Annotated in this window: 59 protein-coding genes (2 of these 59 running past the window's edge); 50 read left to right on the top strand and 9 right to left on the bottom strand. The window is 40.8% G+C overall.

Features of this window, described 5'->3' with window-relative positions; all coding sequences use genetic code 11:
* The 16 genes from nrfD to M1D52_RS23465 all read left to right on the top strand — a co-directional run.
* On the top strand, positions 1 to 1,137 hold the 3' portion of the coding sequence (gene nrfD, locus M1D52_RS23540) for an NrfD/PsrC family molybdoenzyme membrane anchor subunit (protein WP_013664839.1). 342 nt of this gene lie to the left of the window's left edge; the window shows 1,137 of its 1,479 coding nt (coding positions 343-1,479); its start codon lies beyond the left edge, outside the window; its stop codon occupies positions 1,135 to 1,137.
* A gap of 4 nt (positions 1,138 to 1,141) precedes the next feature.
* The gene (locus M1D52_RS23535; protein ID WP_013664840.1) at positions 1,142 to 1,678 is read left to right on the top strand and encodes a DUF3341 domain-containing protein; all 537 of its coding nucleotides are present in this window, start codon (positions 1,142 to 1,144) and stop codon (positions 1,676 to 1,678) included.
* Positions 1,650 to 2,255: a c-type cytochrome gene (locus M1D52_RS23530; protein WP_013664841.1), complete on the top strand. Its 606-nt coding sequence runs from the start codon at positions 1,650 to 1,652 to the stop codon at positions 2,253 to 2,255. Before M1D52_RS23535 ends, M1D52_RS23530 begins: the two co-directional genes overlap by 29 nt.
* 23 nt (positions 2,256 to 2,278) lie before the next feature.
* On the top strand, positions 2,279 to 3,502 hold the full coding sequence (locus M1D52_RS23525) for a hypothetical protein (RefSeq protein ID WP_013664842.1): 1,224 nt from the start codon (positions 2,279 to 2,281) through the stop codon (positions 3,500 to 3,502).
* Positions 3,503 to 3,551: 49 nt separating this feature from the next.
* Positions 3,552 to 4,907: a cytochrome c oxidase subunit II gene (locus M1D52_RS23520; protein WP_013664843.1), complete on the top strand. Its 1,356-nt coding sequence runs from the start codon at positions 3,552 to 3,554 to the stop codon at positions 4,905 to 4,907.
* A gap of 20 nt (positions 4,908 to 4,927) precedes the next feature.
* Positions 4,928 to 6,811 carry a cytochrome c oxidase subunit I gene (locus M1D52_RS23515; protein ID WP_013664844.1) on the top strand — a complete coding sequence of 628 codons (1,884 nt, stop codon included), beginning with the start codon at positions 4,928 to 4,930 and terminating at the stop codon, positions 6,809 to 6,811.
* A 71-nt stretch (positions 6,812 to 6,882) separates the two neighbouring features.
* Positions 6,883 to 7,944 carry a COX15/CtaA family protein gene (locus M1D52_RS23510; protein WP_013664845.1) on the top strand — a complete coding sequence of 354 codons (1,062 nt, stop codon included), beginning with the start codon at positions 6,883 to 6,885 and terminating at the stop codon, positions 7,942 to 7,944.
* A gap of 10 nt (positions 7,945 to 7,954) precedes the next feature.
* Positions 7,955 to 8,824 (top strand): heme o synthase, encoded by an 870-nt coding sequence (gene cyoE / locus M1D52_RS23505; RefSeq protein WP_013664846.1) that lies wholly within the window; start codon positions 7,955 to 7,957, stop codon positions 8,822 to 8,824.
* Positions 8,821 to 9,408 (top strand): cytochrome c oxidase subunit 3, encoded by a 588-nt coding sequence (locus tag M1D52_RS23500; protein ID WP_457941594.1) that lies wholly within the window; start codon positions 8,821 to 8,823, stop codon positions 9,406 to 9,408. The genes cyoE and M1D52_RS23500 overlap by 4 nt, the downstream gene beginning before the upstream one ends.
* A 10-nt stretch (positions 9,409 to 9,418) precedes the next feature.
* The gene (locus M1D52_RS23495; protein WP_013664848.1) at positions 9,419 to 10,108 is read left to right on the top strand and encodes a cytochrome c oxidase subunit 3; all 690 of its coding nucleotides are present in this window, start codon (positions 9,419 to 9,421) and stop codon (positions 10,106 to 10,108) included.
* A gap of 45 nt (positions 10,109 to 10,153) precedes the next feature.
* Positions 10,154 to 10,495, top strand: a complete 342-nt coding sequence (locus M1D52_RS23490; RefSeq protein ID WP_013664849.1) for a cytochrome C oxidase subunit IV family protein — start codon at positions 10,154 to 10,156, stop codon at positions 10,493 to 10,495.
* 56 nt (positions 10,496 to 10,551) lie between these two features.
* The gene (locus M1D52_RS23485) at positions 10,552 to 11,262 is read left to right on the top strand and encodes an SCO family protein (RefSeq protein ID WP_013664850.1); all 711 of its coding nucleotides are present in this window, start codon (positions 10,552 to 10,554) and stop codon (positions 11,260 to 11,262) included.
* Positions 11,262 to 11,786 carry a DUF420 domain-containing protein gene (locus M1D52_RS23480; protein ID WP_013664851.1) on the top strand — a complete coding sequence of 175 codons (525 nt, stop codon included), beginning with the start codon at positions 11,262 to 11,264 and terminating at the stop codon, positions 11,784 to 11,786. The genes M1D52_RS23485 and M1D52_RS23480 overlap by 1 nt, the downstream gene beginning before the upstream one ends.
* A gap of 118 nt (positions 11,787 to 11,904) precedes the next feature.
* Positions 11,905 to 12,186, top strand: a complete 282-nt coding sequence (locus tag M1D52_RS23475; protein ID WP_013664852.1) for a hypothetical protein — start codon at positions 11,905 to 11,907, stop codon at positions 12,184 to 12,186.
* Entirely contained in the window at positions 12,149 to 12,589 is a 441-nt protein-coding gene (locus M1D52_RS23470) for a DUF983 domain-containing protein (protein WP_013664853.1), read from the top strand. Before M1D52_RS23475 ends, M1D52_RS23470 begins: the two co-directional genes overlap by 38 nt.
* A 27-nt stretch (positions 12,590 to 12,616) precedes the next feature.
* Positions 12,617 to 13,426: an OmpA/MotB family protein gene (locus tag M1D52_RS23465; protein WP_437366079.1), complete on the top strand. Its 810-nt coding sequence runs from the start codon at positions 12,617 to 12,619 to the stop codon at positions 13,424 to 13,426.
* Positions 13,427 to 13,511: 85 nt separating this feature from the next.
* Here M1D52_RS23465 and rfbC read toward each other — a convergent pair whose 3' ends face one another.
* On the bottom strand, positions 13,512 to 14,060 hold the full coding sequence (rfbC, locus tag M1D52_RS23460) for a dTDP-4-dehydrorhamnose 3,5-epimerase (protein WP_013664855.1): 549 nt from the start codon (positions 14,058 to 14,060) through the stop codon (positions 13,512 to 13,514).
* Between the two features lie 40 nt (positions 14,061 to 14,100).
* Entirely contained in the window at positions 14,101 to 14,403 is a 303-nt protein-coding gene (locus M1D52_RS23455) for a DUF4286 family protein (RefSeq protein WP_165446897.1), read from the bottom strand.
* A 437-nt stretch (positions 14,404 to 14,840) separates the two neighbouring features.
* On the opposite strand from M1D52_RS23455, the gene M1D52_RS23450 reads away from it, so the two are divergent.
* The 5 genes from M1D52_RS23450 to M1D52_RS23430 all read left to right on the top strand — a co-directional run bounded on the left by M1D52_RS23450 (position 14,841) and on the right by M1D52_RS23430 (position 20,153).
* Positions 14,841 to 16,625, top strand: a complete 1,785-nt coding sequence (locus M1D52_RS23450) for a S9 family peptidase (protein ID WP_437366077.1) — start codon at positions 14,841 to 14,843, stop codon at positions 16,623 to 16,625.
* A gap of 20 nt (positions 16,626 to 16,645) precedes the next feature.
* The gene (locus M1D52_RS23445; protein WP_013664858.1) at positions 16,646 to 18,289 is read left to right on the top strand and encodes a sensor histidine kinase; all 1,644 of its coding nucleotides are present in this window, start codon (positions 16,646 to 16,648) and stop codon (positions 18,287 to 18,289) included.
* Between the two features lie 27 nt (positions 18,290 to 18,316).
* On the top strand, positions 18,317 to 19,009 hold the full coding sequence (locus tag M1D52_RS23440) for a response regulator transcription factor (RefSeq protein ID WP_013664859.1): 693 nt from the start codon (positions 18,317 to 18,319) through the stop codon (positions 19,007 to 19,009).
* A gap of 144 nt (positions 19,010 to 19,153) precedes the next feature.
* The gene (gene greA, locus M1D52_RS23435) at positions 19,154 to 19,627 is read left to right on the top strand and encodes a transcription elongation factor GreA (protein ID WP_013664860.1); all 474 of its coding nucleotides are present in this window, start codon (positions 19,154 to 19,156) and stop codon (positions 19,625 to 19,627) included.
* A gap of 112 nt (positions 19,628 to 19,739) precedes the next feature.
* A complete protein-coding gene (locus M1D52_RS23430; RefSeq protein ID WP_013664861.1) occupies positions 19,740 to 20,153 on the top strand; it encodes an HIT family protein in 414 nt (137 codons plus the stop codon).
* A 37-nt stretch (positions 20,154 to 20,190) separates the two neighbouring features.
* On the opposite strand, the gene ruvC is transcribed toward M1D52_RS23430, so the two are convergent.
* Positions 20,191 to 20,757, bottom strand: a complete 567-nt coding sequence (ruvC, locus tag M1D52_RS23425) for a crossover junction endodeoxyribonuclease RuvC (RefSeq protein ID WP_377613231.1) — start codon at positions 20,755 to 20,757, stop codon at positions 20,191 to 20,193.
* A 107-nt stretch (positions 20,758 to 20,864) separates the two neighbouring features.
* Between ruvC and M1D52_RS23420 the strand changes: the two genes are divergently transcribed.
* Positions 20,865 to 21,839: a hypothetical protein gene (locus M1D52_RS23420; RefSeq protein ID WP_437393724.1), complete on the top strand. Its 975-nt coding sequence runs from the start codon at positions 20,865 to 20,867 to the stop codon at positions 21,837 to 21,839.
* Between the two features lie 37 nt (positions 21,840 to 21,876).
* Positions 21,877 to 22,956 (top strand): glycosyltransferase family 2 protein, encoded by a 1,080-nt coding sequence (locus M1D52_RS23415; protein WP_437393723.1) that lies wholly within the window; start codon positions 21,877 to 21,879, stop codon positions 22,954 to 22,956.
* Between the two features lie 19 nt (positions 22,957 to 22,975).
* Here M1D52_RS23415 and M1D52_RS23410 read toward each other — a convergent pair whose 3' ends face one another.
* Both M1D52_RS23410 and metK read right to left on the bottom strand, forming a co-directional pair.
* Positions 22,976 to 23,710, bottom strand: coding sequence for a lysophospholipid acyltransferase family protein (locus tag M1D52_RS23410; protein WP_041388039.1), 735 nt, complete (start codon positions 23,708 to 23,710; stop codon positions 22,976 to 22,978).
* Positions 23,711 to 23,887: 177 nt separating this feature from the next.
* A complete protein-coding gene (gene metK, locus M1D52_RS23405; RefSeq protein ID WP_013664866.1) occupies positions 23,888 to 25,141 on the bottom strand; it encodes a methionine adenosyltransferase in 1,254 nt (417 codons plus the stop codon).
* Positions 25,142 to 25,509: 368 nt separating this feature from the next.
* Between metK and M1D52_RS23400 the strand changes: the two genes are divergently transcribed.
* The 26 genes from M1D52_RS23400 (at position 25,510) to M1D52_RS23275 (ending at position 50,073) form a co-directional block, all read left to right on the top strand.
* Positions 25,510 to 26,385 carry a diacylglycerol/lipid kinase family protein gene (locus M1D52_RS23400; protein ID WP_437366071.1) on the top strand — a complete coding sequence of 292 codons (876 nt, stop codon included), beginning with the start codon at positions 25,510 to 25,512 and terminating at the stop codon, positions 26,383 to 26,385.
* A 24-nt stretch (positions 26,386 to 26,409) separates the two neighbouring features.
* Positions 26,410 to 26,757 (top strand): translation initiation factor, encoded by a 348-nt coding sequence (locus tag M1D52_RS23395; protein ID WP_013664868.1) that lies wholly within the window; start codon positions 26,410 to 26,412, stop codon positions 26,755 to 26,757.
* 541 nt (positions 26,758 to 27,298) lie between these two features.
* Entirely contained in the window at positions 27,299 to 28,132 is an 834-nt protein-coding gene (locus tag M1D52_RS23390) for a MotA/TolQ/ExbB proton channel family protein (protein WP_013664869.1), read from the top strand.
* Positions 28,133 to 28,229: 97 nt separating this feature from the next.
* Entirely contained in the window at positions 28,230 to 28,862 is a 633-nt protein-coding gene (locus M1D52_RS23385; protein WP_013664870.1) for an ExbD/TolR family protein, read from the top strand.
* 19 nt (positions 28,863 to 28,881) lie between these two features.
* Positions 28,882 to 29,388, top strand: coding sequence for an ExbD/TolR family protein (locus M1D52_RS23380; RefSeq protein ID WP_013664871.1), 507 nt, complete (start codon positions 28,882 to 28,884; stop codon positions 29,386 to 29,388).
* A 30-nt stretch (positions 29,389 to 29,418) separates the two neighbouring features.
* Positions 29,419 to 30,246 carry an energy transducer TonB gene (locus tag M1D52_RS23375; protein WP_013664872.1) on the top strand — a complete coding sequence of 276 codons (828 nt, stop codon included), beginning with the start codon at positions 29,419 to 29,421 and terminating at the stop codon, positions 30,244 to 30,246.
* 303 nt (positions 30,247 to 30,549) lie between these two features.
* Positions 30,550 to 31,467 (top strand): PstS family phosphate ABC transporter substrate-binding protein, encoded by a 918-nt coding sequence (locus M1D52_RS23370; protein WP_437366067.1) that lies wholly within the window; start codon positions 30,550 to 30,552, stop codon positions 31,465 to 31,467.
* A 37-nt stretch (positions 31,468 to 31,504) separates the two neighbouring features.
* Entirely contained in the window at positions 31,505 to 33,250 is a 1,746-nt protein-coding gene (locus M1D52_RS23365) for a tetratricopeptide repeat protein (protein WP_437393722.1), read from the top strand.
* A gap of 140 nt (positions 33,251 to 33,390) precedes the next feature.
* A complete protein-coding gene (locus tag M1D52_RS23360) occupies positions 33,391 to 33,768 on the top strand; it encodes an NADH-quinone oxidoreductase subunit A (protein ID WP_013664876.1) in 378 nt (125 codons plus the stop codon).
* 152 nt (positions 33,769 to 33,920) lie between these two features.
* Complete coding sequence (locus tag M1D52_RS23355) at positions 33,921 to 34,472, top strand: NADH-quinone oxidoreductase subunit B (protein ID WP_013664877.1); 552 nt, start codon at positions 33,921 to 33,923, stop codon at positions 34,470 to 34,472.
* The gene (locus tag M1D52_RS23350; protein ID WP_013664878.1) at positions 34,465 to 34,968 is read left to right on the top strand and encodes an NADH-quinone oxidoreductase subunit C; all 504 of its coding nucleotides are present in this window, start codon (positions 34,465 to 34,467) and stop codon (positions 34,966 to 34,968) included. Before M1D52_RS23355 ends, M1D52_RS23350 begins: the two co-directional genes overlap by 8 nt.
* 6 nt (positions 34,969 to 34,974) lie before the next feature.
* On the top strand, positions 34,975 to 36,210 hold the full coding sequence (locus M1D52_RS23345) for an NADH-quinone oxidoreductase subunit D (protein WP_013664879.1): 1,236 nt from the start codon (positions 34,975 to 34,977) through the stop codon (positions 36,208 to 36,210).
* Positions 36,203 to 36,715: an NADH-quinone oxidoreductase subunit NuoE family protein gene (locus M1D52_RS23340; RefSeq protein WP_013664880.1), complete on the top strand. Its 513-nt coding sequence runs from the start codon at positions 36,203 to 36,205 to the stop codon at positions 36,713 to 36,715. The genes M1D52_RS23345 and M1D52_RS23340 overlap by 8 nt, the downstream gene beginning before the upstream one ends.
* A 147-nt stretch (positions 36,716 to 36,862) precedes the next feature.
* Complete coding sequence (gene nuoF, locus M1D52_RS23335) at positions 36,863 to 38,215, top strand: NADH-quinone oxidoreductase subunit NuoF (RefSeq protein ID WP_013664881.1); 1,353 nt, start codon at positions 36,863 to 36,865, stop codon at positions 38,213 to 38,215.
* A 63-nt stretch (positions 38,216 to 38,278) separates the two neighbouring features.
* The gene (locus M1D52_RS23330; RefSeq protein WP_013664882.1) at positions 38,279 to 39,289 is read left to right on the top strand and encodes a 2Fe-2S iron-sulfur cluster-binding protein; all 1,011 of its coding nucleotides are present in this window, start codon (positions 38,279 to 38,281) and stop codon (positions 39,287 to 39,289) included.
* Positions 39,290 to 39,343: 54 nt separating this feature from the next.
* A complete protein-coding gene (gene nuoH, locus M1D52_RS23325) occupies positions 39,344 to 40,381 on the top strand; it encodes an NADH-quinone oxidoreductase subunit NuoH (protein WP_013664883.1) in 1,038 nt (345 codons plus the stop codon).
* A 45-nt stretch (positions 40,382 to 40,426) separates the two neighbouring features.
* Positions 40,427 to 40,936: a NuoI/complex I 23 kDa subunit family protein gene (locus M1D52_RS23320; protein WP_013664884.1), complete on the top strand. Its 510-nt coding sequence runs from the start codon at positions 40,427 to 40,429 to the stop codon at positions 40,934 to 40,936.
* A 45-nt stretch (positions 40,937 to 40,981) separates the two neighbouring features.
* Complete coding sequence (locus M1D52_RS23315) at positions 40,982 to 41,479, top strand: NADH-quinone oxidoreductase subunit J family protein (protein ID WP_013664885.1); 498 nt, start codon at positions 40,982 to 40,984, stop codon at positions 41,477 to 41,479.
* Entirely contained in the window at positions 41,479 to 41,808 is a 330-nt protein-coding gene (gene nuoK / locus M1D52_RS23310; RefSeq protein ID WP_013664886.1) for an NADH-quinone oxidoreductase subunit NuoK, read from the top strand. The genes M1D52_RS23315 and nuoK overlap by 1 nt, the downstream gene beginning before the upstream one ends.
* Positions 41,809 to 41,907: 99 nt before the next feature.
* A complete protein-coding gene (nuoL, locus tag M1D52_RS23305; RefSeq protein WP_437393720.1) occupies positions 41,908 to 43,821 on the top strand; it encodes an NADH-quinone oxidoreductase subunit L in 1,914 nt (637 codons plus the stop codon).
* Between the two features lie 22 nt (positions 43,822 to 43,843).
* Positions 43,844 to 45,298, top strand: a complete 1,455-nt coding sequence (locus M1D52_RS23300) for a complex I subunit 4 family protein (RefSeq protein WP_437393718.1) — start codon at positions 43,844 to 43,846, stop codon at positions 45,296 to 45,298.
* A 54-nt stretch (positions 45,299 to 45,352) separates the two neighbouring features.
* On the top strand, positions 45,353 to 46,732 hold the full coding sequence (locus tag M1D52_RS23295) for an NADH-quinone oxidoreductase subunit N (RefSeq protein ID WP_437393716.1): 1,380 nt from the start codon (positions 45,353 to 45,355) through the stop codon (positions 46,730 to 46,732).
* A gap of 70 nt (positions 46,733 to 46,802) precedes the next feature.
* Positions 46,803 to 47,468, top strand: coding sequence for a DedA family protein (locus M1D52_RS23290; RefSeq protein WP_013664890.1), 666 nt, complete (start codon positions 46,803 to 46,805; stop codon positions 47,466 to 47,468).
* A 16-nt stretch (positions 47,469 to 47,484) separates the two neighbouring features.
* Positions 47,485 to 48,027, top strand: a complete 543-nt coding sequence (locus M1D52_RS23285) for an inorganic diphosphatase (RefSeq protein WP_013664891.1) — start codon at positions 47,485 to 47,487, stop codon at positions 48,025 to 48,027.
* A 3-nt stretch (positions 48,028 to 48,030) separates the two neighbouring features.
* Positions 48,031 to 49,350: a hemolysin family protein gene (locus M1D52_RS23280; protein ID WP_013664892.1), complete on the top strand. Its 1,320-nt coding sequence runs from the start codon at positions 48,031 to 48,033 to the stop codon at positions 49,348 to 49,350.
* A 12-nt stretch (positions 49,351 to 49,362) separates the two neighbouring features.
* A complete protein-coding gene (locus tag M1D52_RS23275; RefSeq protein ID WP_377613238.1) occupies positions 49,363 to 50,073 on the top strand; it encodes a 16S rRNA (uracil(1498)-N(3))-methyltransferase in 711 nt (236 codons plus the stop codon).
* Between the two features lie 26 nt (positions 50,074 to 50,099).
* Here the strand turns inward: M1D52_RS23275 and M1D52_RS23270 are convergent, their stop codons facing one another.
* Both M1D52_RS23270 and M1D52_RS23265 read right to left on the bottom strand, forming a co-directional pair.
* Positions 50,100 to 50,942, bottom strand: a complete 843-nt coding sequence (locus tag M1D52_RS23270) for a prephenate dehydrogenase (protein WP_013664894.1) — start codon at positions 50,940 to 50,942, stop codon at positions 50,100 to 50,102.
* Between the two features lie 16 nt (positions 50,943 to 50,958).
* Positions 50,959 to 52,119 (bottom strand): pyridoxal phosphate-dependent aminotransferase, encoded by a 1,161-nt coding sequence (locus M1D52_RS23265; RefSeq protein ID WP_377613239.1) that lies wholly within the window; start codon positions 52,117 to 52,119, stop codon positions 50,959 to 50,961.
* 193 nt (positions 52,120 to 52,312) lie between these two features.
* On the opposite strand from M1D52_RS23265, the gene M1D52_RS23260 reads away from it, so the two are divergent.
* On the top strand, positions 52,313 to 54,136 hold the full coding sequence (locus M1D52_RS23260) for an ABC transporter ATP-binding protein (protein WP_377613240.1): 1,824 nt from the start codon (positions 52,313 to 52,315) through the stop codon (positions 54,134 to 54,136).
* Positions 54,137 to 54,247: 111 nt separating this feature from the next.
* Here M1D52_RS23260 and infB read toward each other — a convergent pair whose 3' ends face one another.
* Together infB and nusA are read right to left on the bottom strand one after the other, a co-directional pair.
* Complete coding sequence (gene infB / locus M1D52_RS23255) at positions 54,248 to 57,286, bottom strand: translation initiation factor IF-2 (RefSeq protein ID WP_130854470.1); 3,039 nt, start codon at positions 57,284 to 57,286, stop codon at positions 54,248 to 54,250.
* Positions 57,287 to 57,399: 113 nt separating this feature from the next.
* Positions 57,400 to 57,671 carry the 3' end of a transcription termination factor NusA gene (gene nusA / locus M1D52_RS23250; protein ID WP_013664898.1) on the bottom strand. It continues 964 nt past the right edge of the window, so the window shows 272 of its 1,236 coding nt (coding positions 965-1,236); its start codon lies beyond the right edge, outside the window; it ends in the stop codon at positions 57,400 to 57,402.

Below are 57,671 nucleotides of genomic sequence, written 5' to 3'. Positions count from 1 at the left end.
TCAGCAGAGGCGATGACAATCTTCGCCGTAATCTGTGCCGCAACTTATGTCGTTGCTCACATGGGGCGTCCTTGGTTGGCGTACTGGATTTTCCCGCTACCGAACCAATTCGGTTCATTGTGGGTGAACTTCAACTCCCCCCTTGTATGGGATGCTTTTGCGATCTCTACCTATTTTACAGTATCCTTAGTGTTCTGGTATACAGGTTTATTACCGGATATTGCAACGGTTCGTGACCGCGCTACTGGCTTAAGAAGAAGAATATATTCGATCTTGTCGTTCGGCTGGACGGGTAATGTGAAGACTTGGCAACGCTTTGAAATCGTATCATTGATATTAGCCGGTATTTCTACACCGCTGGTACTTTCAGTGCACACCATCGTATCAATGGACTTTGCAACCTCGGTTATCCCGGGATGGCATACAACCATTTTCCCTCCTTACTTTGTGGCGGGTGCGATTTTCTCGGGTTTTGCCATGGTTCAAACCTTACTCTTGATTACCCGGAAAGTTTTGAATTTCGAAAACTACATAACCATGTTCCACATCGAGTCAATGAACAAGATCATCATGGTTACCGGGTCTATTGTAGGGGTTGCTTATCTTACCGAGTTGTTTATCGCTTGGTACTCAGGTTCAGAATATGAAATGTATGCTTTCGCCAATCGTGTTGCAGGGCCATATTGGTGGGCATATTGGTCGATGATGACTTGTAACGTTATCTCTCCCCAGTTATTTTGGTTTAAGAAAATACGCACTAGTATTCCAATTTCATGGGTGTTATCGATCGTAGTGAATATCGGTATGTGGTTTGAACGTTTCGTAATTATCGTCACTTCTTTGCACCGCGACTATATTCCTTCAAGCTGGGCTATGTTCTATCCAACCTGGACAGATGTAGGTGTGTTTGTTGGATCGATTGGTTTATTCTTTACCTTATTCTTGTTATTCCTTCGCGTATTGCCAGGTATAGCAATTGCAGAGGTTAAATTATTATTGCATTCCGCTAGTCACCAGCAAAAACTCAAATTGATCAAAGAAGGGCATTTGAAATCGGAGCAGGTTGAATTCTATAAAGAATCGCTCGACAAGTATGATAGTGTCAGCGAAGAGGAAATTAAAGAATTAGCAAAATAAAAAGATGAGCGACACAAAATATATTTTAGGACATTTTGAACATCCGGACGATTTGATGGATGGAATAGATAAGTTGCAAAAGAGTAACGTTTCTATTTACGATGTATATACACCCATGCCAATACACGGTATTGAGGCAAAATTAGGTGTTCCGCCATCTCGTTTGCCAATCGTAGCTTTCATATGTGGTATTACCGGAACCATCTCTGGTATCAGTTTGCTATATTATACACTGCATAAAGACTGGCCTATGATTATCGGTGGTAAACCGACGTTGCCAATGCCCGATTTTGTTCCCGTAACATTCGAGCTAACTATCCTGTTTTGTGCGTTGGGTATGGTGGCTGCATTTTACTTCAGAAGCCATCTTTTTCCGGGAAGAGCTCCACGAGTAATGGATTTGCGCGCAACGGACGATCGCTTCGTAATTGCAATTGATGCTAGATCGAACACCGATCACGAAAAAATTGACAGCTTATTAAAAGACGCAGGTGCGGTAGAAGTACTGTACAATGAAAGGAAATATGTTAGCTATGAATAAGACTAGACTGTTTGGAACCGCATGTTTTGCAATAGCTTTCGCGGCGATAGTATCTTCTTGTGGAGATAAAACAACGCGGAGTACAGGATGGGAATTCTCAAGAAACATGTACGATCCAATAGGATATAATCCAGACCAACCCAATAAGAATTTTGCCAATGGGCAAACGGCTCAGACTCCACCGGAGGGAACTACTCCCGTAGGTTTTGAACGTTTTGATTATCCAAATACCTTAGAAGGCTACGAAGCAGCAAGTGTAAATGTGCACAATCCTTTGGAACGAAATGAAAAGAACCTAAAGGAAGGGGCTCATTTATTTCAGGCTTTTTGCTCGCCTTGCCATGGGCCTGAAGGGCACGGGGATGGAACCATTGTGAACATGGAGAAGTTTCCACCGCCACCTTCATATGCTACGGGCAACTCTTCGCGTGGAGGATTAATGAAGGACTTGACCGATGGTAAAATCTACCATACGATTACCTACGGATTAAATCTAATGGGCTCGCATGCTTCACAATTATCACCTGAAGAACGATGGAAAGTGGTGATGTATGTTCATGAATTGCAAAAAAAATAGTATTATAAACAGTTATATATCAAATGGGAACTCATAGTCACACTACATATAATTTTGACGAGCGCTTTGAATTCGTTGGAAAGGCGAAAACATGGAGCTTGGCAGCAATAATAATTGGTGTTATTGCGATTGTTGCGGGCTTTTATGTGGACGGTAGCCACCGCATGTTCGCCAATTTATTGTTAATGGGATATTATTTTACCTGTGTGTGTGCAGCAGGAGCTTGTTTCTTAGCTATCCAGTTTGTATCCCAAGCCGGATGGTCAACAGGCCTTTTACGTATTCCGCAAGCATTTGCCAGTGTATTACCGATCGCATCGATTATTTTGATCGTAATCACCGCTGCGGGCTTATTTACACATAATCTATACCATCATTGGCACGCCGATGGAATAACGGATCCGAATAGTCCTCACTACGATGCTTTAGTAGCAGGAAAGTCTGCTTTTCTAAATGTACCCGGTTTTTTTGCCAGACAGATTATATTTTTAGGCTGCTACAGCATTTTAGGTGCAGCCTTGTCTAAACTATCTTATAGAGAGGACTTGGAAGGAAGTTTGAATTCTTATAAGAAGAGCTTCAAATTTTCTGCAATATTTCTTGTGATATTTGGTTTTACAACGCCTATATGGTCTTTCGATACCGTGATGTCTTTGGAGGCACATTGGTTCTCAACGATGTTCGGTTGGTATAACTTCGCTGCGATGTGGGTAAGTGGTTTATGTGCGATCACCTTAATAATTATTTTGTTGAAACGCGCTGGATACTTAGCTTGGGTGAATGAAAACCATTTACACGACATGGGTAAACTGATCTTCGGTTTCTCTATCTTTTGGACATACGTATGGTTTGCACAGTTTATGTTGATTTGGTACGCAAACATTCCGGAAGAAACGGTATATTTCTATAAAAGATGGGAACCCGAGTACAAACCTTGGTTTTGGTTGTCAATAATCATTAACTTTGTAGCTCCTGTTCTGATTTTGATGGATCGTGATGCTAAAAGGAAAGAAAATATCATGCTTTTTGTATGTATCCTGCTGTTAGCTGGACATTGGTTAGATTATTATATCATGATTATGCCCGGAACGGTTGAAAACCACAGAGGTTTTGGTCTAAGTGAGATCGGTTCGATATTAGGTTTCGTTGGTTTATTTACCTATTTAACCTTAGGTAAATTGAGTAAGCAACCGCTGGCCCCAAAGAACCATCCATTTTTGGAAGAAAGTCTTCATCATCAAATTTAGTTTCTTCGATTAGAAAGCGAATTGAATACGAATAACCGTTAATATTGAAATGAGATATAGAAAGTACATCAATTTTAGAACGATCTTCGGCTTGGTAATGGCTGTTATGCTATCATTGCAAAGTCCAGCTTTTGCTCAGTCAGGAGATAGTACTGCTGCCAAGAACGATACCAGTGCTACTGTTTCAAGTTCAGAGTTGCAGGCTAAAGCGGATTCAGCCGGGACAAATGCGGCGGATACCACCGGTAATGCCGTTGCTGCAAAGACGCCCGCCGGGACAAGTGCAACCAGCAACGCTGCACAAGCAGCACAAGAAGAAGAAAAGTCAATAGACCCTCAGGTATATAAAAACTTCTTTTATTATGTGTTGTTGTTTTTCCTCGTGTGTATAGTGGTTGGTATTGTTGGTAAGATTATCCACGTTTACGAATTAACACGCGAAATGCAAGGAAAAGGAAAACGCGTGAACTGGAATAAGTTCAACGGCATTCTTTTCTTAATAAGCCTTTTTGTGGGATTGTACGGTGCTTATTGGTCATACGTACACCATGGTAGCCTAGCTTGGCACGAAGCGGCATCCGAGCACGGAGCAAAAATTGATAGTATGTTTATCACAACTACAGTGATTACAACCATTGTTTTTGTGCTAACGCATATCTTACTCTTTGGATTCTCATTCATATATAAAAGCAGTGGAAAGCGCAAAGCTTATTTCTATCCACATAATAACCTGATAGAAAAAATATGGACCATTGTTCCGGCCATTGTATTGACAATTCTTGTATTGTTCGGGTTTTTTACCTGGAGAAGTATAACGAATGTACCGGATGATGTAGCTAAAAATGCGCTGCAAGTGGAAATTACGGGCGAGCAATTCGCTTGGACGGTTCGTTATGGTGGAAGAGATAATAAAATTGGTAAAAGAAGTATTAAGTTGACAACCCCTTTGAACGGCTTGGGGATCGACTATAATGATAAAAATGCCTGGGATGATATAATGGGATCTGAAATAGTATTGCCGGTAGGTAAACCTGTTAGATTTACCATAAACTCTAAAGACATCCTACATAGTTTCTATATGCCGGATTTCAGAGTTCAAATGAACGCAGTACCGGGTATGGCTACGCATTTCCAAATGACTCCACGTTTCACAACGGAGGAGATGCGCGAAAAGTTGAACAATCCTGAATTTGATTATGTAATGCTTTGTGCTAAGATCTGTGGACAAGGACACTACAATATGCAGAAGACGGTACGTATCGTATCCGAAGCGGAATACAAAGAGTGGTTGGCATCGCAAACTTATTTCTTCAGCGATGACGTGAAGAAAGAATTCAAAGCTTCGCAAACAGCAAATCAAGAGGGGCAGGCGAAGGATAATAAACAATTGGCGTTAAATTATTAATATATAGAGGATAAGAGCTTATGTCAAGTATAGCAATTCCACATGCAGGCGATCATGGCCATGATGCTCACGGGCATCATCATGAAACGTTTCTGACGAAATATATTTTTAGTCAGGATCATAAGATGATTGCTAAGCAGTTTTTAATTACGGGTATCATCATGGCTTTTTTTGCTATGTTTTTATCCATCTTATTTAGAATTCAGTTAGCCTGGCCTGAAAAGGATTTCCCCATATTGGAAGTTTTCCTAGGCAAGTGGGCAGAGGGCGGTAGGATAAGGCCCGATTTTTTCCTTTCTTTGGTCACTATCCACGGAACGATCATGGTCTTCTTCGTGTTAACTGCTGGTTTGAGTGGTACTTTTAGTAACTTACTGATTCCATTGCAGCTGGGAGCGCGGGATATGGCATCGCCGTTTATGAATATGTTATCCTATTGGTTTTTCTTTTCGGCTTGCGTAGTGATGATTTCCTCCTTCTTTGTTGAAAGTGGACCTGCAAGTGCCGGATGGACCATCTATCCTCCTTTATCGGCTTTGCCACAGGCTATTCCGGGATCAGGAACAGGGATGACACTTTGGTTGGCAAGTATGGTGCTGTTTATTGCTTCACAGGTAATGGGGGGTATTAACTACATCAGTACCGTATTGAATATGCGCACGAAAGGAATGAGCCTTTGGAGAATGCCTTTGACTATCTGGGCGGTGTTTTTGACGGCCATTGTTGGTTTGTTATCGTTCCCTGTTTTGGTTTCAGCCGTGGTTTTATTGATCTTCGATAGAAGTATGGGTACCAGTTTCTATTTATCGGATATCATTATAGGTGGACAGATCTTACCAAATGAGGGTGGTAGTCCTATTTTATTCCAACACCTTTTCTGGTTCTTAGGCCACCCTGAGGTATATATCGTATTAATGCCTGCTTTAGGCTTAACGTCGGAAGTAATTGCGACTAACTCACGTAAGCCGATATTTGGTTACCATGCGATGGTATATTCACTGATTGGTATTACCGTACTGTCATTTATTGTATGGGGTCACCATATGTTCGTTACCGGAATGAATCCGTTCTTAGGTGGTGTATTTATGATTACTACCTTAATCATCGCGGTACCATCAGCGGTAAAAACGTTTAACTACCTAGCGACCTTATGGAGAGGAAATATCAAATTTACACCAGCGATGTTATTTGCTATTGGTTTGGTTTCATTCTTTATATCAGGTGGATTGACTGGTATCTTTTTGGGTAACTCCGCCTTAGATATTAACTTACACGATACCTATTTTGTTGTCGCGCATTTCCACTTGGTAATGGGTTCTGCATCTATTTGTGGAATGCTTTGTGGTGTTTACCATTGGTATCCAAAGATGTTTGGACGAATGATGAACGATAAATTGGGTTATCTCCATTTCTGGATGACGTTTATTGGGGCATATTTGGTATTTTTCCCGATGCACTTTATGGGAATAGATGGTGTTCCCCGCCGTTATTATTCGTTCACTAATTTCCCATTCATGCAAGAATGGTTGACGGTCAACGTCTTTGTAACATGGGCGGCTATTATCGCTGGGTTTGGACAAGTAGCATTCTTGTTTAACTTCTTCTATTCAATTTGGTTTGGTAAGAAGGCAACACAGAACCCATGGAAATCTAATACCCTGGAGTGGACAACACCGGTAGAGCATTTACACGGAAACTGGCCGGGCGAGATCCCAACAGTTTATCGTTGGCCTTACGATTATAGTAAACCGGGACATGATGATGATTTTATTCCACAAACGGTTCCTTTCTCAGAAACGATGAGTTCTAACTTGCCACACGATTTTGAAGGGGATGCTGTTGCTGAGCAAATTCAACGCGAGTGGGATAAGGAGCATGGTGTCGAAAGAGAATTACATCATTAATAGTTTTGAATAAAGAACTTGGGGTATCTGCCTAAGCTTATAAGCTAATCGGGTGCCCCATTTTGTGCTAAATGAGTGTCTATTTACCTGGCGAGAGGAGATTTGTAGTAGTAAATAAAATTACTATTCTAGCGCTCTTTTTGCTTATCCTGGCCGGTGGAGTGGTGAGAAGTACCGGTTCGGGAATGGGCTGTCCGGATTGGCCAAAGTGTTTTGACCAGTACGTACCGCCAACAAACGAGTCTCAGTTACCTGAAGGGTACGAGCAAAAGTACATTGACAATCGGGCAAGAAAGAACGAACGCTTTGCAAAGACATTGGATCTATTCGGATTCGCCGAGTTAGCTGAGGAGTTGAGAAATGATAAGAGCATTCTTCAACATGAGGAGTTTAATGCGGCTAAAACATGGACGGAGTATATCAATAGGTTAGTTGGTGCAGTTACAGGGTTTTTCCTTTTATTGTGTGCTGTTTTTTCCACTGCGTTCCTGAAAAGTAAAAAGCGTATTTTCTATTTCAGCGTACTCAATTTATTTGTTGTATTTCTACAGGCTTGGCTTGGTTCCATTGTTGTTTCCACCAATTTATTGGCATGGGTAATTACCGTGCATATGTTGTTGGCATTGGTTATATTGGCAATTAGTATTTACACCTATTTCCAAGCTAAAGTGTTAAGAGACAGTAGCCTGTTGATCAACAGAGGGAATAAATCAGCAAAATTGCTTGCTCTAGTGGTTTTGGTGCTTATTGTTGTGCAGGTAATACTGGGGACAACGGTGCGGGAAGAGATCGATTTCATTGCTTCGTCATCTGACAATCGCGCTGAATGGGTATCGAAGCTAAGTAACTACTTTAACTACCATCGTGATATAGCTATAGGAGTCTTTGTTCTGTGCCTATTATTATTCTTTTTGGTTCGAACGAGATACGCGCATAAAAGTGTACAGAGCGGAATTGTTAATCTGATCGTTCTACTCGTTATTTTGCAGCTCGCCACAGGCTTTATTCTTTCGTATTTGGGAGTTCCGGCTTATGCTCAAACCACACACTTGGTGTTGGCTAGCTTGTTGTTTGGAGCTCAATATTACCTCATGCTCTTACTGGGAAAGACGAGCGAATACATAGGTCAGTAAATTGATTAAAGTGAAGGATTTTATAAGTGATTTAAAGCAGTTAATAAAAGTTCGACTTTCTTTTACAGTCGTATTTTCTGCATCAATTGCTTTTCTTGTCGGGAGTAGGGCACAAGGAGATATCAATTGGTTAAATTGGGCTATTCTAACGATAGGCGGATTACTGGTGACGGGTTCTGCTAACGGTTTTAATGAGATTATTGAACGCGATCTCGACAAATTAATGAAGCGGACAGCGGATAGACCTTTACCATCGGGCAGAATGACGTCGGGACAAGCACTGGTTTTAAGTTTGTTGATGGGTTTAATCGGCACACTTTTATTGGTTCGATTAAATTTCCTTACAGGAGTACTGTCGGTATTTTCAATTTTGATGTATGCGTTCTTTTATACGCCCTTAAAGCAGAAGTCGCCCATTGCCGTTTTTGTTGGTGCATTTCCGGGAGCCTTGCCGCCGCTTATTGGGTATTTTGCAGCTTTTAAGGAACCGTTCATTGACGAGATACCACTAATTTTATTTGGAATTCAATTCGTTTGGCAGTTTCCCCATTTTTGGAGTATCGCTTGGGTACTTGATGAAGATTATAAGCGAGCAGGATTTAGGTTGCTACCCACCACGAGGAAGGATACGATAAGTGCCTTTATGGTCTTTTTATCTGCAGCACTACTCATACCTGTCTCTTTGTTACCTACTTGGTATGGTTTTGCAGGATATACGCTCGCAGTTGTGTCGCTTTTGGCGGGGTTAGTATTTGCTTATTTTGCATTGCAGCTATTTTTGAAAAGGGACTTGGCTTCGGCAAGGAAAGTAATGTTTACATCTTTTTTCATATTACCGTTAATGCAATTAGTGTTGTTGTTTGATTTTATTAAGATATGATAATGGTTCAACAAACGGATAATAATAATTATCTAACGTCTTTAAAGGCGAAGAAATTCTCTTTATACGTTTTTTTAGTGGTATCATTCATGCTCTTCGCCGCTTGGTCCAGTGGTTTTATTGTTTATTCGGCGGGAGGGGAAGATAAGGGCTTAAAAACGTTATTACCTAATACTTTTATTTACAGTACGATCAGTATTGTGCTAAGCAGTTTTTGTATGCATTTAGCTTATGGATCGACTAAAATCGGCAATGTCGTAAAACAACGTTTATGGTTAGGGCTGACCATTCTGCTAGGCTGCTTGTTTTTCTTCCTGCAATATAGTGCCTGGATGGAGCTGGCTAGAAATGGCGTAATGTTCATTAATAATAATGCATCCCAGTCTTTCATCTACGTCTTTGTATGGGCGCACCAAGCGCATATCTTGGCTGGTATCATTGTACTGTTAAATGCTTTTTTTAAAGCTAATAATGGGAACCCTTTAATTAAAAATCGTTTTAGAATGGAACTTGCCACTATTTTCTGGCATTTTCTGGATATTCTATGGATATATATATATGTTTTCTTACTTTTGAATCAATAAAACTAATTAAATGAGTACTACTGTATCGCAATTAGATCAAGTGAAATCTGGACCATGGAATGGTGGTAGATCTCCTTTTGCCATGGAGTATGGCAAAATTATGATGTGGTTTTTCCTGGTATCAGATGCCTTTACTTTCTCCGCCTTTTTGATTTATTATGGTGCACAGCGTTTTGCCCAGGTAACCTGGCCTAATCCGGATGATGTTTTTCAATCCATTCCCGGAATTGCCGATCATGGTTATCCGTTGGTCTTTGTGGGGATCATGACTTTTATACTGATCATGAGCTCGGTTACCATGGTGTTAGCAGTAGAAGCAGGACATCGCAATGCTAAAAAAGAAGTAGTAGGATGGATGATTGCTACCATTATCGGCGGTTTGATGTTTTTAGGCTGTCAGGCTTTAGAATGGTCGCATTTGCATCACGAAGGATATTGGTGGGGCAGTATACCTACGCATTATGAAGGTATTGATAAATTAGGAGCCCAACAATTCGCTAATCTATTTTTTACCATTACAGGCTTCCATGGGTTTCACGTAACCACCGGTGTAATCATCAATATCATCATTCTCTTTATGACGATGGCAAATGTATTTGAAAAAAGAGGAACCTATTTGATGATCGAGAAAGTAGGGTTGTACTGGCACTTCGTTGACTTGGTTTGGGTGTTTGTATTCACTTTCTTTTACTTGGTTTAATTTTTCATTCCTTACGATATACAAATGAGCGAACATAATTCACATATGGAACATACACATGAAGAGCATCATGCTGATATGTCTAAAAAGTTGATCTGGAAGGTTTTCTTTTATTTATTAGCGATTACCTGCCTAGAGTTTTTCATTGCATTGGCATTAGTTTATCATGGGCCTCTTGAAAAAGGACCTTTAGTTAATTTCATCTATATAGTGCTTACACTGGTGAAGGCTTATTATATTGTGGCCTATTTTATGCACTTAAAGTTTGAGAAAATGGGATTTATAGTGTCGACACTCATTGTGTTTGTCTTTATTATATATTTCATTATTCTGCTATTAACGGAAGGATCCTATCTGAGTATACATTTGAATCATGTATTCGGATAGTATTTTCTTTGTAGCGTCTTTCTCGATAGATTGATTAGAGTGGTATATTACGCAGAATGAAAGATCAAACAAAGTCCTTTTCAATAAAGAAGATTGCAATCCTGGTAACCATATTGGCTTTACCGGGATTTTGTTATTATCTACTTCAGGAAAAGGGCGAGAATCGTTATAAATCGTTACCCTTTTATGGCGAAAAGAAATTAACGGGAACTTTTCATACCAAGCGCGGTAAACAGATTCCCGATACACTTTATCATGCCGTGCAACCTTTCAGCATGTTAAACAGCGATAGCTCTACGGTAACCTTTAAACCGGATAGCAGTGTGGCAGTTATTAATTTCTTCTTTACAAAGAACGAGAAGCTAGCGAAGCCTATTAACCAAGTGATGCAACAGATTGCCAAACGTTTCGAAAAAAACGCCATGGTTGAGCTTTATTCGGTTAGCATTGATCCTTATAGTGACACACCCTCCGTTTTGAAACAATATAAGGAAGGGTGGGGTAAGTTTAGAAATTGGTATATGCTATCACCGGCGAACTACGAAGAAGTTATAACGTTGGCCAAAGATGGCTTGCTGTTAGATGTTGTTTATGACCCAAAAGCGCATACCCCTGTTACGCATAGTTCATCAATCGTTCTATTGGATTCAAAACGAAGAATAAGAGGGTACTACGACGCCTTGGTTAAAACGGATGTTGATAAACTGATTGACGAAATTAAGTTGTTATTAACGGAAGAATTTAGAAATATAAGCATAAGACAATAATGAGTGATAAGGCTATCTTTAGATTGGTTTGGGGCGTATCGGTTTTTGTTTTTGTCGTGGTTGCACTATTGCAAAGTGGACTGATCGCCTGGAAAGTTATACCGGATTGGGTTTTCTATTTGCCTAAGGCGAATGCCATGATTAATGGAACTTGCACCGTCTTGCTCATCATCTCTTTCTTTTATATTCGGAAAGGAAATATTACAATGCACAAAAGGCTGAATATCATTACCTTTATACTTTCTTCGCTTTTCCTGGTGCTTTATATAATCTATCACTCCACCGGTAATGAGGCAAAGTTTGGGGGGCAAGGAATTATTCGTCCCATTTATTTCTTTATATTGATAACGCATATTGTGCTCTCGGCCATTGTACTGCCCCTGGTTCTGTTCAGTTTTTACAGAGGGATGAAGATGCAAGTTGAAAAGCATCGTAAATTAGTACGTTGGAGTTTTCCTATTTGGTTATACGTCACCATTACAGGCGTAATCGTGTACTTAATGATGGCTCCCTACTACAATTAGTCGATAAACTAGCTTCCTGTAAGTAATTTTTATTGCGTAATTTCGTTTTCTATAATAAGGATCAATAAAAAGTTGCGCTATACTAAACAGATTAGCTTTATCATTTAAAAATAAGCAAATGAAAAAGATTCTCAGAATAGCTGGATTGCTGTTTTTTTTGACAATTGCTGCTGTCAGCTATGTCAAACCGGTGTATGCACAATGCGCGATGTGTACTTTAAATGCTGAGCAATCGGTGAAAGATGGCAACAGTCAAGGCAAAGGCTTAAACAAAGGGATATTGTTTTTATTAGCTATGCCTTATTTGGCGGTAGGCGCCGTAGGATATATGTGGTATAAAAAATATCGAAGGAAGCAGGTTGATGTTAATTTCAAACACGACCCGATCAATCTCAACTAGTTTTCATGGAGGCATGGCGGGTAGGAGCAAGATACGTGCGTTAATAGAAGCCCGATGCCCTCAATGCAGAACGGGAAAAATGTTCATTGGTGGTACATATGGCTTTCGTAAACAACGAACTAATGATATTTGTCCATACTGCGGCTTGGAATTTGAAATTGAACCCGGCTACTTTTATGCTGCTATGTATGTGAGTTATGCCATGGCAGTTTTGGAAGTAATCACCATCGGCTTGACAACCTACTTAATTACAGGAAGTGAGTCTCCTTGGCTCTATTCGATTGTGTTGTTTATAGCAGTATTGCTTTTGGCCCCTTTTAATTATCGATATTCGCGACTGATTTTGCTGTATTTTCTGACGCCCAAGATTAAATACAATCCAAAATATCAGTTGGATGATTGAGATCAGTTTTTCTTTTATTTAAACGCTATGATACTTTTTAATAAGGGTTTTTGCTTGTTTCTATTTATTGCTTTACTTATAAGTAGTTGCAAAGTGATGTCCCCCAAAGCCTACCAAGCTATGCTAAATGTACAGGATTCATTAAATCAAGGTTGGCGGACAGCTCAAATCAAAAATGATAACTTAGAAGATGAACTGGCGAAGCTAAGGGCCGACACAGCATCATTGGGAAGAAGGCTTGCTTCATTGGAAGAGAATTTGAGCTCAAGCTCAAGTGAGGCGAAAAAACTGGCCGCAAATTTAGCTGAACGCGAGGAACGCCTGAAAGAGGTAGAAGATGTACTGCGGAAACGAGAGGAAGCAGGTAATCAATTAAAAGATAAGTTGCAACGTGCGCTGTTGGGATTTAAGGAAAGCGGGTTGACCGTTGATATGCGGGAGGGTAAAGTATATGTCCTACTTGCTGATAAATTACTCTTTTCTTCGGGAAGTATCATAATTGATCAGCGTGGGAAACAAGCTTTGGCCGAGTTAGCCAAAGTTTTGAATACGCAGCCCGAAATCAATATGGCCGTTGAAGGTCATACAGATAATCAGAAGGTGAGAAGCTTGGGACAAATTAAGGATAATTGGGATCTCAGCGTTTTGAGGTCAACTTCGGTTGTCAGGTATCTAACAGAGGAAGAGGGAATCGATCCAAAGAGGCTAATAGCAACGGGAAAGGGCGAGTTTACCCCTGTAGATACCGCAGACACACCCGAGGCTAGGAGTGCTAACAGAAGAATAGAAATTGTTCTTTCTCCAAAGCTGGATGAGCTTTATGAATTGATAAAATAGTAGGTAGTTGAATAGCGGGATAGTTGAGTGGTTGAATGGTCGAGTGCTATTTAACAACTTAACCACTCAACTATTCAACTACGAACTAAAAAGGATTATTGATATCGGCAAGCAGCGGTAACTGAAGATCCTTGTCTGATAAAATCAGCTCCTCTTGTGGTAAAGGCCATTGGATGTTAAAGGTAGGATCATTGTAACGAACGCCGATTTCATTTGCCTTATCATATTTACCGGTTACTTTGTAACAGAAAATAGTGTTCTCTTCCAGAGCAACAAAACCATGTAAAAAGCCTACAGGTATCCATAGCATTTTGGCATTTGCCTCACTAAGTTCAATGTGGAAGGTTTGGCCAAAGGTGGGTGAGTTTTTTCTAATATCCACAGCGACATCGATCACACTTCCCTTAATTACTCGGACAAGTTTTCCCTGGGCATGAGGACCTGCTTGTGCATGTAAACCACGAAGCGCGCCTTTACAGGAAACCGACTGATTATCTTGGACGAATTTTTCGTCAATGCCATTTTCCCTAAATAATGCTTCGTTATAAGTTTCAAAAAATTGTCCTCGGTTATCTTCCCATATTTTTGGTTCAATAATAACGACTCCTTCGATCGGTGTTTTTACAAAATTCATATTTTATTAGTGTGTAGCTTATATCGTTTTTGTTATGTTCTTAATCGATGTACTCCATAAGGGTATCGAATAAGAAGAGATGTCCATAAAAATCTCCCTGCATCTTCTGTTGTAAAATAGTAAACAGTGATTCTTTGAACTTTAGTATGTCCTCTCTATTATTTGCTAGCAATTGAAGGCTGAACGAGTGCCCCTCATTGGGAGAGTCTAATATTTTTAAAAGTCTTATTTCCTCAAATAAAGAATGAGCTTTCACCAAGGGGATATATTCTGTTTTAAGCCATTCGGTGTACGCTAAAACTTTTTGATCAGAAATAATATGTGTAATATTAAATAAAATCATTCGGCTAAGATAGCAATCCTCTGGCATTAATAGTACTTGCCACGCTAAATCAGCGCAATCGCATGTCTTCTTAATCGATTCTGTATCGGTTTGAATTAAGCAAAAGAGCAATATTAATAGAAGATGACCGAGAAAAAGGTGTTTTATTATAAATGCTTATTGAATATTAAAGGCAGGTATACCGGAGCCAAAAGAAGTGTACTTTAAATGTTACGAGTGAGGTTTGAAAAAAAAAGCTTCTTTTGCTAACTTAACCATAAATATAAGGGCATACAAACCTGGCTGTATGTCTGAAAGAAATCAACAAATTGGGTACAAAAAAGAGGTGGGTATACATGCGGATTTTTACTCCTATCATCGTCGTATTTTTTCTTTTAAGCCTTTCCGCTTGCTCGAATTTCGCAAAAAGGGAAGAAATACCGGTGGAAAGTTTTTTTATGAAATCGCCGAAAGGAAACTTTCAGATTTCTCCCAGCGGAAAGTATATTGCCTTTTTGCAGTCATACAAGGGGATTCAAAATATCTATCTAACGACTTGGAATAACACAGAAACCAAAAGGATCACAACAGAAACGGATAAGAATATAGCAAACTATTTTTGGGCAGATGACGACGAACTGGTGTTTTGGAAAGAGCGGTCGAAGGATGATAATCTGAATATATATGCTGTCAATAGAACCTCTTTGTCCGTCCGTAACCTCATTACCCCCGAGCCAATGCGATTTCGGTGGGTAAGCCAGCAGGTGAATAATGATGAGTTGTTGATTTCGCTAAATAAACGTGATTCTTCTGCTTTTGACGTATATCGGTTAAATCTTCATAATTGTCATTTAAAGATGGTGGCAAAGAATCCGGGTAATATCAGTAATTGGTTCGCAGATCTGGATGGAAAAGTGCGTTTGGCGGTAGCGAGCGACGGCGTAAATGAGACATTACTTTATCGGGATAATGAGACGAGCGAATTTAAGCATGTCTTCGAGAATAATTTCAAAACAACGGTGAAGCCTCTGCGATTTATTGAGGGGAAAGCAAATCACATATATGCCTTGTCGAATATCAACAGAGATAAGCAAGCCTTGGTCATCATCGACTTGGAGAAAGGAGAAGAAATTAAGACCATTTATGTACATCCGGAAGTCGACATCGACAATATCCGTTTTTCGACCGTTGCGAAAGGGCTTGCTTATGCGGAATACGATACTTGGAAACCCGAAAGACATTATTTTAATAAGAAGATTAAAGAGGTTCATGAAGATCTAACGCGAAGACTAAACGGATACTGGATGCGGGTGATCGATAAGAACGACACTGAAACGAGGTTCATTATTCGTACTTACGCTGATGACGATCCGGGGGCAATTTACCTATATAGCATCCAAGACGATCATTTAACGAAATTAGCCGATGTTAACCCCGCTTTGAACGGAACAGCATTATGTAAGATGGACTCTATTCGTTACGACGCGCGAGATGGTATGACGATTAGTGGATATTTAACATTGCCAAATCAGCTAAAAAAGCAAAATTTACCGCTTATTGTTATACCTCATAATGGTCCTTCTGCAAGAAATGTATGGGAATATAATAGCGAAGTTCAGTTTCTTGCTAATCGTGGATATGCTGTTTTTCAACCAAACTATAGGGGCTCAACGGGCTACGGAAAAGAGTTTTGGTCAGCCGGTTTCGGTGAGTGGGGCGGAAAGATACAGGAAGATATTGCTGATGGCGTAAGATATCTGATCGATAAGAAGGTCGCGGATCCTAAACGAATTGGCATTTTTGGATATAGTTTCGGCGGATTTTGCGCGCTATACGGTGCCTGTTTTCATAACGATTTGTATAAATGTGCCGCATCGTATTCGGGAATAACCAATTTGTTTACTTATTTAAAAGAAATTCCTCCTTATTATAAACCTTATTTGCAGATGTATTATGAAATCATTGGTAATCCCGAAAAACAGGCAGACTATTTTCGCGCAGTATCACCTGTCTTTCATACGGATAAGATAAAGGGGCCTATTTTTATTGCACAAGGCGGTAAGGACGAACGCGGCAATGTAAACGAGACCAATCAAATGGTACGAGACCTGAAGGGCAAAAACATTAATATAACTTATTTTTTGAAAGAGAAAGAGGGACATTACTTTAAAGATGAACAGGCTCGCTTGGCGTTTTATCAGCAACTTGAAGTGTTTTTTGCCAACAATTTGGGCGCTAATTAATCGGTTTATCGGTATCATATATGCCAAATCATAACCATTATCGAAAAAATTACTGGCTTATTATCACATTTGCTGTCCTGGCATCACTATTATTTATTATAGCCTTGGGCTTTGCAAAGAAATATGCGCGGAAGCTTGTTGAAAATGAATTTGTCGGAAAAAAAATCGATGTTTTAGATAAGAATATAGAGTCTTATAACGACCTTTTTTTTAATAAAATACCGGAAGTATCCTTTTATCAGGGATATCTCGATTCCAATTCTGCCTTCATTTATGCAGACTCCGTGTTAAAAAAGTATGCTTTTGTAAAGCGCATTTTATTCTTTGATGCTTATGTAAGCCACACACCTACGGGATTAGGGATAACGCCCCGTGCCGTGTATCAATTTAGAAGAGATTGTCCGAAGAGCCAGGTAATTTATCGAGCTAACTCCGGTGAAAAATTCGATATTCGTATTGCCGATGATTTTAATAGTATGGCCGCAAGGCTTGCCAGCTTCATTGATATCGCTGATACTTCACGGAGTGTTAATAACGATGAGATAAATAAGTTCTTTTATGCTGTTATTCCTGAGAAAATAACGTACATGAATATTCCTCGGAAAGAGGACATCAAAGCATACAAGCAATTCGTAGAAAGCGAGATTGATAATAACTCGATTTATGAACAGGATATCTTGAGCTATTATATAGATCCGCAGGACCTAAAATTAGTGAATAATCATCCGGAACTTTATGAAAAGATCGAAATAAAACCACTGTTCTATGCAACGCTTGATACCGATCCCGACTTGCTGACTACGGAGAGTCCCTTACCCGGTGCGCTTGCTTCGTATAAAATATACTTTAGCGCTAATAGAAATTTCTTGATAAAGGAGGTTAATAGACGATTTATGCCACTAGCGCTAATGATTTCCTTAGGCTACTTGGTACTGTTTGTAATTGGGTACCTGATCTATCGAAATATTAGTTTTAACAATAAGATGTTTAAGCTGCAATATGATTTTGTCAATAACCTTACCCATGAATTTAAAACGCCTGTAAGTGTTATTAAAATTGCGGGCAATAATATTCAAAGTGCCAAAGAGTTAAAAGAGGACGCCAGAAAGCTATACGGTAAGATACTGGATGAGGAGGCAGATAAGCTTAATAATCTATTGAATACCTTATTATCTTTTACACAAATTGAGAATAAGTCCATTAAATTGAAATATGAAAAGGTTAATTTAAAAGACTTTTGCGAAAAAATTGTAAATCGGTATCAACTAAAATACCCCGGTTTTGATTTGCAATATGAGCTTAAAGATGTGTCAACCTTGCATACAGACCAGGTCTTACTCGGTAGTGTGTTCCAAAATTTAATAGATAACGCTTATAAGTATTCCGAGGAAGGCAGTAAATCGTTAAAAATCACTATTTTTAAGCAAAAAAAGCAAATAATGTTTAAGTTTGTCGATAAGGGAATAGGAATTCCAAGGAGCGAACTTATAAATATATTTAAAAAATTTTATAGAGTAAAAAGTCAGTATAACCAACAAGGCAGTGTAGGTTTAGGTTTGGCATTTTGTAAAGAATTGTTGAATTTTATGGACGGCGATATCCAAGTAAAGAGCACCTTGGGAAAAGGGTCAACTTTTCTAGTAACACTGCCATATGTACATTAATTAGACGAACAGCACAGAAGTAAAACTATGCAAAAAAACACTAAAATTGCTGTAATAGAAGATGATGAAAACCTTCGATTTTTGGTTGTTCATCGATTAGAATCGGAACATTACCAAGTGATACAGGCCTCGAATGGGAAGGATGCGGAGACGTTAATATTAACTGAAAAGCCGGATATTGTATTGTTAGACTGGATGTTACCCGGAAAGCAAGGGTCAGAGGTCTGTGCAAATTTGCGCAAAGCAGGTTTTAATAATCTGGTTATTATGATGACCGCCAAGTCGCAGGACGTGGATAAGATAGACGCATATAGCTTCGGTGTTTCGGATTATATAACTAAACCCTTCAATATGGATGTTTTAGTAGCAATGATCGAAAATAAAGTGAAGTTTTTTGTTAACAACGCAAATGACACTTTATACTTTGGTAACACGGAACACCATCCAAACACGCATTCGTTAATCAGAGATGGGAAAAAAATAGAGCTGACTATTCTTGAAAATCGGATTCTACTTTATTTCTTGCAGAATGTGAATAGGGTTATCAGTAGAGACGAACTTATGCAAGTGGTTTGGGGATACAGTTCCAATGTGAATACCCGCACCCTCGATATGCATATCGTGCGCTTGCGGAAGAAGATTGAAATTAATCCCGATAAGCCGTATCATTTACAAACAGTACGGGGAATGGGGTATAAATTTGTTGCAGATAGAACCTAGTTGTTAATATCTGTTAAACACATTAGTGGATTTGTTTTTTTAAGAAAAAGGAGTTAACTTCGTTGTTAACTCAGCAAGACCACGCTTGGTAATAAGGCGTGGTCTTGCTTGTTTTTTATAATGGAACCTTAAAGTATTATTTTTATGGCAGACGTAACATATTATAGCAAAGAAGGATTGGAAAAGTTGAAGGAGGAACTTCAGTATCTGAAGACGGAAGGAAGGGCCGCCATAGCAAGAGCTATTGCTGAAGCAAGGGACAAGGGTGACTTGTCCGAGAATGCGGAATACGACGCAGCCAAAGAGGCGCAAGGCCTTCACGAAGCAAAGATCGCAAAGTTGGAGGAGGTTTTAGCAAATGCGAGATTGATCGATGAGTCTAAATTAGACGTAACCAAAGTGTTGGCTCTATCCATTGTAAAATTAAAAAACACAAAGAATGGAGCGATCATGACCTATCAATTGGTTTCCGAAACAGAGGCAGATCTTAAATCCGGTAAAATATCGGTAAAATCACCGATAGCGCAAGGCCTGTTAGGTAAATCCGTAGGTGATAAAGCTGAAATAGAAGTACCTGCAGGGAAAATCGAACTGGAAATATTGGAGATCTCACGATAGCTTGTATAGCGGTTATGTGCGGTTGCTGCCATAACCGCTTACATGACGCTAACGGTGGGTTAAGTTGTTAGATTTATGCTTTTTTAATTTTTAATTTTTACTTCCTTGTATTATGTCTTCTTTATTTTCAAAAATTGTATCAGGTGAAATTCCAGCGCATAAAGTGGCTGAGTCAAATGATTTCTTGGCTTTCTTAGACATCAATCCCTTAGCGGAAGGACATGTACTCGTGATTCCCAAAAAAGAAACGGATTATATCTTTGATATGGAAGATGATGAGTACATTGGCATCTGGATGTTTGCCAAAATTGTTGCATCAGCTATCAAAATAGCTTTTCCATGCGAAAAGGTGGGCGTTGCTGTGATTGGACTGGAAGTGCCGCATGCGCATATCCATTTAGTACCTATCAATCATGTAGGTGATATCAACTTCTCGAAAGAAAAACTGAAGCTTAGCAGTGAGCAACTTAGCGAACATGCTGAACGTATCAGACAAGAGCTGGCGAGATTAACGAGTAATTCGTAGTGTTTTCGTGCCGCAATGAGGTATAGATCGGTCTTTCTTATTTTAATCGATGGGAATTTTCTTTTATAAAAGATTCCCAGCCAGTATAGCTCTTCTTACCACTACTTGTGCCGCGTCCTTGAAATGCATGGCATACCGCCACTGCGAGCCCGTCTGTTGCATCAAGAAATTGTGGGCTCTCCTTGAAGTTTAATAAATTCTTTAACATGGAGGCAACTTGTTCTTTCGATGCACTGCCGTTACCTGTTACGGATTGCTTTATTTTCCTGGGCGCGTATTCCGCTATTTCAATTTTTTTGGCTAAAGCGGCTGCCATGGCTACTCCCTGAGCTCGCCCTAACTTCAGAATGACTTGGATGTTTTTGCCATAAAATGGATCTTCTAAAGCCATGCAATCAGGATGGTACTGATCGATTAGTGAGGTGGTCTTCTCAAATATACGTTGCAACTTAAGCGCCTGATTTTCCAAATGATCCAGTTTAATGATTCCTAAGCTTATTAAGCTCAGTTGTTTCCCCTTTTCCTGAATTAAACCGTAGCCCATCACTTTGGTTCCGGGATCGATCCCCAAGATAACCCGCTCTTTTAAATCGCTTTGCAACATGTCACAATATTACGATTTTATTAGCATAAACAGGGTTAAGAATGTTCTTTCGGCCTTGCTATGTTATAATTTATTTAAGTTTTCTTAACATTGCAAAAAAAACACCATTGAGCACGAGGGGAAAAAAAATAATAAGTGTAAGTATTAAAATTACCGTACTCTTACTGACGATATGGTTCATACATAGGAAATTAAGTGACAATAAAAACCTATATGAGTTTAAACGCTTAATCGGACGGTTGGATACAGAGTTACTAAGCTTAACCATTTTTTCGCTTTTCACTTTAATGCTTATAAACTGGTGTTTAGAATGCATTAAATGGCAATACCTTTGTCGTCCCATTCAAAAAATTTCCTTCGTAAAAGCGTTTGAATCGGTTTTTTGCGGGTTAAGCTGGGCTATTTTTACGCCTAATAGGATAGGCGAATATGGTGGACGGGTATTGTTTTTAAACCCTCGTAAACGCATGTTCGGTGTACTGGCTATGGCCGTCGGAGCTTTCGCTCAGTTAGTCATTACCAACATGATGGGAGCCATTGCGTTGGTATGGTTTATTGGCAACTACAAGTACCCTTCGTTTTGGTTATATCTCGCACTCTGCTTGTTGGCCCTAGGCTTTATTCTCCTCATGTTGCTTTTATACTTTAGAATCAAATGGCTTAATCGTTTCATCCGGAGGATCAAATGGCTCACTAAAGTGCAACGCTTCTTTTTCCTATTAGAACGATATGATACAAAACAGTTATGGTATGTTTTTTCCATGTCGTTATTCCGATATGCCGTGTTTACGTCTCAATATATGTTGGTAATGCACATACTTATCCCTTCGATACCCTCAGGGCCAATGGTTTTGATGGTTTTTTTATTGTTTTTTATTCAATCTGCAATGCCTTCATTAGATTTGTTGGATGTGGGTGTAAGAAGCTTAACGGCGGGATATCTTTTTGCTTTTATAACAACGCAAGAGTTGGCGGTTATGGCCTCTGCGGCATCCATTTGGTTTATTAATCTGATTATTCCGGCCATCATAGGTTCGGTATTTGTTTTTAAAATTAATTTCTTTGGCAATTCAAATCATTAGTGGGATCACTACGATACTGTGTTTATATTACGGATATATGGTGTTTACGCTCCTAAGAGGGTGGAAGCAGCTGCCGGATCATGTAGCTAAGAACACGCACACTTTTAAAACATCGGTCAGCGTGCTCATCGCAGCTCGCAATGAAGAAGGTAATATTGCAAAAACAATAGAGTGCATCTTGAAGCAACATTATCCGAGTGAGTTAATGGAATTGATTATTATAAATGATCATTCGACGGATAGAACAGCTGAAATTATTGCATCGTACAGTGATCGGGGGGTTAAATTGATTGAGTTGAATGAGCATGAAAAACTAAATTCGTATAAAAAGAAAGCCATCAGTGAGGGAATTGCTAGTGCAAAGGGTGAGTTAATGGTCGCAACGGATGCCGATTGCGTTATGGGCCCAAATTGGTTACGCACCATTGTGAGCCTGTATGAAGAGAAGAACTATAAGTTAATTTCTTCTCCCGTTGTTTATCACCAAGAGAAGAGTTACTTCGAGAAATTACAGACCTTAGAATTTTTATACCTTATAGGTTTGGGTGCTGCTTCTATTGGCCTGCGTAGGCCATCAACATGCAATGGTGCCAATCTCGCCTATCGGCGAGACGTATTTTATGAATTAGGTGGATTTAACGGAATTGACGATTTAGCAAGTGGAGATGATGAGCTTTTTCTGCATAAAGTGGCGCAGAAGTATCCCCTCGGTATCGGGTTTTGTAAGTCGGAGGAGGCTATTGTCTATACAGAAGCTAAAGAAAACCTGAAAGAATTTATCCGGCAACGGAAGCGCTGGGCCTCTAAAAGCACTAAATACAAGAATAAAAACATCGTGCTATTAGGAATAGCAATTTGGATATTCAATCTGGCGGTTTTACTGAATGCCTTACTGGGCGTTTTTTTTCCTCCCATGCTTTTAGGGTTCGGCATCATTCTGTTGGCTAAAATTGGGATAGAGCTTTTATTTTTAATGCCGATTACAAAATTTGCTTCCCGAAGTGCCCTGCTGATCAATTTGCCTTTACTCAGCGTTATGCATCTTTTTTACATCGTTTACATTGGGATCGCCGGTAATACCGGTAAGTATTATTGGAAGGGAAGAAAGGTGAGATAATGGTGATGAGTATTTTATACTAGGGAACCACTTTCTCCCGAATCGCTTCTTCTGCCGCTTTTACTACGTCTTCTGCTGTGCGTCCTTCCGAAGAGATAGGAGCAAGCACTTCCCAGCTCATCGCTGTGAAAGCACGAAGCGGAAAAGAACCATATTGAACCATTTTCCAAGAGTTGTTAATGACTACGGGTACAATGATTGCATGAGGTACTTTTTTTAGAATGGTGGCGATGCCGCCAACCGCAAAGGGTTTCATAACGCCTGTTTTGGATCGTGTCCCTTCCGGAAAAATAACCGTTGACCAGTTTTTATCTTTCATGTTCTTCGCCAACTTCAATATTTCCGCGATCGACTGCTTTGGGTCACTTCGATCAATATTGGCTGCACCACCATATTTAAGATTGAACGATATACTTGGAATACCGCTTGCCAGCTCAATTTTAGACACGAATTTGGCATGATGCTTTCTTAGGAAGTAAATCAACGGCGGGATATCATACATGCTTTGATGATTTGCAATGAAAATGATGGGTTGAGCAACAGGTAGTTGTTGATTATTGATAAAATGTACGCTATTTCCTAAAAGATAATAGCTGCTTGTAAGAAACCAATTAAGGATATCGACAGACCTTTTGTGCGCTTCATACCCGCCTAGTTTGAGACAGATCCACTGAATAGGGTGGAAGATCACAAGAATAAGGCCGAAGTAAAGGTAATGGAATGGTGTCAGGATATATCCAAAAAATTTGTTCATATGTAAATAATCTGTTTTTGTGTAACCTATAAGACATGATATTTCATGTATTAAAGGTTCTACCCTTGCATTTTCAACCAGGTCTTTTGCAATGCCAGCAAAAATAAATATTTTTATAAAGCTATTGAATAAAAAAAGCCCGGCGTATGCCAGGCTCAAACAACATTTTCAAATCCTTTAGAAGCCAAAAGCCTTCCTTACCGGTTCAATATAGTCCAGTTTTTCCCAAGTAAAAAGTTCTACCTCCACGGTCTTTACTTCACCCATCGAGTTTTCGAAGGTTTTATTAACAATAACGGATTCGCGTCCCATATGGCCGTAAGCAGCGGTCTCAGAATAAATAGGATTTCGCAATTTTAGTCTGGTTTCAATTCCATAAGGCGTTAAATCAAAAAGCTCAGCTATTTTTTCTGCAATCTGTCCATCGGTTAAAGCCACATTGCTTTTGCCATAGGTATTTACATAAATACCCATTGGGTGCTTTACGCCGATAGCATATGAAAGCTGAACGAGTATCTCGTCTGCAATGCCCGCAGCTACCAGATTCTTCGCAATATGTCGGGCAGCATAAGCTGCTGAACGATCCACTTTTGAGGGGTCTTTACCTGAAAATGCGCCACCACCGTGTCCACCTTTACCCCCATAAGTGTCTACGATAATTTTCCTGCCGGTTAATCCGGTGTCTCCATGCGGGCCGCCGATTACAAATTTACCCGTGGGATTAATGTGGTACGTAATGTGTTCATCAAATAATTGCTGAAGCTCAGGTTTGAGCTGCGCTTTCACTCTAGGAATTAAAATATGGATGATATCATGTTTAATCTTGTCGAGCATGGCGCCCTCTTCATCAAAATCGTCATGTTGGGTAGAGATGACAATGGTATCAATACGCAATGGGGTATGGTCATCGTTATAAGCAATGGTCACTTGTGCTTTCGCGTCCGGACGTAAATAGGTGATGTCTTTATTTTCCCTTCGAAGGGCGGCTAACTCCAGAAGAAGTTTGTGCGAAAGATCCAAGGCCAATGGCATCAGGTTCTCCGTTTCTTTGTTGGCGTAGCCGAACATAATGCCTTGATCGCCTGCTCCCTGATCTTGCCTTTCTTTACGGTCGACGCCCTGGTTGATATCAGCCGATTGCTCGTGGATGGCAGACAAAATTCCGCATGAATTGGCCTCGAACATATAGGCTGATTTGGTATAACCAATTTTTTCAATAACCGATCGGGTGATCTTTTGAACATCTAAATAGGTGTTCGATTTAACTTCTCCCGCTAGGACGACTTGTCCGGTAGTTACTAATGTTTCAATAGCTACGCGCGCATCGGGATCCCAGGCAAGGAAATTATCAATAAGTGCATCTGAAATTTGATCAGCTATTTTATCAGGATGTCCTTCGGAAACGGATTCTGAAGTGAATAAGTATGGCATAAATTATTGTTTCAAAGATTTTTACCTAATATTATCTATTTTGTAAAATGCTTGATAAGTATGAAGTGTCAATTTGAAAGGCAATCATTAGCACTTTTTTACTGTGGTTGCAATCCCGCCATTTGATTGGCACGCAAATCATTCCACATTTTACCGTGCAAAAGTACAATTCATTTTGCTAATATAAAAGGAACGAGCAGAGAAGTATTTTTCGGGGTAATAATTGATGAGTATTTACACCTCAATTATACGTTGTGATGCATTCGTAACCCTGGCTTAAAAAAGGAGTGCCATAATACTTTCGTTGCTGTAGGTATTAAATTCAAGTGGGTTTAGTACATTTGTAAATGAATAGGCGCGACTGTTAAATGACAAAAAAACGAATCCAATTTCTAATCAATCCAATATCCGGAGGGAAGAGCAAGAAGGGCTTTGAAAGGCTAGCGAGAAAATACCTCAACGACGATCTGTTCGAAGCGAGTTTTAAGATTACGGAAAGGGCTCAACATGCGTCAGAGTTAACGAAAATAGCGATACAGGAGCAGGTAGATTTAGTGGTAGCAGTGGGAGGAGATGGTACGATCAACGAGATCGCGAAGGAACTATTGAATACCCCTACGCCTTTAGCAATTGTGCCCGAAGGCTCCGGAAATGGTTTGGCGCGTTATTTGGGAATTTCTTCTGATGTATCGCAAGCCATCGCAAAAATCAATAAAGGCCATATCATTACGATCGATAGCGGTCTGGTTAACGGGAAAGCTTTTTTTAACGTTGCGGGGATGGGCTTTGATGCCCTTATCAGCGATCGCTTTGCGGAAAATATGACCCGCGGCCCCGTGGGCTATTTAAAAATCGTGCTTAAGGAAATCAGTCGATATAGGCCCCAGGAATATACAATTTGTATAGATGGCAATGAAATACAGCGGGAAGCATTTATGATCAGTATAGCTAATTCTCCGCAATATGGAAATAATGCTTACATTGCCCCGGGTGCGTCTGTTGACGACGGCCTACTTGACGTTTGTATCATTAAGCAGTTTCCGTTAATTCAGTTTCCCGTAATGATCTACCATTTGTTTAGCCGAACTGCCCATCAATCGGATTACGTGGAAATTATTAAAGGAAAACAGATCACCATTGAACGCCCACAAAGGGGGCCGGTGCATTTAGATGGGGAACCGTTTACGCTCGACAAAAAATTGTCAATAGAAGTTTTGCCCTCTTCATTAAATGTTGTATGTTAGTAAAAGGCTTTAAATACCTTTATAATGGCTAAGCAGAAAAAACAACAGTTTGACGGTATTGTCTATTCCACTGATCAGAATTATAGCTATCGGGAAGAAGAATCTTTTGAAACAGACACCTTGCCTGCGGCGAAGCAACAATTGCGTGTTCAACTGGATAAAAAACAACGGGCGGGAAAAGCGGTAACGCTTATTACGGGTTTTGTGGGAAAGGAAGAAGATTTATCCGCTTTAGGGAAACAATTAAAACAGCGGTGTGGAGTTGGGGGCGCCACCAAAGAAGGACAAATTATGATTCAAGGCGATTTTAGGAAAAAGATCGTTGAGATCCTAACCACCGAAGGGTATAAAGTTAAATTGATAGGAGGCTAGACCAAATAAGCTTTTGGAAATAAATTTGCCTAAAAGCACAATATTACCTTACTGCCAACGTTTACAATTGCATCTGAAAACACTTAAACGCTATTTAAATTTTACATTTGAGTTAAGGCGAGAAAAAAGAGGGGGCATAGTGTTCTTTTTACACTTAGTTTAGGCAGTTGGAAGAGAATAAATTAACAGGATTTGGGATGGTGTGATAATGACACATTCAAATGCACAATATTAACGAATAGATGCCGGAATCGACGTTTTTTTTATGTCATTTATTTGCAATTACAAAAAAAAATAGTTTTTATTGTAAAATATTGTCTTCGAAAATGAGGGCAGTGACACAATAGAGCTCTTTTTTGGCGTTGATGCCGCTGTTGCACGTTAGAAGGAGAGATATTTAAAAGTTAATATTGCATAAATTTGTTTTTAAATCTAAAATTATAAATTTGCTTTTGCCTTTTTGACGACTGGAAAAAACGGCAAAGTGTTTTGTACAATTAAAAATTAATCCATAAAAACTAAAAACTAAAAAATCAAGAAAATGGCAAACGCACCAAAACCAACCCCGGCTAAAAAAGAGAGCAGCTCAAAAGGTTCTAACGTATTTGCAAGTCTGGCAATTATTATCTGCCTTGTCATAGGCGCATTGGTATGGAAATTCGTGATGGGTGATCCTTCACACTTCCAAGGAGGAGACCCGGAGAATGGCGAACCGATGCCAGGAGACTATTTTGCAATGGTTTACAAAGCGGGTTACATCGTACCGGTACTATTAGGTTTATTATTAATGGTAATTGTTTTCTCGTTTGAACGTTTCTTCGTAATCAGCAGAGCTGCTGGAAAAGGAAATGTAGACACTTTTGTTTCTAAAGTGCAAGGATTCCTTTCTGCAGGAAACATTGATGCAGCCATCGCCGAATGTGATAAACAACAAGGATCTGTAGCTAATGTAATCAAATCCGGTCTTTACAAATACAAAGAAGCTTCTGTAGATACAACTTTGGATACTGAACATTCTGTATTGGCAATTCAAAAAGAGATTGAAGAAGCGACTGCATTGGAAATGCCAATGTTAGAGAAAAACCTAACCGTTATCGCCACCTTAGTATCTATCGGTACATTAACCGGTCTATTAGGAACAGTAACGGGTATGATCAAGGCGTTTGCGGCTTTGGCTACCGGCGGTGCTCCTGACCAAGCGCAGTTGGCAAACGGTATCTCTGAGGCGCTTATCAATACAGCAACCGGTATCTTTACTTCTACCATCGCTGTAATCATGTACAATGTATTTACTTCTAAAATAGATAAATTGACCTATTCTATTGACGAGGCTGGCTTCTCGATCGTTCAAACTTACGCGTCTAAGCATAAATAAAAAAAGGTGAAAAAATTCCATAGTTTTTATGGAAAGGCTGTGGAATTTGCATCACTATATTAGAAACTAGTTTTTATTTACTTATAAACGTAAAGAGATGCCAAAGATTAAAGTAAAAAGAGCGAGCACAACCATTGATATGACGGCGATGTGTGACGTGTCATTCCTGCTGCTTACGTTCTTTATTCTTACCGCAACTGCTCGCCAGCCAGAGCCTTTGCCGGTAGATACCCCTGCATCCACGGTACAGATCAAGGTTCCGGATGCAAATTTGGGTACAATTACCGTAGGAGGAGATGGTAAGGTGTTTTTCGGTGTTGCCGGTCCGAACATAAGAATGCGTATGCTGGAAAGAATGTCGGAAAAATATAGCGTCGGTTTCTCGCAAAAGGAAAAAGAAAGATTTTCTTTGATGGAAGGTTTCGGCGTTCCTTTCAAAAATCTAAAGCAGATTATTGCAATGGATAACGCAGAGCGAAACAGAGCTGGCCTTCAGCCAGGTATCCCCACGGATTCTGTAGGGAATAGCCCTTCTGAGTTACATGAATGGATTATAGCTGCCCGTTACGCTACAAAAGAAACTAATAATGCGGAAATGCGCGTGGCTATCAAAGGAGACGCTAAAGAACAATACCCTGCTATTAAGAAGGTGATAGATATTCTCCAGGGACAGAAGATCAATAAGTTTAGTTTAGTTACTAACCTTAGAACGGAGGATTACGGTAAATAATCATTAAAAATATTAAGAAATGGCAGAATTAAATACCGGTGGTAAACAGACCCCCCGGGTGGATTTAACACCCATGGTTGACTTGGCGTTCCTTCTGATTACCTTCTTCATGTTAACGACCAGTTTGGCTAAACCGCACGCAATGGACGTGGCTATGCCGGATAAGGATAAGGAAAACAAAGATGATAATCTGGAAGTGGCTGATAATAGATCAATGACCATCTTATTGGGTGCAAAGGACAAAATCGAATACTATATGGGACAATTGGAAAAACCACTGGATGGCCCGACAGTAGTAGATTATGGTAAGAACGGAATCAGACCCGTCCTGCTCAAGAAGATGAAAGATGTGCAAGCCGCAACGGGTAAACCACTCATTGTTATTATCAGACCAAGCGACAATTCGAACTACCGTAACTTAGTAGATATACTGGATGAGATGAAAATCGTTAATGCACAACAATACATGATTGGCGATATTAGTACTCCGGAGGTTGAATTGCTTAAACGTGAGGGAATTTATTAACAAAGGGTTATCCCAAAAAATGAAATAAGAATGTCTAAATTAGATATATTTAAACCGCAATGGCTTGATGTAGTCTTCGCAGGACGCAATAAAGCGTATGGCGCTTATGACTTGCGCACCATTTCGCCTAAATATACTTCACGAGCATTACTCATAGGTATAATATTGTTCGTAGGCTTGGTAACATCGCCTATGATCATCAAGGCGATTCGGGGTGAACAGGATGAAGCACCAGAAGAAGTAATTGAAACAGAAGTGGTTCTATCAGAACCACCTCCGGTGAACGAGGAAGCACCGCCTCCACCGCCACCGGTTGAACCTCCGCCTCCACGTGTGGATCAAGTACGGATGCCTCCTCCTAAGGTGGTACCGGCAGAGCAGGTGCGTGACGAGGAACCGCCAACCGTTGAACAGCTGAAAAAGGCTGATCCGGGACCTAAAACAATCGCTGGGGACCCTACGGCTGATATACGTATCGATATGCCGGTAGGTGAAGGACCAAAAGATGCTCAGGTAACGGAAGAAGGTTCCGGTATTATGGACTTCAATGCGGTGGAAGTACAGCCATCATTTCCAGGAGGTTTACCTGCTTTCTATAAATGGGTTGGTGCAAACTATAGATACCCACAGATGGCAAAGGAACAAGGCGTAAGTGGTTCTATCCATGTGTCTTTCGTGGTTGAACGAGATGGATCTTTGACCGATATCAAAGTACTGCGTGACTTGAAATATGGTACTGGCGAAGAAGCGGTGAGATTGTTGAAATCTTCACCTAAATGGAAACCTGGTATTCAGAACGGACGCCCGGTACGGGTATCTTACTCCTTACCTATTAAATTGAACCTTCAAGGAATGTAATTCATGCTTGAACGTACCAATAAAAGTAGTGATAGACAGAAATCGCCCGCAAAGCGATTTCTGTCCATTTTAGGACTTTGCATGTTCGGATTCTATTTCGTGCTTGGTTTGGTTATCATTTTCTGGAAGGATTTCCCACTGAGCTTGGATAGAACCTATCGTGTTTTGTTCGGTTTATTGCTTATCGTTTACTCTTTCTTGAGATTTGCAAGATTATGGCAAAGTCAACGAATTGGGAGGGGTAGCTAACGTAAAGTCGTATTGGAACAGGTCTTCTAGCATTAACCTAATCAATGCCTAACCATGAAAAATAGCCGCGTTATTCTGTGTTTTGTATCAACGTCCATTGCAGCACTTTTCTTTGTTGCCTGTAACAATGCGCCGACAAAGGACACGCAGGGAATTCTTACGGGAAGAGCGAATGTATTGGTTGACGAAACCGTAGCACCTATTATCGAAGATCAGATCGCCATTTTTGAGAGTAGCTACACCAATGCCGAGCTTACCATGATTGCTAAATCTGAAAATGAGCTGATACGTGCATTGTTGCGAGATTCGGCTCAACTAGCTATTACTACACGCGAATTGACAGAAAAAGAATCGGAATTTTTTAAATCGAAGACAATATATCCCCGAACTGTACGTTTTGCTACGGATGCCATTGCTATTATAACGAATAAACGCAACCCGGATTCGACCATCTTGGCAGATGACATTATTCGGATCATGAAGGGGCAGGAGGTAACAAAGATAAAGGCGTTGGTGTTCGATAATGCCAATTCGAGTACGGTTGCTTATTTCAGGAAATTGGCGGGCGTCGATAAATTACCTGATAAGGGCGTTTATGCACTGAAAGGTAGCCGTGAAATAGTGCAGTATGTGAAGGAAAATCCACAAAGCGTAGGTGTTTTGGGGATTAATTGGATTATGCAACCAGAGAGGGAGCTGGTCCCTTATATGGAGCATATAAAAGTGCTCGGTGTTAAGAATCAGCAAGGAAAACCCGGTGATGACGGATATTATAAACCAACCCAATCAAATTTGGCTTTAAATTTGTATCCTTTCACCAGGCCTTTGTACTGCATCAATGTGCAAGGAAAGGAATCGATCGGCCTCGGCTTTTCATCCTTCCTGCATGGCGAGCGAGGTCAAAGACTTATTTTGAAATCCGGCCTATTGCCTGATAGTATCCCTCCACGGGAAATAATAATAAGAAATTAGTATATTAGACTTTAAATAAATTAAAAGAACAATGAAAATGATAAGAAGAGCAGCAAGTGTAGGTCTTGCGATTGCTTTCATAGCTTCGGGGGCTTCTTATGCACAAAGTCTGAAAGATGCACAAGTAGCAATCGACGCGGAGCAATACGCGAAGGCTAAATCGATTCTAAAGAATTTAGTGCAGAACAAGCCGAAAGATGCCGAAAACTATTTTTATTTGGGCGATGTCTATTTGGTAACCGATTATCCGGATTCGGCAAAAACTTTTTTCCAACAAGGACTTGAAGCTGATCCAAAAGATAACCTGAATAAAGTAGGCTTAGGAGCAGTAGCACTTGTACAAGGTAATACGGCGGAAGCTGAAAAGCTATTTACCGAAGCTACGGAGAAAGCAAAAAAGAAGGACTACCTAGAGAATCTGTATGTAGGTCGTGCCTATATGAATCCTAACTTAGAAAAACCGGATTATAAAAAGGCCTTGCCTTACTTGGAAAAAGCAAAAGAAGCGAATCAGAAGGATGCCTTAATCCCATCTTCTTTGGGAGATGCTTACTTCGGCATGGGCGATGCAAGTAATGCGTATACCAACTACCGTGATGCATACGATTTGGATAATACCTTTACACGTGCCCGTGTACAAATGACCGTTATCTCTAAACAAGCACGTGCGTTTCCTGAAGCTGTTCAGGATTTAAATACCATTATTCAAGAACATCCGGATTATGCGCCTGCTTACAGAGAATTGGCAGAGACCTATAATGCTTACGCACAATTTGCGACAAAATCAGAAGACTATAACAGTCGTATCCAAGAGGCCTTGAAGGCTTATAAGCAATATATGGATTTAACGGATTACTCCTTGGATTCACGTATGCGCTATGCCGACTTCATGATCAAGGCAAGGGATTACAAGAACTTAGAAGAACAAGCTAATGAAATGGCTAAGTTGGATAAAGTAAACCCGCGTATCTTACGTTACTTAGGTTACGCTTCTTACGAAAATGGTAATTATCCTTCCAGCCAAAAAGCATTGACTGATTTCCTTTCCAAAGTAGAGCAAAACCGTATCATTCCTCAGGATTACTATTTCTTAGGCTTATCTGAAATTAGAATTGCAAGCGATACAACCAAAGCGACCGATACTACACTATTGGCCCAAGGTATTGCTAATTTAACCAAGGGCGTTCAAATGGACACCACTTGGAAATTGGCAGAGGATGTGAGTGCAGAAGCGAAAAAGACTTTTGATGCAAAACGTTTTGATTTAGCCGGTGCTTTATTTAAAGCGGCCGCTCAGGCACCAAAGTCTAAGACATATAACTATGACTTGTTTTACTGGGGATTCTCCCAGTATTTTAATTATGCTATGCATATTAACGATGATCCGAAACCAAGTACAAGTATTTTGGACGATGCTGTAAGTGCATTTACCAAAGTGAATGAGGTGGCTGCGGATATGCCTGAGGCTTATTTATATAAAGCAAAATCCTTATCCTTGAAAGAGGACCCGCAGAATCCTCAAGGCCTTGCTGTACCTGCCTATCAAGAATACTTAAAGGTAATACAAGCGAAGGATGCAGAAACGCAGAAGAAAGCTGGACGGTACGTAGCGGAGGCACACAACGTAATTGCGGCAGATTTAGTTAATAAAGAACAATATCAGGAAGCCCGCGACCATTTGCAAAAAGCATTGGAAGCAGAACCTGGAAATGCTTATGCGACGCAAACATTAGAGCAATTAAAGCCTGCTGCTAATAACGGTACATCAGCTCAACAAAAATAATCTTATTAAATTATTGTTTAAAAGCGCCCGCTCATCCGAGCGGGCGCTTTTTTTATGGCAAAATCTTGGGTGATAAGTTGATAATGTAAGAAGTAAAATTTATGTTTGCATTATTAACAGACACTAACTAAACATAAACTATGGAAGCCGCTACAAACAGTACTCCCATTGATTACTTGCCGATTTTGCTTCAAATGTTTGTTGCCGTAGGCTTTGGCGTTACTACCATTATTGGTACGCATCTCATCGGACCAAAACTTCGCACCGAAAACAAACTAAGTTCCTTTGAATCGGGCATAAAAGTAATCGGAAATGCCCGTCAACCCGTTTCGATTAAATACTTCATGGTGGCTATACTCTTCGTAATTTTTGATGTCGAAGTTATTTTCATGTACCCATGGGCCGTCAATTTTAGATCGCTGGGGATGGAAGGACTCATCGAGATGTTTATATTTATGGGGCTCCTATTGCTGGGTTTCATCTATGTGATAAAGAAGAGAGCCTTGGAATGGGACTAAAAGTTGCGCATATATTAGAACGATTCTAAATACCTGCAATTTTCACCCTTAACCTATTAAATTATTAAATTTGAGCATACCTGCTTTTAAAAGCAGTGGCATTTTGTGATGGATAATGCCATGACCAGTTGGCATTTTAATACCTAGGAATTATGAGTGATATAAAATTAGCCCCCCCTCCTCCGGGAGTCACCGGGTCAGGTTTTTTCGCCACTACGCTCGATAAAGCTGTTGGGCTTGCCCGCGCAAACTCTTTATGGCCTTTACCGTTTGCCACCTCTTGCTGTGGAATAGAATTTATGGCTACCATGGGTGCTACCTATGACCTTGCCCGTTTTGGTGCAGAACGGCCGAGCTTTTCTCCGCGCCAATCCGATATGTTGTTAGTAATGGGAACCATAGCAAAGAAAATGGGGCCGGTACTGAAACAGGTCTATATTCAAATGGCTGAACCTCGCTGGGTAATTGCCGTTGGCGCCTGTGCTTCCAGTGGTGGAATATTTGATACCTATTCCGTTTTGCAAGGTATTGATGAAGTGATCCCTGTGGATGTGTATGTCCCTGGATGTCCGCCAAGGCCGGAAGCCATTTTGGACGGCGTTATGCGCCTACAGGATATTGTCAGGAACGAATCGGTTCGCCGAAGAGAGACGGAAGAATATAAAGCGCTTTTGGAAAGTTACGGAATACATAAAAATGACTAAACTAAATAACGAAACGCTTATAGGATACTTAAAGCAGGCATTTGAAAGTGACGTGAACGGGGTGGAAGAACCTTTCGGTTTACTAAGCATAACAACCTCAAAGGAGAAAATTTTAGAGGTACTTGCCTTCTTGAAAACCAATAAAGATTTACAGTTTATTTACCTGACAGATATTACCGCGGTTCACTACCCGGAGCAAGCGCTTAGTATCGCTGTTGTATATCATGTACATAGCTTAGTGCACAATGTCAGGATTCGAATTAAGGTATTTTTGGATGGTACTAAGCCGGAAATACCCTCTGCTACATCTTTATGGAACGGCGCGAACTGGATGGAGCGTGAAACATACGATTTCTTCGGCGTGATATTTCAAGGACATCCCGATTTACGGAGAATCTTGAATGTAGATGAAATGGAGGTCTTTCCCATGCGGAAGGAATATCCGTTGGAAGACCCAAATAGAGTAGATAAAAAAGACTTTTTCTTTGGTAGATAATTCATTATGAGCGAGCTGCGACCGAAAATAACCACTAACCACCTCGTGTTTGAGGATAATGATCCACAGGACGACTTGGTTACCTTGAACCTTGGACCTACACACCCGGCAACACACGGCGTCTTTCAAAACGTGTTGCAAGTGGATGGAGAGCGTATTGTAAGTGGTGTCTCTACCATCGGTTATATTCATCGGGCTTTCGAAAAAATAGCCGAACATCGCCCCTACTATCAAATTACTCCGCTTACCGATCGTCTTAATTATTGCTCTTCTCCCATCAACAATATGGGATGGCATATGACGGTAGAGAAGTTGTTGGGCATAGAGATTCCAAAGCGAGTACAGTATATGCGGGTTATCATCATGGAACTTGCCCGTATAGCAGACCACATCATTTGCAATGGGATATTAGGAGTGGATACCGGCGCGTTCTCCGGCTTTCTGTACGTGATGCAGGAGCGCGAATTTATCTACGAAATATTTGAGGAGATTTGTGGTGCCCGATTGACAACTAATATTGGACGAATTGGAGGTTTCGAGCGCGATTTTAATGAAATAGCCTTTTCCAAAATCAGGCAATTTGTAAAAAGATATCCACCGGTTTTAACGGAATTCGAGGAATTGTTTAACCGAAATAGAATATTTATTGACCGTACGTCAGGTGTAGCGGCTGTGGATCCTGAAACAGCCTTAAGTTATAGCTGGAGTGGCCCCCTCTTGAGGGCAACAGGCATTGATTATGACGTGCGTGCCAACGAGCCATACTCATCCTACGACGAGTTCGATTTTGACATCCCCGTAGGTGAAAATGGGGATGTATACGACCGCTATATGGTACGGAATGAGGAAATGCGACAAAGTATACGGATCATTGAACAGGCATTGGATAAGATTGAAAAGGAACCCAAAGGTATCTTTCATGCCGATGTACCTGAATTCTATCTACCTCCGAAAGAGCAGGTCTATAATAATATGGAAGCGCTCATCTATCACTTCAAAATTGTGATGGGAGAAATTGATACACCAAAAACTGAGGTATATCATGCGGTTGAAGGAGCAAATGGCGAACTGGGTTTTTACCTGATCAGCGATGGAGGGCGATCCCCTTATCGACTGCACTTTAGGCGGCCGTCTTTCATTAATTATCAGATGTACGCGCCTATGAGCAGTGGTATGTTGCTTTCGGACGCTATTATTAATATGAGTAGTTTAAACGTTATAGCAGGAGAATTAGATGCTTAGTGTAAAAAACAACAGCCCTGTGGAAATAAAGGACGACCTCCTTGCAAAGTTTGACGAGATCGTAAAAAGATACCCGGAAGGTAGGCAAAAGTCGGCTTTGCTACCTATACTACATTTAGTGCAAGCCGAGTTCGGGTGGTTAAGTGTAGACGCAATGGATAAAGTTGCAGCCTATTTGCGGATAGAGCCTATAGAGGTATACGAAGTGGCGACCTTTTATACCATGTTTTTCTTACAACCTCAAGGTAAATATGTGTTGGAGGTTTGTCGTACAGGACCTTGCTGTTTGGTGGGTGCCGAACGGATTATGAAACATATCGAAAACCGATTAGGAGTAAAGGAAAATGAAGTAACACCTGACGGCTTATTTAGTTGGAGAGGTATCGAGTGTGTTGCAGCATGCGGTATGGGACCCGTTCTACAAATTGGACCAACTTATACTTATTACGAAAACCTAACGGAAGAAAGTGTTGATCAGTTAATTGAAGAATTAAAGCACAAGTAAGTAAAATGAGGTAAAGGTGTTTGAGGATAGAACAAAAGCGTTGAATGACTGAGCTGTTTTGTATGAAACTAAGCGCTAATCACCGATTACACCAACAACGAATAACTAACAACGAATGACCATACGAATAGCTAAAGACTAAATGCAATGGCGCGGAAATTACTATTAGAGCATATTCAGGTACCTGGAATAAATACATTTGAGGTTTATCGCCAAAAGGGTGGGTATCGGGCGGTTGAAAAGGCTTTGAAAACCCTCAGTCCGGAAGAAGTGGTGGAAGAAGTGAAAAAGTCGGGACTGAGAGGGCGCGGTGGAGCGGGCTTTCCCACAGGAATGAAATGGAGTTTCTTAGCCAAGCCGGAAGGAGTGCCCCGTTATTTGGTATGCAATGCCGACGAATCCGAGCCCGGCACGTTTAAAGATAGGTACTTAATGACTCATATTCCCCATGCGCTAATTGAAGGAATGATCGTTGCTAGCTATGCATTGGGAGCAAACACTTCTTACATCTATGTGAGAGGGGAGATGATGCCTCAAATCCGTATTCTCGAAAGAGCTATTGAAGAGGCTAAAGCCGCAGGATTCTTAGGTACCAACATTTTAGGTACCGGATATAATTTAGAACTGTATGTGCAACCGGGTGGCGGAGCTTACATATGTGGTGAGGAAACAGCGCTCTTGGAATCACTTGAGGGAAAACGAGGAAACCCCCGTATAAAACCTCCATTCCCTGCAGTGGCCGGTTTGTATAACTGTCCTACGGTTGTCAATAATGTCGAGTCAATCGCAGCCACAGTCCCGATATTAAATATGGGTGGAGAGGAATACGCCAAAATAGGTATCGAGCGAAGCACCGGAACTAAATTGATATCAGCCTCCGGCAATATTAATAAACCGGGGGTGTATGAAATCGAACTCGGTCTACCGGTAGAAGAATTTATCTATTCTGATGAATACTGTGGAGGCATCACCAACGGAAAGCGTTTAAAAGCAGTTGTAGCAGGAGGTTCTTCTGTCCCGATTCTTCCCGCTAATTTAATATTAAAAACAGCAAAGGGAGAGAATCGGCTCATGACTTATGAATCGTTGGCTGATGGTGGTTTCGCAACCGGAACAATGCTCGGATCGGGAGGTTTTATCGTCTTCGATGAAGATCAATGCATTGTGCGTAATACCTGGAATTTTGCCCGCTTTTATCATCATGAGAGCTGCGGTCAGTGCTCACCTTGTAGAGAGGGAACAGGTTGGATGGAGAAAGTATTGCACCGGCTCGAATATGGCCATGGCAAAATGAGTGATATCGACCTATTGGTAGATGTCTCGAAAAAAATAGAAGGGAATACAATTTGCCCGCTTGGTGATGCAGCTGCTTGGCCCGTTGCAAGTGCTATTCGTCATTTTAGAGACGAATTTGAGTGGCACGTCATTCATGGAGAAGAGGCACAACATAGAAATTTCGGCTTGGCACATTATGCAGATCCCCTGACGGTGGAAGGGTGAAGGTAAAAGGTGAGGGCTAATGGCTGGTTAACAACTAATAACTAACAGCTAATAACTAAATATATGGCTGATAACGAAAAAATAAAAGTAAGCATTGATGGTATTACCGTTGAAGTAGCACCTGGAACAACCATATTAAATGCCGCACGGCAGATTGGGGGAGAAATTGTACCACCCGCTATGTGTTATTATTCCAAATTACAAGGAAGCGGCGGGAAATGTAGAACCTGTCTGGTAAAAGTAAGTAAAGGCTCAGAGAAGGATCCGAGACCAATGCCTAAATTGGTAGCTTCTTGTCGCACTACGGTGATGGACGGTATGGAGGTTCAAAACATTACCTCCAATGAAGTTTTGGAAGCACGGAAAGGGGTCGTTGAAATGTTGTTGATTAATCATCCATTGGATTGCCCTATCTGCGATCAGGCAGGCGAATGCCACTTGCAGGATCTAGGTTTTGAACACGGTGCTGCAGCTACCCGTTATGAATTTGAGCGAAGAACTTTTGAACGAATAGATATTGGAGATAAGATCCAATTACATATGACGCGATGTATTTTATGTTATCGTTGCGTTTTTGTTGCAGATCAAATAACGGACAAAAGAGTACATGGCATTTTGGGAAGGGGAGATGCCGCTGAAATATCAACGTATATCGAAAAGGCGATCGATAACAATTTTTCAGGAAATGTGATTGATGTCTGCCCGGTAGGGGCTTTGACCGATAAAACTTTCCGGTTTAAAAACAGGGTCTGGTTTACCAAACCGGTAGATGCACACCGGGATTGCCCGGACTGTTCCGGTAAAGTTACCCTGTGGTATAAAGGGGAAGAAGTGCTACGCGTTACAGCCCGAAAGGATGAATACGGCGAAGTTGAGGATTTTATTTGCAATACATGTCGTTTCGATAAAAAACATACTACCGATTGGGTTATAGAAGGTCCTCGAAAGGTAGCCCATACATCCGTTATCTCGGCGAATCATTATGAGACCCTGAAACCCTTACCGGTAGTTAAGGAGAATCCGAAGCTTCAAGAAGCTAACAAACATCAGTTCGAACGGTCAGTCCGGCTTTAATAAAGCTATATAAACAATAATAACACGGTTAATAAACAGATAAATTAAACGTTGATGGAAGCTGCATTTATAATAGAGAAATTGATACTGATCGTAGTCGTGTTTGTATTAACACTCGTTATTGCCATGTATTCAACCTTGGCCGAAAGAAAAGTGGCCGGCTTTATGCAAGACCGCAAGGGGCCGGATCGTGCAGGTCCCTTTGGTATTTTGCAACCTTTAGCGGATGGAGGGAAGTTCTTTTTTAAGGAAGAGATAATTCCGGCCGGCGCACACAAAGGACTCTTTATAGCGGGACCAACTATCGCTATTATAACGGCTTGTATCAGTAGCGCTGTGATACCCTGGGGCCAGTCCCTGCAAATCGGAGAGCGAGTAATAGATTTACAGGTAGCCGATGTAAACGTTGGGATTCTTTACATCTTCGGTGTGATTGCCTTGGGAGTTTATGGTATTATGCTTGGTGGATGGGCTTCCAATAATAAATTCTCTCTAATGGGAGCGATTAGAGCGGCTTCACAAAGCATCAGTTATGAAGTGGCGATGGGGCTTTCCATTATTGCGCTCTTAATGGTCACGCAAACATTATCCTTAAAGGAAATTGTGGCACAGCAAAGCGGTTTTGTAAACTGGAATATATGGGTTCAACCCCTGGGTTTTATTATTTTTGTTACCTGTGCTTTCGCCGAATGTAACCGTGTACCATTTGACCTGCCGGAATGTGAAACAGAATTAGTTGGCGGGTATCACACCGAATATTCATCGATGAAATTGGGACTTTATATGTTCTCGGAATATATCAATATGTTTGTTTCATCGGCCGTGATGTCCGCCCTTTACTTTGGCGGATATAACTTTCCTTTTATGCACGATTTAGGGCTCTCGCAGAACTGGATCACCGTCATTGGCGTACTGGTATTCTTTCTGAAAATATTTGCCTTCATCTTCTTTTTTATGTGGATTCGGTGGACTTTACCTCGTTTCCGTTATGATCAGTTGATGAATCTGGGATGGAAAATTCTGATTCCTTTAGCAATCGCAAACATTGTATTAACAGGTGTAATAACCTTAATAAAGGATACCTATTGGTAAGGAATGCCAGGTATTTAACGAAGCCCTTGCTTAATAATAAAAAAAATGGAACCCTTAAGTAATAGAAAAAAAGTTTTAGAGCAGAAACCGATGAATTTCTGGGAGCGGATGTATCTTCCGGCTATTCTAAAAGGGATGCGTGTTACCATAAGGCATTTCTTTAGAAAAAAAGCCACCGTCTCTTATCCCGAAGTAGAACGCCCTTACTCGAAAAATTATCGTGGAATGCATTCGCTGAAGCGGGATGAAGAAGGAAGAGAAAGGTGTACGGCCTGCGGTCTATGTGCACTTTCTTGTCCGGCTGAAGCAATTACCATGATATCCGCTGAACGAAAAAAAGGAGAGGAACACTTGTATCGTGAGGAGAAATATGCTGCGGTATACGAAATTAATATGCTCCGATGCATTTTTTGTGGCTTGTGCGAGGAGGCTTGTCCAAAAGAGGCGATTTATCTGGATGGTCCGCACGTACCGGCGGATTACTTGCGGAAGGATTTTATTTATGGAAAAGACAAGCTTGTCGAAGAACGATTTGATATCCATTCCCTGAGGTAGATGCTTAACTAAAACGAATACGATAAAACATATAAACTTTAGATTGTGAGCTTATTTTATTTTGTAGCCTTTCTTTCAATATTCTTCTCATTGATGGTGATCATTACCAAAAATCCGGTACATAGCGTACTGTATTTGGTAATCACTTTTTTCACTTTCACTGTGCATTATATTTTGTTGAACGCCCAGTTTTTGGCCGTGGTAAACTTTATAGTCTATATGGGAGCTATCATGGTTCTCTTTCTATTTGTATTGATGCTTTTAAACCTAAACAAGGATACGGAGCCTATGAAATCGGTTTTGGTGAAGGTAATGGGAGCTGTTGCAGGTATGTGCTTGCTCGTGACCGTTGCGGGTTCTATACGAGCGATTGAAGTTTCCGACCCTTTAATCCTTAAGAGCCCTGATATTGGTCTTGTCGGCAATCTCGGTAAAGTGTTATTTAATGAATTTTTATTACCCTTTGAAATTTCGTCATTGCTATTGCTTACAGCGATGGTAGGCGCAGTGTTACTGGCAAAGAAAGAACAAAAAAGTATATAATGGAGACAATCGTTAAAGATTTACAAGGAATACCGCTGAATCATTACATATTATTGAGTAGTATCGTGTTTTCGATTGGCGTAATCGGTGTACTTACTCGCAGAAATGTGATTATCATTATGATGTCCATAGAACTGATGCTCAATGCGGTAAACCTTTTACTGGCAGCTTTTTCGGCATACCACGGCGATGCCTCGGGGCAGGTCTTTGTGTTTTTTGTCATGGCCCTTGCAGCGGCGGAAGTTGCGGTTGGACTGGCCATCATTGTGATGGTATATCGAAATACCCGATCGATTGATATCAATTCGCTCAATAAGTTGAAGTGGTAAGATTTGAAGCTTACAGCCGGGCTGTAATCAATCTAAAATTTAAATCTATTTTGAACAAAATAAGCTACTCGCAAGACGTATAGCTAACATAAACATCGTATGACTGGATTAATTTGGATCGTTCTTTTACCTTTAATAGGGTTCGTATTAAACGGATTAGGCAGAAATAGTCTGTCGAAGCCAATTATCTCGCTTATTGGCTGCGGAACTATTTTGGCCTCCTTTTTATTAAGTTGTAATGTTTTTGGTGCGGTTTATACCGCTCGGCAGGGAGGCGAAGACGCCACCTTTTCCCAAACGATCTTCCACTGGATAAGCGCAGGCAACTTACATATATCATTGTCCTTTTTGGTGGACCCCCTAAGTGCTATTATGTTACTCATCATTACGGGTATCGGCTTCTTGATTCATTTGTATTCAACAGGATATATGAAGCATGATGCAGGTTTTGGTAAATTTTTTGCCTATTTGAATCTTTTCATCTTTTTTATGCTGCTGTTGGTTTTGGGATCCAATTACGTCGTTATGTTTATTGGATGGGAGGGCGTAGGTTTATGTTCGTATTTATTAATCGGATTTTGGTACCAGCGCGTTGACTATGCAAGTGCGGCTAAGAAAGCCTTCGTTATGAATCGAATCGGAGATCTGGGTTTTTTGCTTGCCATATTCCTCTTGTTTTATACCTTCGGTTCGCTTGAATTTAACGATATCTTACCAAAAGCAGCCGGATTCCCGGTAGGCGATTCCTCCTTGTTTTTAATTTCACTCCTACTCTTCATAGCGGCAACGGGTAAGTCTGCTCAAATACCTTTATTTACCTGGTTGCCGGATGCGATGGCTGGCCCAACACCGGTTTCTGCGCTAATACATGCCGCAACCATGGTAACAGCAGGAATTTACCTGATTGCAAGATCGAACATTCTCTTTACTTTATCACCGGCAACCATGGAAATCATAGCAATTGTTGGTTTGCTAACAGCTTTATTGGCGGCATTTATCGCCGTTACCCAAAACGACATAAAAAAGGTACTAGCTTATTCAACCGTTTCACAATTAGGCTATATGTTTTTGGGACTCGGTGTAGGAGCTTTTACCGGAGCGTTTTTTCACGTTATTACCCATGCTTTCTTTAAAGCTTTGTTGTTCTTGGGAGCGGGATCGGTAATCCATGCCATGAGCAATGAGCAGGATATGCGATCAATGGGCGGTTTAAAGAAAAAACTGCCGATAACTTTTGTAACCATGTTGATTGGTACAATTGCTATAGCGGGTATCCCGCCGCTAGCAGGCTTTTTCTCCAAAGACGAGATATTGGCACATGCTTTCGCTCATAATAAAATTTTATGGGTTGGAGGATTTGTAGGAGCCTTGTTCACCGCCTTCTATATGTTTAGAATGCTATTTCTTACCTTCTATGGTAAATTCCGAGGTACCTATGATCAGGAAAGACATCTCCACGAGTCTCCGGTAGTCATGACCTTACCACTCATTATTTTAGCCATACTCTCTTTCGGTGGAGGCTTTTTAAACATACCGGAAGCCTTGGGTGGACATACGGGACTTTCTAATTTTTTGCAGCCCGTTTTTGCAGCCTCTACGTCAAAAAATACAAGCGGTCATCTGTCACATACAACAGAATATATCTTAATGGGGCTGTCTGCCCTTGCGGCGCTCGTAATGGCTGGCTATGCTTACACCAAGTACATAAAGAAAGCCGCTCTGCCTGCAGCCGATCACGAGGATCGCAGTGTATTGGAACGACTTTCATATCACAAGTTTTATATTGACGAGTTTTATGATCGTGTTGTTACCAAACCATTGAATGGATTGTCTAGTCTTTTTTATGCAGTTGATAGAAAGCTCATCGACGGTTTCGTAAATTACATCGGAAATGGCGCATCGCAAGCAGGAACCTTATTGAGGTTACTACAGCAAGGTAATGTGGGCTATTATATTTTTTATATGGTGATCGGCATTATCGCCGTATTGGCTTACGGTTTATTTATAATTTAATCTGATAAGGTAAAGAAAATTCATGGATAACTTAGTTTTACTTCTTCTTGTACCCATAATAGGAGCAGTTCTGTTAGCTTTCATAAAAAACACTAACTTAGCTAAGCCAATAGCACTCATCTGTTCACTTATAGCGCTCGGGATAACCGGTACTTTACTTGGCGCTTTCGTGCCGGACTCCAGTATGCAATTTGAACAGAATATTCCCTGGATCCCGGCACTGGGTATCCACTTTCATGTAGGGATCGATGGCATCAGCATGCCTTTGGTATTACTTACCAACGGGCTCATACCCTTAATTATTCTTAGTACATTTAAACAACAACAACAAAGGGGGGCGTTCTACGCGCTTGTTTTGTTTATGCAAACAGGCCTTTTGCTGGTTTTTACCGCTTTAGATGCCTTTCTTTTTTACGTTGGTTGGGAAATTGCGTTGATTCCGATTTACTTCATATGTGGTTTATGGGGAGGGGAGAATAGAGCGCGTGTTACGCTGAAATTTTTCATTTATACCTTTGCTGGGAGTCTGTTAATGCTCATTGCTATTATCTATCTCTATACCCAGGTCCCCACAGCAAATTATGAATTAAGCTCCTTTTATGAGCTAAAGCTGGATGAAAAGACACAACGCTATATTTTCTGGGCATTTTTCATCGCTTTTGCCATCAAAATGCCTTTGTTTCCTTTTCATACATGGCAACCGGACACTTATGTAGAAGCACCCATGGCAGGAACGATGTTATTGTCAGGCATTATGTTAAAAATGGGCGTTTACGGATTAATTAGATGGTTGTTACCGATAGCGCCGCTCGGTTTCAGTCAGTACGGAACCCTCGTGCTCAGTTTGGCAGTGATCGGCATTGTGTATGCATCTATCATTGCCTTTAAGCAAAGAGACGTAAAACGTTTAATTGCCTATTCTTCCATCGCACACGTCGGACTGATTGCGGCAGGCGTTTTTGTTTGGAACGTTCAGAGCTTGCAAGGCGCCATGATACAGATGATCAATCACGGGATTAGCGTTGTTGGATTATTCTTTGTAATAGAGATTATTGCTCGCCAATTGAAAACGCGGGAGATACAGGACATGGGGGGGCTTGCAAAAAACGCTCCAACACTCGCGCTTGTTTTCCTTGTTATTGTTTTGGGGGCTATCGGTCTACCTTTAACCAATGGATTTATTGGTGAGTTTTTATTGCTTATAGGGCTTTATCAAGCGGGTCTTTGGTGGGCGATATTTGCCGGACTTACTATTATTTTGGGAGCGGTTTATATGTTGCGTATGTACCAGGGTGTAATGCTCGGCGAGACAAATGAAAGAATGACCTACTTTAAAGACATTAGCGGAACGGATCTGCTTTTATTAGGGGTTCTCGTTGTTTTGATAATCGCTATCGGATTGTATCCAAGGCCATTGCTTCACCTCTCCGAAGCCGCCGTGACAAATTTGATAGAACAGGTGAAAACGGTGCACTAAAGAATAGGGAGTAGATTAAAGAACTATATCTGAAAAGAAATTAATAGAATACAAATGAGCGCAATTATTACATTGTCATTATTAGCAATACTCGTTTTATATCTGGGAATATTTAAAGCGCCTAAGGCCTTGTTACCGGTTTCCTTATTCGGGATGTTGGCGGCTTTATTTTTTGAATGGAAACTGTGGTCTGTAGATGCTACACCGCTTTACAGTGGAATGGTCCTATTCGACAAATTTGCATTGGCATTTTCTATGCTCCTTATTGGTATTACGATGTTGATATTTGTGCTGTCCAAAGGTTATTTTGATAGTATTAGCTCGAATATAGCAGAGTATTATGCACTTCTGATTTTTTCTCTTACAGGCGCTTTACTGGTTGTTGCTTTTCACAATCTTTCCATGTTGTTTATTGGAATAGAAATTATGTCTGTAGCGCTCTATATTTTAGCCGGTATAAGAAAAAAGGATCTGGCATCAAACGAAGCTTCACTCAAATACTTTTTGATGGGTGCGTTTTCGACCGGCTTCCTGTTATTTGGTATTGCCTTGGTTTACGGGGCAAGCGCTTCCTTCGACTTAGCTAAAATAAGGGATTATGTAACAAGCAATGGGTCTGCTATTTCCCCTTTGTTTTATGCCGGTATATTATTTTTAATCGTTGGTTTGGCCTTTAAGGTGGGGGCTGCGCCTTTTCATTTCTGGGCACCAGATGTCTATGATGGATCACCGATTCTAATTACCACTTTTATGAGCACCGTGGTGAAAGCGGCCGCATTCGGTGGCTTTTTACGCCTGTTCTCCGTCTGCTTTGAGCCGTTGCAAAGTTTTTGGGCTCCCATTCTACTCATCATTATCGTTCTAACCCTTTTCATAGGGAATATCAGTGCCCTCGTGCAACAAAGCTTTAAACGTATGCTTGCTTATTCGAGTATTTCGCATGCCGGTTATATGTTGTTCGCTATATTAAACATGAATAATCAGGCCAACGGTGCCATGTTGGTATATGCGACGGCTTATTCAATTGCCTCCGTTACCGCTTTCGCCGTATTGATATTGGTTAAACGGAGCGAGGGTGGTGAATATTTCGAATCTTTTAACGGTTTGGGAAAAACAAATCCTTTTCTTGCATTAATACTTACAATAGCCATGCTATCTTTAGCAGGCATCCCATTAACGGCTGGGTTCATTGGCAAATTTCTGATGTTTTCCGAGGCGCTGTCTAATTTACATGTTGCGCTTGTCATCTTGGCAGCCATCAATGCAGCGATTGGTATTTTCTATTATTTCCATGTTATTATTAATATGTATTTCAAGGAGGGGAATGCCGTTCTTATAACAACAGACAACAACTATAAAGTAGTATTATTTATAGCTGCGCTATTAACCTTGCTTATTGGCATTTACCCGGAGTGCTTAAGCAGTTTAATATAATGTCTATTAGGTACGGAGCTAGTAAATTTTTCGTATGTTTGAATTTATAATGGTAGCTTTGTAGCTATATATGCAAGAATTCTGCTTATCTATTTTTCAATACTTTGATGCTGAGACCCTAATCCGGTCGGGAGGCTTCTACCTAATAGTATTCGTAGTTTTTGCTGAAACAGGGCTTTTTTTTGGCTTTTTTCTACCAGGGGATTACCTGCTTTTTCTGGCAGGCCTATTTGTTGCTTCAGGTTTATTAGATGTTTCGATTTTTACCTTGTGTTCAGGAATGATATTTGCTGGCATATTAGGGAATTTTGTAGGCTATTGGTTTGGATGGCGTACCGGACCTATGCTTTTTAAGCGTAAGGATTCGTGGCTTTTTAAACGGAAATATATTGTAATGGCTGAGGAATTCTATAACAAATATGGAGGAGCTGCTTTAATTTTGGGCAGATTTATGCCAATAATACGTACCTTTGCTCCCATATTTGCGGGTATCGTGCGTTTGGATTTTAAAAAATTCGTTCTATATAATATAATAGGAAGTTTTTTGTGGGTGTTAACATTAACCTTAGCAGGGTTTTATTTAGGTAGACAGTTTCCGCAGATTATAGATTATATTGAATATATTGTAATTGGCTTTGTTGCCTTGACAGCATCGCCTATTATTGTCGCAATCATAAAACAGAGTTTTAAAAAGCATCCTGTCAACCAGGATAAAAAAGAAGAAAAAGAGTATTAGTTAAGTTTAGAATTATATGAATAACGCACATCCGTGGCACAATGTATCTCCGGGCGATGATGTCCCTTCTTCCGTAAACGCAATCATAGAAATACCTAAAGGTTCCAAAGCCAAATATGAAATTGATAAAGAAAGCGGTCTGCTAAAGTTGGATCGTGTTTTATTTTCATCGGTAATGTACCCGGCAAACTATGGTTTTATACCCCAAACGTATTGTGATGATAAAGACCCGCTTGATATTCTGGTTATCTGCTCCGTGGATGTAGTTCCTATGTCTATTATCGAAGCTAAAGTCATTGGAGTCATGCACATGGTTGACGGAGGTGAACAGGACGACAAGATTATTGCTGTAGCAAAAAATGATATGTCGGTTAACTATATTAATGACCTTTCCGAGCTTCCTCCACATACGATGAAGGAAATCGTTCGATTCTTTCAGGATTATAAGGCGCTGGAAGGAAAGAATGTTACCATTGAAAAATGGATGGGTAAGTCGTTCGCGTATACTTGCATCCAGGAGAGCTTAGAGCTCTATCAGAAGACGTTCATTAACAAATAGTACATGGGCTTCCAAATTTTTGTCACATTATTTCTGGTAGTGCTCAATGGGTTTTTTGTTGCTGCTGAATTTGCTATTGTAAAGGTTAGACTTTCGCAAATTGAAGTAAAAGCAAAATCCGGTAATAGCGTGGCAAAAGTTGCTAAGCATATAACTCAGCATTTAGATGGTTATTTAGCGGCAACCCAACTTGGAATTACATTGGCATCGCTTGGCCTCGGTTGGGTGGGCGAATCCGTTATGACGGAAATCGTGAACAAGGTGTTTGGTTTGTTTAACGTTGAGTTGACAGGGCAAATTGCTACTAATCTTGGACACGTTTTAGCATTCTCTATTATAACAGTTCTGCACATTGTCTTCGGTGAATTGGCTCCGAAGTCGATAGCAATTCAACGTCCTGTGGGGACAACTATGGCCTTGTCCTTGCCTTTAAGGTTTTTCTATATCATATTTCGCCCGTTCATCTGGATCTTAAATGGATTCGCCAATTTCATTTTACGCCTTTTAGGCTTTGGTGCTCATATGCATGAAGCGCATCACTCTACTGAAGAGCTACAATACCTCTTGGATCAAGGGAAGGAAAGCGGTGCTTTGAATATGATTGAACATGAGTTGATTAAGAACGTCTTCGATTTTAATGAACGGGTTGTAAAGAACATCATGGTACCGAGAACCAAGATCGTCGGTATTGAATTAAGTAGCCCAAAGGAGGAGCTTCTGCAAACCATTATCAGTGAAGGTTACTCAAGAATTCCTGTGTACGATGAAACAATCGATAAGATTGTCGGCATTGTGCATGCCAAAGATATTTTACCTTTAATGGTAAATAATAAAGAATTCGTGCTCAAAACCATTATCAGAAAACCTTATTTTATAGCGGAGAATAAGAAGATAAATGATTTGATGAGCGAATTTCAGTTGAAACGCATTCAAATAGCGATTGTGCTTGATGAATTTGGCGGTACGGCGGGTATGGTTACATTGGAAGATATTGTGGAAGAATTGGTTGGTGAAATTCAGGATGAATATGATGAAGAAAAACCGATTGTTGAAAAGGCTTCGGATACCGAGTATATCGTTGAAGCTGCTGCCAGCGTACATGACGTGAATGAATATTTACCGTATGAGTTGCCTGAAAGCTCAGATTACGATACGCTTTCCGGCCTAGTAATAACCGTTTTCGATAAAATCCCGGATGTTGGAGAGCGAAAAGAATTCCACGGTTATATCTTCACTATTTTAAAGAAGACACAGCAGAACATCGAATATGTAAAGCTGGAGTCGCTACCTCGCGACAGCGAGAACATGGAAGAAGAGGATTGATATTAATTAATAGTGCACCTTTTTTATACACCGGATATTGAGGCTAATGCCATTGAATATGTGCTTAATGAGGATGAAAGTAAACATTGCGCACGTGTATTAAGGCTTGGCATAGGTGATCCCATTGTATTAATTGATGGACGCGGCAGCTTGTTTCGAGTCGAAATTGCCGATGCGCACCCCAAACGCACCAAAGTCCGCATTTTAACTATTGAGCGGAATTATGGGAAACGAAACCACTATTTACATATTGCAGTGGCGCCCACTAAAAACCTGGACCGCTTGGAATGGTTTTTAGAAAAGGCAACGGAAATCGGTATCGATGAGATTACACCGATCATTTGTGAGCATTCTGAACGTAAAGAGCTTAAAATCGAACGCTTGACGAAGGTGGTGACCGCTGCTGTGAAACAGTCGTTAAGCGCCTATCACCCTAAAATTAACGAACCAATCGATTTTCGTCATTTTGCTGAAGAACTGCCGGCAACGCAGCATTTTATAGCACATTGTCTGGAAGCAACTAAAGTGACACTAACCGCTGAAATAAAGCCTCATGGCAGTTATTGTGTTCTTATTGGGCCTGAGGGTGATTTCAGCCCTTCGGAAGTTGAATTCGCTATAAGCAAAGGCTGCCAGGCAATAAGCTTGGGGAACACACGTCTTAGAACGGAAACCGCTGCTTTATATGCCTGTATGGAAATTAATCTCCTGAATAGAAATTGATGCAGCATAGCGGTTGCTTTGCATCATTACTTTAATATCCGCTTGATCTTGTTCGATTTTTTAATCAGCTTATAGAACGATTGGTAATCTTCGGTTTCCAATAGATGTTGCATGTTCTGCAATTGATGAATATGCTCCTCCAAAACATCCATAACGTTTTTTCGATTTTGCCTGAATATGGGTACCCACATATCCGCTGAACTTTTGGCTAAACGTACGGTGGATTCAAACCCCGAACTAGCTAGTTCGAAAATCCTTCCTTGCGACTTCTCTTTCTCTAAGACGGTAAGCGCTAAAGCAAAAGAAGTGATATGCGAAATGTGCGAAACATAAGCGGTGTGTACGTCATGTTCTTTGGCGTTCATGAAAACTGTCTTCATTTCCAACTGGTCTACCACCGCTTCTGCGGTATCAAAAGCGTCTTCATCACTATTGGTAGCATCGCAATAAATCATGGTCTTTCCACTGAATAAGTTGGGAACAGCAGCCTCCGGACCGGAGTATTCTGTCCCTGCCATGGGATGGCAAGCGACAAGTCGCCCACGCTTTTCATGGTTTTCAACCAGCGATAAAAGCTTCTCTTTGGTAGATCCCATATCCATTACCACTTGTTTGGGAGATAGTTGGTCGAGTAGACTTGGCAGTATCTTACAAATCGCATCAACGGGCACCGCTAAAATGAATATATCTGCTTCGGTTATGGCCTCTTCTAATGATTTTCCCTCGTCGATCAGACCCAAACTTAGCGCCTTTTTTATATTTTGCTCATCTTTGTCAATACCAATAACCTTCGAAGCAAATTTTTTCTCTTTGAGCGTAATGGCAATTGATCCACCAATTAACCCTACACCAATAATGGCAATTTTCATTTTATCTGTAAATCGTTTATATTTTTGCTTTGATTCTGTCAATAGCTTCTTGTAGTACTGTTTCCGTGGTGCATAAGCTAACTCTTACATAATGTTGACCCGCACTTCCAAAGATTCCACCGGGAGTTATAAATACCGCCGCTTGTTTCAATACATCATCGCTTAACGCGTAGCCATCTTGATAAGATGCCGGTACGCTTGCCCAAACAAACAAACCTACCTGCGTGTCATCAAAATCGCAGTTCAACGTTCGGAGTAATTCATAGACCTTTTCTCTCCGACCCTGATAAATTTTATTAAGTGACGTATACCAATCCTCATCCAATTCTAAAGCCGCGGCCGCGGCCATTTGCAATGGCAAGAACATACCGGAATCCATGTTGCTTTTAAAACGCATAATCTCATTAATGCGATCTTGATGGCCTACAAGCATTCCGATTCGCCATCCGGCCATATTACTTGATTTACTTAATGAATTTAATTCCAGAGCAACATCCTTAGCCCCGTCTATTGACAGGAGACTACTTGGTTCCTCCGTCAAAATAAAACTGTAGGGATTATCATGACAAAGGAGAATTCGATGTGCTTTGGCGAAAGCGATCAAATCCTTAAAAAAGGTCTTGTCGGCCTTGGCCCCTGTTGGCATATGTGGATAATTAACCCACATCAGCTTCACTTTACTTAAATCTTGTTTGGCCAGTGCCTCTAAATCCGGAAGCCAGGCATTGGCTTCTTGCAAATCATAGTATACACCCTTCGCACCCGTTAATCGAACCGCAGAGCTATAGGTCGGATAACCTGGATTGGGTATCAGGGCTTCATCTCCCTCTTGAAGGTAAGTCATGCAAATATGCATGATTCCCTCTTTCGACCCAATAAGAGGCAATACTTCAGTGTCCGGATTTAATTCTACTTGATAGTACTTATTATACCAAGAGGCAATAGCTGAGCGTAAGGAAGGGGCTCCCTTATAACTTTGATAAGCATGCGTATTGGGTAGCGCGGCATATTTGTTTAATGTTTCGATAACCGTTGGATGGGGCGGTAAATCGGGACTGCCGATTCCCAGATTAATAACGCTCGCTCCTGCTTTATTAAGCTCGTCGATTTCCCGTAATTTTTTGGAGAAATAATATTCTTCTGTATGCTGTAATCTTTTAGCTACCTCTATGAACATCGCATCTGTTTTAAGCGGCCTAATTTACTAAAATAGTTGCGTTATTGACGTCAGAACTTGCTGAACTTTTTTGTTTCCGGAAGTAACGTAAATATCTGCATGTTTTATATGTATGTTGATCAACTTTTTACGTTCTATTACCGGAGTATTTAAGCTTTTTCTTACCTTTGGACTTTTGGTTTAAAAACATTGAATGAAAACCTATCTAAGATTACTGTCTTTTGCAAAACCCATTGAGAAATACGCTATACCCTATATTATCTGTACGCTTATTACTGTCTTCTTCGGAACACTGAATTTAGCCCTTCTTATCCCCTTACTTAATACGCTATTTATTGAAGGGGAAAGGGTGGAGGTTGTGAGCAAACCGGATAACTGGTATAACTTAATTGATCATTTTAATTATTACGCGCAAGAATTGAGTCACCAATTCGGGCCTTACGGAACTTTGCAACGTGTATTAATCGTCATTGTTGCTTCGGTGTTTGTCAGTAATCTGTTTCGCTACTTCGCGCAACGGATTATGGAGAACCTTCGAATCCATACGTTGCTGAATCTCCGAAAAACGGTTTTTGATAACGTAATGGATCTGCACGTCGGATACTTTAATAATCAACGAAAAGGAGATATCATTTCTAAAATTGCTTCTGACGTACAAGTTGTGCAATTTTCAGTGACAGCTACGCTGCAAGTTGTTTTTAAGGAGCCATTGCAATTGCTGTTTTACATCATTTGGCTATTTGCGATTAGTTATAAGCTAACTTTCTTTGCCATTTTGGTTATTCCCGTGTCTGCGTTCATCATCTCTTTAATTGTTAGGCGATTGAAGGAGCAAGCAACGGAGGCGCAGCAGGTATATGGTAGAATGATCAGTTATCTGGATGAGGCTTTATCGGGTGTGAAAATTATTAAGGCTTTTAACGCTACATCCTATGTAAAGGGAAGGTTCCATGATGAAAATGTGTATTATTCCAAATTGGGTAGGAGAATGGCCAGACGGCAACAGCTAGGATCGCCGGTATCGGAGCTGCTGGGGATTTTAATGGTAGCGGCGCTAGTACTTTATGGGGGTAATCTGGTGCTTACGGGGAGTGAGGAATTGGATGCAGCTTCTTTCATCGCCTATATTGCTATGTTCTCCCAAGTGATGCGACCAGCGAAAGCGATTACCGACTCTTTTAGTAATATTCACTCGGGGATTGCAGCAGGCGAACGTGTGTTGGAGTTAATCGATGAGCGACCTGCCATACAAGATGCATCCAATGCAATCGCTATTACTGATTTTAAAGAGGGTATCGCGTTCAAAAATGTAAGCTTTTCGTACCAGGATAAAAAGGTGCTAAACAATATAACTTTTGATATTCCAAAAGGAAAAACAGTTGCCCTGGTTGGCCCTTCCGGTGGCGGAAAATCCACGCTTATGGATTTAGTTCCCCGGTTCCAGGATGTTCAGTCGGGCGAGATTACTTTCGATGGTATAAACATTAAGGATGTTCAAAGCAATTCGTTGCGATCCTTAATGGGGACAGTGAACCAAGAATCGATTTTATTCAATGATACCGTATTTAACAACATCGCATTTGGCGTGCTGGATGCAACGCTGGACCAAGTGATGGCGGCAGCGAAAATTGCGAATGCACATGATTTTATAGAGGCTACTGAAAATGGATATTATACCAATATCGGTGATCGAGGGGTTAAATTATCAGGTGGGCAGAGACAACGAATTTGTATAGCAAGGGCTGTTTTACGCAATCCACCTATCTTGCTTTTGGATGAGGCAACTTCCGCCTTGGATACGGAGTCGGAAAAATTGGTCCAAGATGCTTTAAATAAATTAATGCATAGCCGAACCACCTTGGTGATTGCGCATCGACTCAGCACGATTCAGTCCGCGGACGTTATTATTGTTCTGGAATCCGGTACGATTGTAGAACAGGGTAACCATAACGAGCTGATTGCTCGAAATGGTTTGTACAAACGTTTGGTTGATATGCAGCAGTTTGAAGAAGTATAGATAGCCTTGATCTTTTTTCTTATGCAGATAGGATGTCTTCCGAAGAAGTCGGCTAAATAAAAAAGGGGTTTTCCAATCGAAAAACCCCTTTTTATTTATAGAAGAGCTTCTTTATAATTTTCTCTTTACTTCTACTTGTTCATAAGCCTCCACAATATCGCCTACTTTGATATCGTTAAAGTTTTGAATACTCAATCCACACTCATAGCCTTGAGATACTTCTTTAACATCATCTTTGTAGCGTTTTAAGGAAGCTAACTTGCCTGAATAAACAACCACGCCGTCGCGGATTAACCGGATATCGTGATTACGGTTTATTTTTCCATCCAGCACCATACATCCCGCGATCGTACCTACCTTACTGATTTTAAAGGTCTCCCTAATCTCTACGTTGGCAACAATCTTCTCTTCAAATTTAGGAGCTAACATGCCTTCCATCGCGGCTTTTAGTTCTTCAATCGCATCGTAAATGATCGAATATAAGCGGATATCAATCTGTTCTTGTTCAGCTAACTTACGAGCATTTTGAGAAGGTCTTACCTGGAAACCAATTATAATCGCATCAGAAGCAGACGCTAATAGAACATCAGATTCCGAGATCTGTCCAACAGACTTATGTATAATGTTTACTTGGATCTCTTCTGTGGATAACTTCAGTAAAGAGTCTGATAAAGCTTCGATAGAACCATCCACATCACCTTTCACAATTACATTGAGCTCTTTGAAGTTTCCAATAGCCAAACGGCGACCGATTTCATCCAAGGTAATGTGTTTCTGTGTGCGGAGCCCTTGCTCACGTTGTAACTGTAGACGCTTATTTGCAATCTGCCTGGCTTCAGCTTCACTTTCGAGCACATAAAATTTGTCCCCCGCCGTTGGCGCTCCGTTCATTCCCAATATTTGGATAGGAGTAGAAGGCCCCGCTTCAGTCACTTTCTGGCCACGCTCGTTGGTAAGTGCTTTTACTTTACCACTATGAGACCCTGCTAAGATCGGATCCCCAACACGTAAAGTACCTCCTTGAATCAACACGGTGGTTACAATACCTCTACCTTTATCGAGTGCGGCTTCTACAACCGAACCCACGGCACGTTTCTTCGGATCCGCTTTTAGATCAAGCATCTCTGCTTCCAGAAGCACTTTTTCCAATAATAAATCAACATTTAAACCAGTCTTACCGGAAATCTCTTGGGCCTGATACTTTCCTCCCCAATCTTCCACTAAAATATTCATGGTAGAAAGCTGCTCCCTGATTTTATCCGCGTTTGCCCCAGGTTTGTCGATTTTTGTAAAGGCGAATACAATTGGTACACCTGCAGCCTGTGCGTGATTGATGGCCTCTTTGGTTTGTGGCATCACGCTATCATCTGCTGCAATTACGATAATGGCTATATCAGTTATTTTGGCACCACGAGCACGCATCGCTGTAAACGCTTCGTGTCCAGGTGTATCCAAGAAAGTTATTTTTCTTCCATCATCCAATTTAACGGCGTATGCTCCAATATGTTGGGTAATACCTCCGGCTTCGCCTCCGATCACATTCGTTTTCCGGATATAATCCAGTAGTGAGGTCTTACCATGGTCGACGTGTCCCATTACCGTAACAATAGGTGCGCGTTGCACCAAGTTATCGGGATTATCGTCCTCTTCTAAGGAATGGGTCTCCTCATCTTCCGGTTTAACAAATTCAACTTCGTAACCAAATTCATCAGCCACAATTGTCAAAGTTTCTGCATCAAGCCGTTGATTAATCGAAGCAAAAATTCCCAAACTCATACACGTTGAGATAACCTGCGTTACCGAAACATCCATCATGTTGGCCAAGTCATTCGCAGTAACAAATTCCGTCACACGAAGAACCTTTGATTGCATCTCCCTTTCTAAAGCTGCTTCCTCAGCAGATAAAGCTACATCATCCCGTTTTTGACGTCGTAATTTTGCTCGTTGGGCAAATTTACCGGATTTACCCGCTCCACTGAGACGGGCAAGCGTTGCTTTTATTTGATCTTGTATTTCTTTTTCCGAAGGTTCTTCCTTCGGCGTCTCAACGTGACGTCCGCGTCCCTTAAAATCATGCTTTCCTTTACCACCGCGCTGATCGGGTCGTTGTCCCCCTTGGTTTGGACCTTGATTTTGTCCCTGACCCGGGTGAGGACGATTTTGCGTTTGACCACCTCCGGCAGGTTGGCCGCCCCGTTGTTGTTGCGTATTATCCCCTTGATTGCGATTCTGATTCCCTCCAAGCGTATTACGCTTACGTTTCCGTTTGTGGTCAGATAAACTACCGGCACCGGAAGAAGAAGCAATCGGCTGATCCTTGCGTTTTTGAGGAGAAGTGGGCAACTCGATTTTACCAATCACTTTAGGTCCGCTTAAATGCTCGGCCCGAGCTCTGATAACCTCATTTTGTGGAGCCGGTTCCTTTTCCGGTTCTTTCGGCCCCGGTGCATTTGCCTTTACTTCTTCGGCTTTTGGTTGCTCCTTTTGTTCTATTGGGGCTTGTTCCTGTTTTTTGGGTTCCTCCTGTACAGCTGCAGGTTTTTCTTCCGTAACAGATGCACTTTTCGGAGTTTCAACCGGTTGCTCCGGTTTTTGTTCCGCAGCCGGAGCCGGTGTTTCGCCGGTTTGTTCTGCCTTGGGTTCTTCTCTGTTATAAGGCTTTTTATCGGGCCTACTCCGCTGATTAAGGCTAGAAAGATCGATTTTTCCAACTACCTTAACACCCATGGTAGGCTCAGAACTTGGTTCTTTGGCCTTATCTTGTTGCTCATCTGTAGTAGAAGGTTCCTTTTGCTGAGGTTTGTAAGCATTCGCTTTGGTATCCTCAACAGAAGGAGAGAAAGCGCTATTATTTTTAATTAATATCTCATCATTTTCAACCTCAGGCTGCGTTGCTTTTGATGCAGTTGTTTCAATAGGAGCCTCCTCGCGACGAATCTTTCCAATCACAATCTGATTGGCTTCCTCTTTCACGATCTTATCCCCTTGAAACTCTCGCAGAAGAACTTCATACATGTCTCGGTCTAACTTAGTGTTAGGTTTAGCTTCAATTTCATAGCCTTTCTTTGCCAGAAAATCAACCGCTGTACCAATTCCGATATTCAGTTCTTTTGCAGCTTTCAGTAAGTTTATGCTTTTACCTTCTGTCATTTAATCTATTTACCTCTTAATTTATTACGTGATATTACAAAAGTATACTTTTTAGTTGTTTATTACTAAAATAATAAACAAAGCATTCTTTTGTTTGTGCGCGCTCCGCCGAATTATTCAAATTCCGAACGTAAGACCTGCACTACTTCTTGTATTGTGTTTTCTTCTAAATCAGTACGACGCACCAGCTCGTCCATTGATAAGGCTAATACCGATTTTGCCGTATCTAATCCAACACGTTTGAACTCATCGAGAATCCAACCGTCAATTTCATCTGCAAATTCTTCCAAATCCACATCTTCATCATTCTCGTCACTCTCTCTATACACGTCAATCTCATACCCGGTTAGTTTACCCGCCAACTTAATATTATGCCCGCCACGGC

Source organism: Olivibacter sp. SA151, from assembly GCF_054130995.1.
The sequence above is the reverse complement of the archived record's forward strand: the minus strand, read 5'-3'. Positions and strand labels throughout refer to the sequence as shown.

Excerpts from the sequence above, each read along its gene's own strand:
- M1D52_RS23535 (WP_013664840.1), top strand. The coding sequence starts at position 1,142 with ATGAGCGACACAAAATATATTTTAGGACATTTTGAACATCCGGACGAT.
- M1D52_RS23530 (WP_013664841.1), top strand. The coding sequence starts at position 1,650 with ATGAAAGGAAATATGTTAGCTATGAATAAGACTAGACTGTTTGGAACC.
- M1D52_RS23525 (WP_013664842.1), top strand. The coding sequence starts at position 2,279 with ATGGGAACTCATAGTCACACTACATATAATTTTGACGAGCGCTTTGAA.
- M1D52_RS23520 (WP_013664843.1), top strand. The coding sequence starts at position 3,552 with ATGAGATATAGAAAGTACATCAATTTTAGAACGATCTTCGGCTTGGTA.
- M1D52_RS23515 (WP_013664844.1), top strand. The coding sequence starts at position 4,928 with ATGTCAAGTATAGCAATTCCACATGCAGGCGATCATGGCCATGATGCT.
- M1D52_RS23510 (WP_013664845.1), top strand. The coding sequence starts at position 6,883 with ATGAGTGTCTATTTACCTGGCGAGAGGAGATTTGTAGTAGTAAATAAA.
- M1D52_RS23500 (WP_457941594.1), top strand. The coding sequence starts at position 8,821 with ATGATAATGGTTCAACAAACGGATAATAATAATTATCTAACGTCTTTA.
- M1D52_RS23495 (WP_013664848.1), top strand. The coding sequence starts at position 9,419 with ATGAGTACTACTGTATCGCAATTAGATCAAGTGAAATCTGGACCATGG.
- M1D52_RS23490 (WP_013664849.1), top strand. The coding sequence starts at position 10,154 with ATGGAACATACACATGAAGAGCATCATGCTGATATGTCTAAAAAGTTG.
- M1D52_RS23485 (WP_013664850.1), top strand. The coding sequence starts at position 10,552 with ATGAAAGATCAAACAAAGTCCTTTTCAATAAAGAAGATTGCAATCCTG.
- M1D52_RS23480 (WP_013664851.1), top strand. The coding sequence starts at position 11,262 with ATGAGTGATAAGGCTATCTTTAGATTGGTTTGGGGCGTATCGGTTTTT.
- M1D52_RS23475 (WP_013664852.1), top strand. The coding sequence starts at position 11,905 with ATGAAAAAGATTCTCAGAATAGCTGGATTGCTGTTTTTTTTGACAATT.
- M1D52_RS23470 (WP_013664853.1), top strand. The coding sequence starts at position 12,149 with ATGTTAATTTCAAACACGACCCGATCAATCTCAACTAGTTTTCATGGA.
- M1D52_RS23465 (WP_437366079.1), top strand. The coding sequence starts at position 12,617 with ATGATACTTTTTAATAAGGGTTTTTGCTTGTTTCTATTTATTGCTTTA.
- rfbC (WP_013664855.1), bottom strand. The coding sequence starts at position 14,060 with ATGAATTTTGTAAAAACACCGATCGAAGGAGTCGTTATTATTGAACCA.
- M1D52_RS23455 (WP_165446897.1), bottom strand. The coding sequence starts at position 14,403 with ATGATTTTATTTAATATTACACATATTATTTCTGATCAAAAAGTTTTA.
- M1D52_RS23450 (WP_437366077.1), top strand. The coding sequence starts at position 14,841 with ATGAAATCGCCGAAAGGAAACTTTCAGATTTCTCCCAGCGGAAAGTAT.
- M1D52_RS23445 (WP_013664858.1), top strand. The coding sequence starts at position 16,646 with ATGCCAAATCATAACCATTATCGAAAAAATTACTGGCTTATTATCACA.
- M1D52_RS23440 (WP_013664859.1), top strand. The coding sequence starts at position 18,317 with ATGCAAAAAAACACTAAAATTGCTGTAATAGAAGATGATGAAAACCTT.
- greA (WP_013664860.1), top strand. The coding sequence starts at position 19,154 with ATGGCAGACGTAACATATTATAGCAAAGAAGGATTGGAAAAGTTGAAG.
- M1D52_RS23430 (WP_013664861.1), top strand. The coding sequence starts at position 19,740 with ATGTCTTCTTTATTTTCAAAAATTGTATCAGGTGAAATTCCAGCGCAT.
- ruvC (WP_377613231.1), bottom strand. The coding sequence starts at position 20,757 with ATGTTGCAAAGCGATTTAAAAGAGCGGGTTATCTTGGGGATCGATCCC.
- M1D52_RS23415 (WP_437393723.1), top strand. The coding sequence starts at position 21,877 with ATGGTGTTTACGCTCCTAAGAGGGTGGAAGCAGCTGCCGGATCATGTA.
- M1D52_RS23410 (WP_041388039.1), bottom strand. The coding sequence starts at position 23,710 with ATGAACAAATTTTTTGGATATATCCTGACACCATTCCATTACCTTTAC.
- metK (WP_013664866.1), bottom strand. The coding sequence starts at position 25,141 with ATGCCATACTTATTCACTTCAGAATCCGTTTCCGAAGGACATCCTGAT.
- M1D52_RS23400 (WP_437366071.1), top strand. The coding sequence starts at position 25,510 with ATGACAAAAAAACGAATCCAATTTCTAATCAATCCAATATCCGGAGGG.
- M1D52_RS23395 (WP_013664868.1), top strand. The coding sequence starts at position 26,410 with ATGGCTAAGCAGAAAAAACAACAGTTTGACGGTATTGTCTATTCCACT.
- M1D52_RS23390 (WP_013664869.1), top strand. The coding sequence starts at position 27,299 with ATGGCAAACGCACCAAAACCAACCCCGGCTAAAAAAGAGAGCAGCTCA.
- M1D52_RS23385 (WP_013664870.1), top strand. The coding sequence starts at position 28,230 with ATGCCAAAGATTAAAGTAAAAAGAGCGAGCACAACCATTGATATGACG.
- M1D52_RS23380 (WP_013664871.1), top strand. The coding sequence starts at position 28,882 with ATGGCAGAATTAAATACCGGTGGTAAACAGACCCCCCGGGTGGATTTA.
- M1D52_RS23375 (WP_013664872.1), top strand. The coding sequence starts at position 29,419 with ATGTCTAAATTAGATATATTTAAACCGCAATGGCTTGATGTAGTCTTC.
- M1D52_RS23370 (WP_437366067.1), top strand. The coding sequence starts at position 30,550 with ATGAAAAATAGCCGCGTTATTCTGTGTTTTGTATCAACGTCCATTGCA.
- M1D52_RS23365 (WP_437393722.1), top strand. The coding sequence starts at position 31,505 with ATGATAAGAAGAGCAGCAAGTGTAGGTCTTGCGATTGCTTTCATAGCT.
- M1D52_RS23360 (WP_013664876.1), top strand. The coding sequence starts at position 33,391 with ATGGAAGCCGCTACAAACAGTACTCCCATTGATTACTTGCCGATTTTG.
- M1D52_RS23355 (WP_013664877.1), top strand. The coding sequence starts at position 33,921 with ATGAGTGATATAAAATTAGCCCCCCCTCCTCCGGGAGTCACCGGGTCA.
- M1D52_RS23350 (WP_013664878.1), top strand. The coding sequence starts at position 34,465 with ATGACTAAACTAAATAACGAAACGCTTATAGGATACTTAAAGCAGGCA.
- M1D52_RS23345 (WP_013664879.1), top strand. The coding sequence starts at position 34,975 with ATGAGCGAGCTGCGACCGAAAATAACCACTAACCACCTCGTGTTTGAG.
- M1D52_RS23340 (WP_013664880.1), top strand. The coding sequence starts at position 36,203 with ATGCTTAGTGTAAAAAACAACAGCCCTGTGGAAATAAAGGACGACCTC.
- nuoF (WP_013664881.1), top strand. The coding sequence starts at position 36,863 with ATGGCGCGGAAATTACTATTAGAGCATATTCAGGTACCTGGAATAAAT.
- M1D52_RS23330 (WP_013664882.1), top strand. The coding sequence starts at position 38,279 with ATGGCTGATAACGAAAAAATAAAAGTAAGCATTGATGGTATTACCGTT.
- nuoH (WP_013664883.1), top strand. The coding sequence starts at position 39,344 with ATGGAAGCTGCATTTATAATAGAGAAATTGATACTGATCGTAGTCGTG.
- M1D52_RS23320 (WP_013664884.1), top strand. The coding sequence starts at position 40,427 with ATGGAACCCTTAAGTAATAGAAAAAAAGTTTTAGAGCAGAAACCGATG.
- nuoK (WP_013664886.1), top strand. The coding sequence starts at position 41,479 with ATGGAGACAATCGTTAAAGATTTACAAGGAATACCGCTGAATCATTAC.
- nuoL (WP_437393720.1), top strand. The coding sequence starts at position 41,908 with ATGACTGGATTAATTTGGATCGTTCTTTTACCTTTAATAGGGTTCGTA.
- M1D52_RS23300 (WP_437393718.1), top strand. The coding sequence starts at position 43,844 with ATGGATAACTTAGTTTTACTTCTTCTTGTACCCATAATAGGAGCAGTT.
- M1D52_RS23295 (WP_437393716.1), top strand. The coding sequence starts at position 45,353 with ATGAGCGCAATTATTACATTGTCATTATTAGCAATACTCGTTTTATAT.
- M1D52_RS23290 (WP_013664890.1), top strand. The coding sequence starts at position 46,803 with ATGCAAGAATTCTGCTTATCTATTTTTCAATACTTTGATGCTGAGACC.
- M1D52_RS23285 (WP_013664891.1), top strand. The coding sequence starts at position 47,485 with ATGAATAACGCACATCCGTGGCACAATGTATCTCCGGGCGATGATGTC.
- M1D52_RS23280 (WP_013664892.1), top strand. The coding sequence starts at position 48,031 with ATGGGCTTCCAAATTTTTGTCACATTATTTCTGGTAGTGCTCAATGGG.
- M1D52_RS23270 (WP_013664894.1), bottom strand. The coding sequence starts at position 50,942 with ATGAAAATTGCCATTATTGGTGTAGGGTTAATTGGTGGATCAATTGCC.
- M1D52_RS23265 (WP_377613239.1), bottom strand. The coding sequence starts at position 52,119 with ATGTTCATAGAGGTAGCTAAAAGATTACAGCATACAGAAGAATATTAT.
- M1D52_RS23260 (WP_377613240.1), top strand. The coding sequence starts at position 52,313 with ATGAAAACCTATCTAAGATTACTGTCTTTTGCAAAACCCATTGAGAAA.
- infB (WP_130854470.1), bottom strand. The coding sequence starts at position 57,286 with ATGACAGAAGGTAAAAGCATAAACTTACTGAAAGCTGCAAAAGAACTG.